Below are 55,825 nucleotides of genomic sequence, written 5' to 3'. Positions count from 1 at the left end.
GAAGTGATCGAGACCTGGGCGGTCCACGACGGCGAGGTGATCTGCGGCTCCGGGCTGTTCGACGTCCCCGACCAGCGCGACGACGTCGAGGGACGGATCGTTCGTCGGACCGACGAGGGAACCTACGAAACGGCCGGCCGGGTCGACGCGAACGTCAGCCGGATCGAGGTGGTGTGAGATGGGTGGCGACGACGCCGTCACGCGCGATCCCCCATCGACGCTTGGACGGTCGCTGTACGCCGGTATCCTGGCGTACATGGCACTCGACGGATTCAAGAACAATGACAAGCGGGTCGCGGTCGCGGAAGCGAAGGGGGTCCCGATGCCGGAGCTCCTCGTTCCGTTCGTCACCGGAATGCTGTTCGTCGCTAACCTCGGTATCGTGCTCTGGCGGTTCCCCCGGGCCGCCGCGGGGGCCGTGATCGTCTTCTTCCTCGGGACGACCCCCGCGATCCACGATTTCTGGACGATGGAGGGGGAACAGCGTCACGCCAACAAGATCAATTTCCTGAAGAACGTCGCCCTGCTCGGCGGCGCGGTCATGTTGCTCGACCGGGCAACCGGCAGGGAGTCGGATCGAGACGCCCGCGGCGCGCCCGAAGACGAGTGACATCCTCCTCGCCGTAAACGGCGAGGCTTCCCACGCATGGGGAATACCAGTTAGTCGTCGCTGGCAGAGGGTTTCGGCTCTTCGTAGGCCGTGAGCGTCATCTGCGCTGGTACGCTCTTCTCACGGTGAGTCGTGGCGGTGTCACAACCGCTCCCATCCCGATGTGAGTCATCGCGTTCCGCCTTGTCAAGCGGGACGCTCTCTCCCCACGGGTCAATCCGTCGTGCGATATTCGCGGAAGCGTTGATGTCGGCCTGAAACGTCGAAACGTGGCAGTCGTCGTTCGGACATCGGAACTCGGCCTGCGAGTCCCGCCGACCGATACGGTGGCACGAGTGACACGTCTGCGACGTGTACGCCGGATTCACGTACTCGACCGGGATACCCGCTTCCGTCGCCTTGTCCTCGATGCGCCCCTGCAGTCGGGCGAACGCCCACGAGTGAAGCCGACGGTTCATGTACTTCCCGTAGTTGAGCCGTTCACGGATGTACGTCAAGTCCTCCATCACCAACACCGGGTTCTCGTACCGTTTGGCGTACTCGACGGCTTGCCAAGACGCTTTCTCCACGATGTCGGTGAGCGCGTTCTGGTAGTGGCTGAATCGGTCGTCAATCCGCCACTCGGATGCGTCACGCTCTTGGAGTCGTTTCAGGGTCGTGTGCATCTCTTTGCGGAGATGCTTCGCTCTGCTTCCGCTACACACGAACGGGTCAGTCGGAGAACCTTCCTTGAGGGCACAGCCCGTGATGAGGGCGGTTTCTCCGATGTCTAAGCCGATGTGCGTGGCGTCACCGTCTGTCGCTGGTTCTTCGACTGGGTACTCGGCGGTGACGTGCAGTACCCAGTTCTTCCGGTGTTGCTGAAGTCGTATCTCGCCCGCCTTCGCGTCCTCCGATACGAGGTCGTGCCAGAGGTCTTCCTGTTCGGGGTTGATGCGGAGCGGTATCCAGAAGTTCGTTCCCCGACCGGGGCGGGGAACCCACCACGTGAATTCGTAGTCGCGCTCGTCGGAGTGGTCGAACTTCGCGGCTTGGTTCGTGAGCCGTATCGGGTGGCCGTCGTCCAACTCCTTCGCGTTGTACGTCTTGCGGAGTTTCGGGACGTAGTTGCAGAGCGCGGCTTTGGCCTGATACGGCAGGTCGTAGGGCGTCACGATGTCGCTCACCGCCGACATGGTACTCGCCCCGGCGTCGAACGCCTCTTGCAGACCGTCACGGTACGTGTCGAGCAGGTCGTTGAGTTTCGACTGCTTGTGCGCGGTGGGGGGCGCGAACGTCGCCTGCAACGTCTTCGTGACGGTCGTGGACATCGCTACTGCCCCTCGACGTACTTCATGAGTACGTCGATGCTCACTTGGCCGGTGGTGGCGAGGAAGTATCCCGGTTGCCAGAACGCTTTGTTGAGTGCCTGCCGAACCTCGGGGTTCTCGTCACGGATTTTGCGGGACGTGACGCCCTTGAGCGAGTTGATGAACTTGGTGAGGTCAGTCGTTGGCTTCGCCGTGAAGAGGATGTGAACGTGGTCGCTTCCGCCGTTGACGTTCTGGATGTTCACGCCGAAATCCTCTGAGATGTCGCTGGCAATCTCACCGACCCGTTCTGCGATTTCGTCGGTGAGTAGGTCTGCGCGGTACTTCGTGACGGTCACGAAGTGATATTGGAGTGCGTAGACCGTGTGCGACCCGGTTTCGAGGTTGTACTTCATTTGGCCGTACTGATTTCTGCACACCCAATTCTAATAAATGTTTGCAGTCGTGGGGTATTCGGCCTGCAACCGACGGTGGTTCGTATAGGAGTTGTCGGCTTCACGCCCGCCGTAAACAGCGGGATTCTCGCCTTGAAAAAAGATAGGCCCGCTCTTCCTCACACGTCTCTGCTCTTCTCTTACCATCGAATGGTGAGACCAGCATCCGCCTGCTGACTAAGCGACAGACCGCGATCATGGGCGGCGGTTTCCCGCGGTAAGGGCGTTCCCCGTGCACGTACCTCGCAACCGACGCCGCGGCCGGGTGCGACTCCGTCGACGAACGGCGTCCGCTGGATGGCCTCGTCAACGATCACGTGCACGAGCTGCTCAATGAGTGCCGCCACCGTCAGCTGGGATCGATGGGTAAATGAACACGATCCTGTCCGTTGGATGTGGATCGTTACGAAACGGAACGGGCGCGACGGGCGCGAGTTCATACTGAGAACGGATCGTCCTTTCGGGCCTGTACTGCCCGAAATCGAGGACTTCAGATCGGGGTCGTAACTGCGACTCGCGCCACCAAGAGCGATGAGTCTCGAACCAATCGACCCGGAAACAGCCGTAGAACTGTACCTCGCCGATCGCGAAGCCGAGGTGGCCAAAGCAACGCTGTACTCGCACAGCTCCCGTCTCGGTCACTTCGTTCGCTGGTGTGGTGAAGAAGACATAGACAACCTGAATGAGCTGAGCGGACGGAGCCTTCACGCGTATCGTCTGTGACGTCGTCGCGAGGGTGACCTCGCGCCCGCGACGGAGAAGACCCAGATGGACACGATTCGCGTCTTCGTGAAATGGTTAGAGAGCATCGACGCCGTCGTCGACGATCTCCATACGAAGGTGCGGTCGCCCGTGTTGCGAGACGGGCAGAACGTCCGCGACGTGATGCTCGAGTCCGATCGTGCTGAGGAGGTTCTCGAGTACCTCTCGAAGTACGAGTACGCGTCACGTCCTCACGTCGTGATCACGCTGATGCGAACTGGCGCGGTCCACTCGCTCGACGTCGACGACTACGATCCGGAAGGGCGGTACATCGCCGTCATCAACCGCTCAGAGACGGGAACGACGATCAAGAACGGTACCGATGGAGAACGGTTGATCGCGTTATCGAACGAGGTGTGTCGGTTGCTCGATGACTGGATCTCGAATCGACGGCCCGATGTTGATGACGAGTTCGAGAGACGACCACTTGTGTCGACATCGAACGGGCGAGCACATCGATCAACGCTTCGAGGTGATTGCTATAGGTACACAAGGCCCTGTATTTCCACTGGAGAGTGTCCCCACGACCGTGATCCAGACGATTGTGACGCGATGGTGTATACTGCCGCGTTTGACTGCCCCTCAAGCGTCAGTCCACACGCCCTTCGACGTGGTGGAATCACTCACCACCTGAACAATGATGTTCCGAAAGACGTCGTCAGCGATCGTGCGAACGTGACACCGGGAGTTCTCGACGAGCACTACGACCGACGGAGTCAGCATGAGAAAATGGAGCAGCGCCGAGGGTATCTCGACAACATCTGAGACGCGCTCGCCGATCACTGTTCGTCACTGCCCATTATAATATACTCAAATATGATATTCTAGAATATGATTATTCAGAATATTTTTATTCTACAGTCACTAACTCGTCGCCATGGTAGACTTCGTGAACCGGTCGGAGGAACTGGATCGACTCTACGATCTCTTCGACTCGGGGAGCGCAGACCTTGCGGTCGTGTACGGGCGGCGACGGCTGGGGAAAACGAGACTCGTAAAGAAGGCGCTTGAGAGACAGGAGAACGCAGTCTTCTATCAGGCACGACAGAAGACGCGAGAGCTCCAACTGGAACAGTTCATCGAGGCCGCAGCCGAGACGTTTCCCGGCATCGAAGACATTCGTCCCGACTGGGAGCGGCTATTCAGGTATCTGGCCGATCAGAATGCAATCGTCGTCCTCGACGAGTTTCCGTACCTGATCGAACAGGACGAGAGTCTTCCGTCAGTGTTACAGGCGTTGTTCGATCACGACTTCGACGAATCGGAGACGACGTTCGTTCTGGTCGGATCGTCGATCAGCATGATGGAGGAAGCAACGCTACTCGGAGACAGCCCGTTGTACGGCCGGACGTCCCTCACACTTGATATCCGTGAACTCTCGTTCGACGCCGCGATGGAGTTTCTCCCGGACGATGCGACAGCGGACGAGGCCGTGCGTGCGTGGAGCGTGTTCGGTGGCGTTCCCTACTACCTCGAGGAACTCGACGCGGATCGATCGTTCGGCGAGAACATCCAGCAGACGGTGCTGACCCGTCACGGGTCACTCCGCAACGAGCCGGAGCACGTTCTTCGTATGGAGCTGACAGAGCCGACGCGCTACTTCTCGATCCTCGAAGCGATCGCCGGCGGGGCGACCGGACGGAACGAGATCGCCGGTGTGACAGGTATCGACTACAACCAGCTATCGACGTATTTGGATCGACTCTCTCGGCTTCGGCTTATCGAACGGCACGTGCCGGTGACCGAGAAGCCGGAGCGATCCAAGCGAAGTCAGTATCGGCTGCGTGACCCCTTGTTCCGGTTCTGGTTCCGGTTCCTGTACGGGAGTTCAGATCGCTACGACCAGTTCGGCGACAAGGCCTACGAGCGACTCGTCGAACCGGAGTTGGCCGACTTCGTCGCTCCCGCCTTCGAACAGCTGTGTTGTGAGGCCCTGTGGACGCTGTACGATGAGACACCGATCGTCGATGTCGGACAGTGGTGGTATCAGGACCACGAGATCGACGTCGTCGGGCTCACTGACAAGGATACGCTCGTCGTCGGCGAGTGTAAGTATCAGGAATCGCCACTCGACTACAGCGCACTAGGCTCACTGGAGGCGCACGTCGAGGAACTCCGGTGGCAGCCGTCGGGCGGTGGCACGCGAACCGTCGAATACGTGCTGTTCTCCCGGAGCGGGTTTACGGATAGCGTCCGCGAAGCCGCTGCCGGACGTGACGATTTACGTCTCTATACGATCGACGACATCGTCGCCGTGCTCGGAGAGTAGTTACTCTCCAAACGCTATCTCAACAAGACTGATCAAGTATCGAGAGAGATTGCTACTCCAACGAGACAGTTTTTTGCTAATACCGAGGAGATCTATATTGAATGGTGGAGCCGATCTTAAAATGGGCGGGTGGGAAGCGCCAGCTTCTCTCAGAGATCACGGCGCAGTTTCCGATCTCATATGAGGCGTATCACGAACCGTTCGTAGGGGGTGGCGCTGTCTTTTTTCATCAGGATCCTGACGATGGGACGATAAACGATCTGAACACGCGGTTAACAACGTTTTATGAGATCGTTCGAGACCGACCGGACGCCCTCATTGCCGAGAACAAAACACACGAGCATACGGAGGAATACTACTACGACGCTCGCTCGGAGTTCAATACGCACCTTACCCAGTCGACTCTAACACAGGACGAGAGGGTTCGAGAGGCGAGCTTACTATTATACTTGAATCGGACGTGTTTCAACGGATTGTACCGGGAGAACAGTGATGGCGAATTCAACGTCTCTTTCGGACGGTATTCAAATCCAGATTGGGTACAAGAGCAGCGGATTCGGAAGGCATCACGTGTTCTCCAAGACACAGTAGTTTTTAATACGGATTTTAGCTACGTCGTCGATGAGGCTTCTAGTAGCGATCTTGTGTATTTTGATCCGCCGTACGAACCGGTGTCGAAAACCGCGGATTTCAACTCATATCAGGCGGCTGGATTCGATCGAGAGGACCAACGGCGGCTTCGTGATGTCGTCATAGAGCTCACAGAGATGGATGTTTCCGTGATTCTCTCTAATTCGCCGCCGGTTGTAGAATTATACGAGGGCTACGACGCGTTCTCGGTCAGGTACGTAGACGCCACTCGTGCGATAAATAGTGAGGCCAGCAGTCGTGGGGAAGTCTCGGAAGTACTCATTACAAACGTTCCACCAGATGAGCAACGACGAAAGACCCTCTCCGACTTTACAGAATGAGTCGTCGAAAATCCCTCAGCGTGGCGTCGAGGCTAGAACGTATTGTTGCTGGGCTCCTCGACCGCTCGTAGTGATTTCTGGAAGGCGAACGAGCCACTGTCCGACGGTTCGGGCACGTCGACGAGTGGTTGAGTCCGAGAGATCTGTTTCGGCAGCGAGGATCTCCGTAATATCACTTCGGGAGAGAGTACCGTCTACTTCCAGCTGAGCGTATACGCGGGAGATGATCTCGACATCACGGATCTGTTGTGTGAGTAGATCATCTGCGGATTCTCGATTGCCACGATCGAGGTACGTGAGGTATTCCTCACCGAGGCGAGTGAGTCCCCAACGGCGGATCGTGTGGTTGTCGACTTCGACCTCCTGTTCTTTGTGGAGAAACTGGAGAAGCCACGCGGCAATACCGTAATAATCCGCTTGCCTCGGATCAAACGAGTCCGTATCTGTCTGTCTTCGGACGTAGTCTGCGATATTGGATTTAGTGTCGGAACCCACTCCAACCGCCTGGATGACAGTGCGTATCACCTCAAAGTTGTCCGCCTGTGGTACTTCTAGTGACGGAATCGTGTCGGTGCGCTCCGGCTTCTCGAACGCGCTCCAGAACGTGGGATCGAGTTCGTATGACTCGTCGTCTGTAACGACGCCGATACTGCTCTCGATCATGATGTCCGTGAGCCGGTCACCGTCGATCAACCGAATGAAATCTTGGTTTGCGCTTGTCTCGGCGCCAGACGTGAACGAGGATGTCGTGATCACCGTTCCGATGTGATACTGTTGCTCTGAGAGTGCGCCTTTAAATCCGCGGAGGGTGCGGGCTCCGACGGTGTTCCCAGTAGCATATTGTTTCGCTTGAATGCCAAGCCGTGCGTGGAACAGTTCTCGATCGATGACCGCGTGAATATCGATTCCACCATCGCCACGGAACGGCGTTAGCTCAAGTTCACGAGTTGGCTCCGCACGCTCGATCACCATCTTACAGAGCTGTTCAAACTGCTCGTGGTCAATCTGTAACCCCTTATCAAGCAGTTCTTCTTTTACCGTCGATACTCTCATTCAGGATCGAAGTTCTCACGGCTGAATAAAAATCCTCTCGCCAAAGCGACCAGTATGTTACAGCGGCTGGATCAATCTTTGGTTGAGAAATCTAGCTCCGAATACTCGTACGTGTAACACTTGATCCCGTTCTCCTCACAGTGCTTCGCAAGCTCTCCCGGCGATACGTCCTCCTCCTCGACATCACCCAAGAATGCGACTGTCACGTTGTCATCGCCACGCTCCCCAGAGTCTTCCACCACGACGGCTGTGTTTGGATCGTTATGGCTGGTCTTGATTACCTGGTCTCCCGATACATACGGGTTCTCCGCGAATGCGAGATTCTCGTGTTTGTACGTCCAGAGCTTGACGTCCTGGTCGTCACAGTACGACGCGAGGATCGCGGGGTGGTAGTCGCGCCACGCACCCGGTCCTTCGTCGAGCGAACTCGGGAACGCGACCCGCACAGCTTCCCCGTCCATTTCGTGTCCAAACGCCCCAGTGTTCTGCTCCGGGGGCAGAACCTCGACGACGATCCCCACCGACGGCTCCGAATCCCCGGCCTTCACCACTCGATCTCCCGGTGAGAACGGATTCTCTGGCTTCTGATTCATGTGAGCGGTATTGGGCCCGAGATCGAGCAGCTCGTTCATCGGTCGAGCCGCGAGGTGGTCGAGCTTCTCCGGGGAGTCACCGGAGAAGGCCGCCTCCGTTTCGACCTTCGACTTCAGGGTCTCGAGGCGCTCCCACCCGAGTAGCATCAAACTGTCTTCGTTGTCCCGGTGCCAGACCATTACCACTATGTCGTCGTCGGGATCGCGCTCAACCAGGGACTGAGGAAGAAAAGCAGAGACATCTCGTGAGGATTTCACGTCGACCGTGTAGCCGAACACCTCGAAATCGTGTCCGGAGAAGCTCTCGGGGTTACACCGTCGGATCGCCTCCTCGTTTTCCCACTCCCACATCTCGACGGGGAGGTACTCGCGACAGAACTGTTCGAACGCGAGCTCGCCGAGGTTACCGATCCGCTTGACATCTAGGTCGTCGGCTCCCTGAATGACCGCTTGGTGGTGGGCTCGCTCGTGATCGATTTCGTCCGGGGTGAACCGATACATCAGTTGAGTATTAGACACCGGACAGATATATTTTCAGTATGAAATATCAAATCAAAGAAAGAGAGGGCGAGGGAGCGTCATGATTCCGGCCCCGACGAGAGCGGCTGGTTAATCGTGAAACCTCGAGCTAGACTGGCCTAGCACGACGAAACCACCAACCACCCAAAGGACTTTATCCCGACTCCGTCAGGTGTATTTCACGAACCGCACGAAGGCGACGACCCCCGTCACGCTGCCTGACGAACTCAAACCCGTCACTGGGGGTTCGTTTTATATACACCCGGCCGCCGTCCTGTCAATTTGCCCCGTCAGAAAACGGAACGGGCGCGACGGGATTTGAACCCGCGGCATCTTGGTCCGGAACCAAGTGCTCTGTCCGCTGAGCTACGCGCCCTCACGAACGCGTATTCCGGGCGAGCGTTTAACGCTTCTGACTCCCGGTGTTCCGGGTCAAGCAACGACACCCGAGCACCCCAACCGGACATCGATATCAGTTCTGGTATTTTGTGGGCGCTGGTTTATATACACGCACTCGTAGACGGGAACGAGTCGAACGATGACCCTGCGACCCCGCGACCAGACACGCCCGACGAACGACGCCCCTCCCACCGACAGCGACCGCTTCCTCGCGACGGTCGCCGTCGATGGCGAGGTGACGTTCGCCGGACCGTCGGTGCCGGGAGTGCTCGGGGTCGATAGGGGGACGTTCACGGGAAGCGACTTCCTGGAGTACGTCCACCCGAACGGCCGGACAGCCGTCTCGGACGCGCTCTCGGCGGTCGCGACCGACCGCCGAGTCACCCACCGGCTGCGACACGCGAGCGGCGGCTACGTCTGGGTCGAGTCGGTCGTCGACGAGGCGCTCGCGCCGGCGTTCGAGGGGCGCGTCGTCACGAGCCGACGGGTCGATGTCGACGGGGCGTTCCCGGACCGGTTCCGGGAGTTCCTCGAGTACGGTACCGACATCGTCACCGTCGTCGACGCGGACGGGCGCGTCCGGTACGAGAGCCCCTCGGTCGAGGACGTGCTCGGCTACGAGCAGGGGTCGCTCGTCGGACAGTCGCCGCTCGGATACGTCCACCCGGAGGACCGCGAACGCGTAACGGAGGGGTTCTATCGGGCACTCTCGGATCCCGACACGGCGGCGGCATCGTTCGAGTACCGCTACCGAACCGCCGACGGCGACTGGGTCTGGCTGGAGTCCAGAACCCGGTCGCTCCCGGACGACGCCGTCGGCGAACTGGTGATCAACTCGCGGGACGTGAGTGAGCGGAAGCGCCGCGAACGGCGGCTCGCGGACCGGAACGAGAGACTCGACCGGTTCGCGAGCATCGTCTCGCACGACCTCCGGAATCCCCTGTCCGTGATCCGTGCGTCCATCGAGATGGCCAAACACAAGGACGACCTCGACCCCCTCGACCGCGGCGAGCGGGCGGTCGACCGGATCGACCAGCTCACGACCGAGCTCCTGACGCTGGCTCGCCAGGGGGACGGCCTCGTCGAGCCGACGGAGTTCTCGCTCGAAGCCGTGGTCCACGACGCATGGGAGGTTGCGGGGACGGCCGACGCCGACCTGCTCGTCGGCGACGATGCAACGATCCGCGGGGATCGGAGCCGGATCCAACAGGTGTTCGAGAACCTGTTTCGGAACAGTGTGGAACACGGTTCCACGAGCAACCGGACACAGTCCGGAGACAGCGTCGAGCACGGCTCGACTAGCAGTCGGGCAGAGCCCGACGACAGTGTGGAACACGGTTTCACAAGCGAAACGTCGCGAACCGCGGGCTCGATGGCGGATTCAGCCGCGCCGACGATCGCCGTGACCGCGACGGACGGCGGGTTCATCGTCGCCGACGACGGTCCCGGCATCGACCCGGAGAACCGGTCGGACGTGTTCGAGTCCGGGTTCACGACCAGCGACCACGGAACCGGATACGGCCTCGACATTGTCCGCGAGATCGTCGAGTCTCACGGCTGGCGGGTCCGCCTCGCGGACCCCATGCCCGAGGCGGCGGACGACGGTCCCCGCATCGACCCTCCAGCGGACCGACCGGTACACGGACGCGCCCTGGCTGTCGGGGGTGCCTGCGACGACTTCCGGCCGAGCGGCGCGTGCTTCGTCGTTCACGCTCCGACGCCCTCGGAGATCGACCGATCGGAGCCGTGGATCGCTCGGTGAATCCCGACATGTCGGCAGCCGGTGGTCGGACAACCGCGCCATCGTGTGCGCGGGCGACCACGGGCCCGGGACCGTTCCCTGTGGCGCGTCGGCCCGCCGCGTTTATTCCGTTCGGCACCGAAACCGGGCCGTGACTCCCGTCGAGGCCACGATCCGGCGTGCCGAACGGGGCGACTTGCTCGATGTGGTTCGGATCGAGCGGGCGTGTTTCGACGACCCGTGGCCGTACGACGCCTTCGAGCGGCTGGTGGACGAGCCGGCGTTCCTCATCGCCGAGCGCGACGGGCGCGTCGTCGGGTTCGTCGTCGCCGACGTCACTCCCAACGCGGGTCGCGACATCGGACACGTGAAGGACCTCGCGGTCGCCCCCGACTACCGCGGCCGGGGGATCGGCCGCGCGCTCCTCCGGTCGGGACTGGCACGGCTCCACGCAGGCGGCGCGGCGGTCGTTCGATTGGAGGTCCGCGAGGGCAACGAGGCAGCCAGATCGCTGTACGCCGACGAAGGGTTCGAGCCCGTTCGGCGGGCGACTCGCTACTACCGGGACGGCGAGGACGCGCTCGTGCTCGTCGTCGACCTAGCGGAGTGGGTGTCCGGCGAGTCGACCGGGTGACACCGATCGACTGGCAGACATCGATCGACTGGCAGACATCGATCGGCCGATTGATACCGACCGGTGGGGCTCGCCGCCCGCCGCCTGTCGCCCGTCGCCTGCCGCTCGCCACCGGTCGCCCATCGCCTGTCGCCCGCTGCCGCGAACCGGTCCCGCCTTCCGCTTTTGACAAGGCTTAGTGCTCGGGGGGAAAACGGGTTGATATGAGTTCGGTTCCCGAGCGGTCCGATATCGACGAGGCGTACAAGTGGGACCTCGAGAGCGTCTTCGAGGACGACGAGGCATGGACGGAGGCGTACGAGGCACTCGCCGACCGTCTCGACGAACTGCGGGCGTACGAGGGCCGCGTCACGGAAGGGCCGGAGACGCTGCTCGAGCTGCTCGAACTTCGCGAGGACGTGTTCCGCGATCTCGCCCGCGTCGTCACGTACACCCGACTTCGGAGCGCCGAGGACACCCGCGATCAGGAGTACCAGGCCATGGCGGCGAAGGCGTCCTCGCTACAGTCCGAGGCGTCGAGCGCGACCTCCTACTTCGAACCCGAGCTCCAGTCGCTGACCGAGGCGGAGGTCCAGGAGTTCATCGAGGCGGAGCCCGAGCTGGCGACGTACGAGCACTACTTCGACGACGTATTGCGGATGAAACCCCACACGCGGTCGACGGAGGTCGAGGAGGTGCTCGCCGAGCTGTCGGAGGTCACCGACGCGCCGAGCGAGATCTACTCGATGCTGACGAACGCCGACATGACCTACGGCGTCGTCGAGGACCCGGACGGGGAGCCGGTGGAGATCACGCAGGCGAACTTCACGAAACTACAGACGAACCCCGACCGCGACTTCCGCCGCCGCGTCCACGAGACGTTCTACGACGAGTGGGCGGACGTCCGAAACACCGTCGGCACGTCGCTCGAGAAGGCGGTGCGCGAACACGTGACGAGCGCGGAGATCCGAAACTACGACAGCGCCCGAGCGGCCGCCCTCGACGGCACCAACGTCCCGGTCGAGGTGTACGACACGCTCGTCGACACCGTGGACGACAACCTCGACGTCCTGCACCGGCACGCGGAACTGAAGGCGGACGCGCTCGGCGTCGACCAGCTCCAGAGTCACGACCTGTACATGTCGCTAACGGGCGATCAGGGCCCCGACGTGGAGTATGACCAGGCGGCCGAGTGGGTGATCGAGGCGGTCGCGCCGCTCGGCGAGGCGTACCAGGAGCGGATGGCCGAGGGGCTCGACTCGCGGTGGGTCGACGTGTACGAGAACCGCGGCAAGCGGTCGGGCGCGTTCTCCTCGGGCACGTACGACACCCAGCCGTTCATCATGATGAACTACCAAGACGATGTCGCCTCGATGTACACATTGGCCCACGAGCTCGGTCACTCGATGCACTCCGAGCTCGCGGGTGACGCCCAGCCGTGGCACGACGCAAGCTACGAGATCTTCGTCGCCGAGATCGCCTCGACCGTCAACGAGACCCTCCTCACCCACTACCTGCTGGAGAACGTCGAGGACGACGAGCTCCGGACTCACGTGCTCGACGAGTACCTCGAACGGTTCCGGTCCACGCTGTTCCGGCAAACGATGTTCGCCGCCTTCGAACAGCGGATCCACGAGCGCGTCGAGGCCGGCGAGGCGCTCACTCCCGACGCCTTCGACGAGCTCTACGCGGACCTGAAAGGGTCGTACTACGAGCCCGCCGAGCTCACCGGCGGCATCGAGCGCGAGTGGCAGCGGATCCCCCACTTCTACTACGACTTCTACGTCTACCAGTACGCGACCGGCATCTCCGCCGCCGCCGCGATCGTCGAGCGCGTGCTCGAGGAGGGCGAACCCGCCGCGGCCGACTACCGCGAGATGCTGAAGGCGGGCGGCTCCGACTACCCGCTCGCGGTCGTCGAGCGCGCCGGGATCGACATGTCCTCGCCCGACCCGATCGAATCCGCGGTCGGGATCTACGACGGGTACCTCGACGAGGTCGCCGCGCTGCTCGATCTCGACTGACCGCGGTCAGTCGTCGAAGCCACTTATCAGGGTGACCACCCACTGTGCGGGGTCGCGCTCAGCTCTGACCTCCACCCGAGTCACCCATTTCACCCACTGGAAACCGCGCCGACCGGGCGCGACGAGCCGCACGGGCGCACCGTGGCCGTGTGCCAGTCGCTCCCCGCCGACGTGGGTGGCGAGCAAGGCGTCTTTCGCCTCCGCGAGCGGGAGACTCCAGCGGTAGCCGGTGACGGAGACGAACCGGACGTACGCCGGTTCCGCGTCCCCGTGTCCTTCGACCCCCTCGGCAGCCTCCAGCAGCTCGTCGACCCGGATCCCACGCCACTCCTGGACCGTGTACCAGCCGCTCGTGCAGTCGAGCAGCGCCTCCCGTTCGTCGTCGGCGTCGAGCGCCCCCACGGAGAGCTCCCGTGGCTCCGCGACGAGTCCCGTCACGGTCAGGTGGTAGTCGGTTCGGTCGATCGGGTCGGGGTCGTCGGCGACCCAAGAGGTGACCGGGAACGACCGGTTCCCGTCGCCCTCGCGGGGCTGGGAGCCGGTGAAGCGACGGGCCGCACCCGGCGTCGAGAGCAGTCGGTTGACCCCCTGCTGGAGCCGGTAGGTCACCGCGCCGGCGACGAGGAGGACCGTGTACTGCGCTGCGGTCCGCCGCCCCTCGAAGTCGACCCGGCGTGGGGGCCGGAATCGGGTGGTCGCGTGAAGGGCGACGAGTGGGACGAGTGCGAGCCCGAACCCGACGTGGACCGACAGCAGCGTCCAGTAGGAGATCCGGACATCGAGCCCGAACACCCAGAGGATCCCTGTCGAAAGCGCCCCGAGGGCGGCGACGAGCGTGAGCACCGAGATGGCGGTCGAGCGCTGCCACAGCTCCCGCCGCAACAGCCGGTGTCGCACCCGGAGGAGTTTGAATCCGATCAGGCCGACGATGGCGAGCCCCAGTGCCCGGTGGAGCCAGAACAGCGGCCAGCCGTCGGGAGTTCCGACAGTGAAGGAGACGAGCCCGGTGCCGACCTCCGCGAGGACAGCGACGAGGAGCGACCAGTCGACGAGCCGCGGCGGCGGCTCCAACCGCCGCCACGCGCCGGCGACCGCTTCGCGGAGCCGCATGGCGATCCCTCGAGGGACCGCGATATAAGCCTTGGCCGGCGACTCAGGCGACCGCCGATCCGACCGGCGATCGGCGTCCAGTCACCCGATCCGGTCCCCCGTCAGCGTGGATGTGATAGGTTTAAGTGTCTCACCAACGCATCATCGAATGCAACGCACGCACCGGTAGTGTAGTGGTATCACGCAACCTTGCCATGGTTGCAACCCGAGTTCAAATCTCGGCCGGTGCACTCCTTTCAGTCGTTTCCCGGCCTGTCTCCCGCTCGCTGGACTCGCGGGAGTCTCGGCCGGTGCAGTTCTCGAACGAAGTGAGAGAAATCAGCGCGAGATTTGAACGCTATCAGTCGCGCGCAGTGAGCGGCCACGCCGCGAGCGAGCACGTCTGATTCCGAGTTCAAATCTCGGCCGGTGCACTCCTTTCAGTCGTTTCCCGGCCTGTCTCCCGCTCGCTGGACTCGCGGGAGTCTCGGCCGGTGCAGTTCTCGAACGAAGTGAGAGAAATCAGCGCGAGTTTGAACTCGGAACGACGCAGCGGCGAGCGAAGCGAGCCGACCGTCGTTCCATAGTTCAAATCTCGGCCGGTGCACTCCTTTCAGTCGTTTCCCGGCCTGTCTCCCGCTCGCTGGACTCGCGGGAGTCTCGGCCGGTGCAGTTCTCGAACGAAGTGAGAGAAATCAGCGCGAGTTTGAACTCGGAACGACGCAGCGGCGAGCGAAGCGAGCCGACCGTCGTTCCATAGTTCAAATCTCGGCCGGTGCACTCCTTTCAGTCGTTTCCCGGCCTGTCTCCCGCTCGCTGCGCTCGCGGGAGTCTCGCGGCTCTCGAACCGAGCGGGCCAAACCACTAGCGAGAACCCTGATTTACCACGCGCCGTCGTAGTCGACCTGCGGCCGATCGACGTCGGGGCCGATCGCTCGCAGCGTCGCGGTCGCGTTCTCGACCGGCGCGGGAGCGGGGCGGTCGAGCGCGTCCCCCGTCGCCTCGGCGAACCGGACGGTCCAGTCGTCGTCGACGACGACGGTCGCGCGCCGGGGGATCTCCGAGTGTCCCTCCCACGACTCCGCTAGCAAGTCGTAGGAGTCGGCAACCCCGCCGTGGAAGTCAGAGACGACCGGGAACGGGAGCTCGAACTGGTCGGCGTACGCGAACCCGGAGAACAACGAGTCGCCGGTGAGCGCCACGACGGCCACGTCGGGATGGTCGTGCCAGCCGGCGTCGCGTATCGCCGCGAACTCGGCGGTGCACGTCGGAACGAAGTTCGCAGGCGCGAAACACAACACGACAGCCCGGTGGCTCCCGACCAACCGGTACAGCTCCAGTTCGACGCCCGTCCCGTCCGAGACGGCCGGTGCGATGAAGTCGGGGGCCTTGACGCCGACATCTATCATACGCTCCGTCGGAACGTCCCGAACAAAAACCCCCGCGACATCGCGAGCCGAACGGCCGGAATCAGCGGTCGAGCCGCGATGGAAGACCTATATACGATGCCGACGAACGGTACGTATGATCGCGTCGGCGTTCGAGGTCGTGCTTGCCCTCGTCGCCACCTACGGTGTCGTCGTGCTCCTCTGTGTGTTCGTCCTCGAGGGTGCACTGATCGGGAAGCTGATCCCGACCAGAACCCTGTTCGTCGCGACGGTGCTCGCGGTCGGGACGGACCTGGTCGCGTTCCTCCCGGTCGTGGTCGCCGCCGTGGTCGGCGCGACCCTCGGGCAGGTGTTGCTGTTCGTCTCCGTCCGCCGATTCGGCGTCGATCCGACCGAGTCGCGCGTCGTCCCCGTTACGACGGACCGCGTCGACGATGCCGGCGACTGGCTCGACCGCTGGGGCCTCCCGGCGGTCGCCGTGTCGAACGCGCTCCCCGGCGCTCGCGGCTGGCTCGCGGTCCCGACAGCGGGTTCGTCCGTGCCGGCCTCCCGGTTCGCCGCCGCGTCGCTGGCGGGATCGACCGCGTACGCGGCCGCGCTCGTCGTCGTCGCGTTCGGTCTCGAGGGCGCTGCCGACGTCCTGATCGGGCTCTGAGAGCTCCCATCGATCGGTTCACCGTCGGTTCACCGAGGCTATCGGGGTCGGGAGGGTGCCCCCTGATCGGTTGACGTTTTTGTTGGAGCGCGACGATCGCCGGGTATGGTCCTCGACGTGATACTGGCGCTCGTGGTCACGTTCCTGATCGTCGTCGTGGGGTCGTACGTCGGGACGAAGATGGCGCTCAACACTTTCTTCGGGCGGGAGTTCGACCCGACCGATATCGACCGATCCCCATCCCTGAACAGTGAGTCCGACGACCGGGAATGACGCACAGGACCGGGAAACTCGCACGACCGGGAAACTCGTACGACCGGGAAACTCGTACGACCGGCGGTGAACACCGGACTCACGCACTCGCTCGGCCCCCGCTTCGCCCCTGTCCTGACGCGCGTTCTCGTTACAGGACCGTGCCGTGTTTCTTCTCCGGGAGCTCCTTCGAGACGTCCTCGTAGAACGCGAACCGGGCCGCCAGCTCCGCGCGGAGGTCGGACGGAGGAACGATCTCGTCGATGACGACCTCGCTCGCCATCCGGTGGATGTCGATGTCCTCGCGGTACTCCTCGCGGAGGCGCGCCTCCGTCTCGGCGCGCTCCTCGGGATCGTCTATCTCCGCGAGCTTGCGGGCGTACACCGCGTTGATCGCGGCTTCGGGACCCATGATCGCGATCTCACCGGAGGGGAGCCCGATCACGCTCTCCGGGTCGTACGCGGGGCCGCCCATCGCGTAGATCCCCGCGCCGTACGCCTTCCGGACGACGACCGTCTGTTTGGGGACGGTGGCCGAGGAGGTGGCGTAGATCATCTTCTTGCCTTTCTCTAGGATCGCGTCCTTCTCGACCTGTGAACCGGCCATGAATCCCGGCGTGTCACAGAGGTAGAGGAGGGGGATCTCGTAAGCGTCACACGTCCAGATGAACTCGGCCGCCTTCTCGGCGGCGTCGGGGAAGATCGCGCCCGACCGCTCGGTCGGCTGGTTGGCGACGACGCCGACGGGACGACCGTCGATCCGACAGAACGCGGTGACGATCTCCGTGCCGTAGCCATCCTTGACCTCGAAGACGCTCTCGGCGTCCGCGATCCGGTCGAGGAGGTCGTGGACGTCGTACGGCCGGTTCGGCGACTCGGGGATCAGCTCGTCGATGCCCTCGGGGGAGAACGTCGGCGGTTTCGGCTCCGACCGAGGGGGTTTCTCCCCGGCTTGATCCGGCAGATAGCCGATGAGGTCGGCGACGAGCTCGCGGGCGTGCTCCTCGTCGCGCGCAACGAGATCGGCGGAGCCGGAGTGTTCGGCGTGGACCGCCGGGCCGCCGAGCTCGTCGAGGTCGATCTCCTCGCCGGTGACCATCTTCACCATCCGCGGGGAGGCGATCGCCATCGACGACATCCCCTCGACCATCACGGTGAAGTCGGCGAACACCGGGGTGTACGCCGCGCCGGCGATACAGGGCCCGTACAACACACAGATCTGCGGGACGGCGCCCGACAGCATCGAGTGGTTGTAGTAGTACTTCCCGATCCCCTCGCGGTTGGCGAAGAACCCGGTCTGCTGGTCGATCCGGCCGCCCGAGGAGTCCATCAGGTAGAGCACGGGCTTGCCGGTTTTCAGCGCCCGTTCCTGCATTCGGAGGAACTTCTCGACGCCCTTCGCCGCCATTGACCCCGCCTTCACCGTGAAGTCGTTCGCCATGAAGTGGACGTCACGCCCCTCGAAGGCGGCAGCTCCCGTCAATAGGCCGTCACCGGGGACGCGGTCCCCTTCGTCGTACGCCTCGCCGTCGGGCGCGGTCGGGTGCCAGTCGTCGAACGCCGCGAACTTCCCGTCCTCGAAGTGGAGGCCGACCGGGCCGCCGTCGGAAGCGCTCGCGTCACCCGCACCCCGCGTCCCGTCCTCGCCGCCGAACCAGAGGTCGAGCCGGTCACGGACGAACAGCTTCCCCTGTTCGGGCAGCCGGTCCCTGTACTTCTCGGGGCCGCCGTCGAGGATGTCGTCGATCTCCGCCCGGAGGTCGCGCTCGCGGTCCGTCGGCCCGAGATCGTCGTCGAGTGGGTAGTCGATCTCCGGGGGGTCGGCGCTGGCGGCCGGCTCGTCCGCGTCGCCGACGTGCACCTCGACGCCGACGCCGAGGTGTTCCGCCAGCGATCGCGCGATCGCCTCCGCCTCCTCGGCGGTCGCCGCCGTCCCGACGTGTACCTTCATACTGGCAACACTTGCGGAGGGTCCTAAACCGTTTTCCATGTGGGTTCGTGGCGGGTCGATCGGGTCGATGTCGACGAGCGGTCCGAGGGTGGGTCCCGGAGAACGGGGGATGAGTATGAGTCGACACCCCCACCTGATCCGCTCGGAGGCGCGGAGCGGTCGTCGACGCTTAATAATCCTTAAGCCGGGGAGACGGCTATCCGAACCCAATGAGAGTCGTCGTTTCCATCGGCGGGAGCGTGCTCGCGCCGGAGCTCGATCCCGACCGCGTCGCCGCCTACGCCGACGCGCTCGAACGGTTGGCGGACGGGGAGTACGAGGTCGGGGTCGTCGTCGGCGGGGGTGGCGTCGCCCGCGAGTACATCACGACGGCCCGCGAGCTGGGCGCGAACGAGGTCGACCTCGACGAGCTCGGGATCGGAACGACCCGGCTCAACGCCCGTCTCCTGATAGCCGCGCTGGGCGACACGGCCGCCCCGTCGCCGACGACGGAGTACGACGAAGCGATCACCGCGCTCCGACGCGGCGAAACCCCGGTGATGGGCGGGATGACACCCGGACAGACCACGGACGCGGTCGCCGCCGTCCTCGCGGAGGTCGTCGACGCCGACCTGCTCGTGTTCGCCACCAGCGCGGACGGCGTGTACGACGTCGATCCGAACCGCTACGACGACGCGACCCGGTTCGAGACGCTGACCCCGGCCGAGCTCGTCGATGTGGTGGTGCCGATGAGCCGCGACGCGGGGTCGTCCGCGCCCGTCGACCTCCTCGCGGCGAAGCTGATCGGTCGGGGCGGTGTCCGATCGATCGTCCTCGACGGTACCGATCCCGACGCCGTCGTCGACGCGATCCGCGACGGGGAGCACACGGGGACGGAGGTCGTTCCGGAGGGCGTCGACGCGCCACCCCAGTGGGAGCGAGCGGGGACACGGGAGGGAACGCCGGAATGACGCACGACGCCGACTCCCCACACATCCTCTCGGAACAGGCGTCAGATCGGGGCGACACCGGGGATGGTTCGGATACGGGAGAAACCGAAGGAACGGCGGGGGCGGCGGACGCCGACGGCTTCCGCGCGTTCTGGGCCGATGTCGTCGCCGACGAGGTCGAGGCGCGCGACCCGGACGAGCCGATCGTGATCAAGGGCGGCGTCTCCCCGTCGGGAGTCGCCCACCTCGGCAACTTCAACGAGATCATTCGCGGCTACTTCGTCGCGGAGGTGCTCCGCGAGCGCGGCTACGAGGTCCGACAGGTGTTCACCTCCGACGACAAGGACCCGCTCCGGAAGATCCCCCGCAAGCTGGCGAACGCCGACGGCGAGATCGTCGGCCTGGGCGAGGTCGACGCGGGCGCGCTCGGGCGTAACCTCGGGAAGCCGTACACGGCGATCCCGGACCCGTTCGGGGAGCGGGAGTCGTACGCCGCCCACTTCGCGGCGCTGTTACAGGCGGACGCGGACCGGCTCGACGTCCCGATCGAGATGGTCTCCAACACGGAGCTGTACGCGACCGGGGCGTTCGACGACGCGGTTCGGACGGTCCTCTCCGACCTGGAAGGCGTCCGCGACGTGCTCTCGACGTATCAGGACAAGGTAGACGACGAGTACGTCCCGTTCAACCCTGTCTGTGCGGAGTGCGGGAAGATCACGGAGACGGTGACGGGGATCGACCTCGACGCCGAGACGGTCGAGTACCGCTGTACCGATATGGACGTCGGCGACAACACGATCGAGGGGTGCGGCCACGAGGGGACGGCCACGTTCCGGGAGGGGAAGCTCCCGTGGCGGTTGGAGTGGCCCGCCCAGTGGGACGTACTCGACGTCGACTTCGAGCCGTTCGGCAAGGACCACGCGGAGGGGTCGTGGCCCTCCGGCGTCGACCTCGCGCGGAACGTGTTCGGCATCGAGCCGCCGGTACCGATGGTGTACGAGTGGTTCACGCTCGGTGGGGAGGCGCTCTCCTCGTCGGCCGGGAACGTCGTCACCGTCCCGGAGCTTCTGGAAGTGCTCGAACCGGAGGTCGTCCGCTACTTCTTCGCGCTCCACCCGAAGAAGGCGCGTGACCTCGATATCGAACGGATCGACCAGCTCGTCGACCGGTTCGACCGCTTCGAGCGGGCGTACTTCGGCGAGGTCGACGACCCGGAGCTGACCCGGTTCGCCGAGCGAGCGTACCCGTTCGTCGTCGCCGGACACCGGTCGGATGCAAGCGGGACGGCGTCCCGCCCGGTCGACGAGGTGCGAGAGGGGATCGTCCGGCTCCCGTACACGTTCGCCGCCGTGCTCGGCATGGTCGATGACCCGGCGTTCCGGGAGCAGCTCGCCCGCGACGAGGGACACATCACCGACGACACCCCCGAGTGGGCGGTCGAGGCGGCGCTCAAGCGGGTCGAGAAGGCCCGGGCGTGGGCGGAGCGGACCGACAACGAGTACAATTACCGGGTCCAGACCGACCTGCCGGACGTCGCGTTCGACGACGACATGACGGCGGCGCTCGACGACCTCGCGGAGTTCGTCGCCGAGGGCCACGACGGGGAGGCGATCCAGGGCGAGATGTACGAGACGGCCCGCGAGCACGGGATCGAGGTCGCCGACTTCTTCGCTGCGGGCTACCGGCTGTTCTTCGACGAGACGCAGGGGCCACGGCTCGGCGAGTTCCTCGGCGAACTCGAACGGGAGTACGTCGTTGCGAGGCTCCGACGGGAGGCGTAGATGGCGGAGGACCGATCGCTCGACGAGTTCGCCGACGACGCGGCGGAGGACGCCGAGTCGAACGACCGGCCGGCGAACGACGGGACGCAGGCGGCCGATGGTGAAGGGGTCGACGACGGGGAGCAGGGTGAGGCCAGTGAGGGGGTAAATAACGGGAAGCCGGTCGACGAGGGGTCGGAGCCGCCGCTCGATCCGGGTGAGACCGATCCGGCCACATCGACGAGCGCGTGGACGACTGGCGGAGCGGCGTGTGACCGATGCGGGGAGCGGGTTACGCGTCGCTGGGCGGACGACGACGATCTCGTCTGTCCGGACTGCAAGACGTGGTGACGCCCGACTCGACCGCCGCCCTTCCGTCACGAACGACGCCGGCAGCCGGCGCTCGACACCTTACTGCATCCGGTTTCCCCACCCTTATTGCCTGGCAGTGAAGACTTAATACACATCACTGAACCATGTTAGTTGTACTACTCAGTCACTGGGGATAAGTATAATAACTATGAAATCAGTTTCGGGACGTCCGTCCGACCGATCGCCGCTGCGCCTCACCGCCCTGTATCTCGCTCTCGGTGTCGTGGCCGTCCCGGTAATGGACCGCGGTTTCGGTGCAGTCGGGTGGACGGACGGCGTCTGGACCCCGCCGCTGCTCGCGGGTGGATGGCTGCTCGTCGGGCTCTCGTCCGCCTTCCTCTACGGTGCGACCGTTCATCACGCGCGGCAGACGGCCGCCGTCCGCGACGAGCTGGAAACGTCGAACCAACAGCTGCAGGTGTTGAGTCGCGTGTTCCGTCACAACGTCCGGAACGATCTCAACATCGTCCAAGGGTACGCGGACCTCCTCGAACGTCGGCTCGATGACGAGCGGAGCCGGGAGTGTATCGAGACCATTCGGAAGACGACGGAAAACATCGTGGAGATAAGCGAGAAGCTCCGCGTCATCGAGGACGCGTCGAACGACCTGACCGAGGAGCGCGTGGACCTCGCCGCGGTCGTCACCGAGGCGATCGAGACACTCGACACCGAGGGTGTCGAAGTCGCGCTCGAGACGCCCGACTCGGCGTGGATCCGTGCCGACGAGTCGGTGAGCTATCCGGTGCGTGAAGTGTTCGAAAACGCGGTCGCGCACAACGACGACCCGAGTCGACGGATCGTCGCGCGGATCGAAGTGAACGGGTCGACGACCAGCCTCTCCGTCCGCGACAACGGCCCGGGGATCCCCGAGGACGAGCGATCGGTGCTCCGCGCCGAAGAGGAGACGCCCCTCTCACACGCCAGCAGCATCGGGCTGTGGCTCGTCAAGTGGATGTGTGAGCTTCAAGGCGGAACCGTTCGGTTCGACGCCACAGACGCCGGGACGACGGTCCAACTCCGATTCAACTCGGCAGAGGGGTCCTGATCGGAGGACTGAAACACGCTGCGGACTGCCGGTCGAGGATCACTCGAGCTCGGTGATCGTGACCGCGTACACCGCGCCGCAGTTCCCGCACTCGACGTGAACGCCGCGGCTCGTCTGTCCACGAGTGAACTCGGAGATCTCCTCCGAACACGAGCACTCGAACTGGACTTTCATTATCGGAAGTACGGCAGTATCGTATTTAAATCAATGGGTGTCGTTATCGGCCGTGATACGTGTAGGACCGAGCTTGACATCCTCCCCGCGCTGAAGCGCGAGGATTCCCACGGCACCGCACCGCTGGGTTGGGATATTGTGGTTTACGACGTTACCTGTTCTTGAGGCGCGAGTGCACCAGTTTCCTTGTCAAACAGGAACGTCGATGGCTGTGCCAACCAGCCGTTACTCCTATTCACCGACAAACTCGGTGAACTCGGAGATACTTTTTGTCGAATGTTTTCGGCACCGTTCACGTCCGCGTTCGCCGTCGTCCCGCACTCGTCGCACACGTACAACCCACGCTCGACGCGGTTTGCATCACGCGTCCGATCACAGCACGAACACGACTTCGACGTATCGCGTTCGGACACCTCCTCAACGGCGATCCCTTCCATCTCGGCCTTGTAGGTGAGCAACTCCGTGAAGCGGTCGAACGCCCACGAGTGCAAGTCAAGATTGCCGTGTGAGCCCCAGTTTTTCGACTCACCCTTCTCGTCGTCCTCACGGATACCGGAGAGATCACCCACAACAATCGTTCCAACGTCTTCCTCAACACACCGCTGGACAATGTGCTTCGAGAGCGTGTGGAAGTAGTGCGTGCGCCGCCTCGATTTCTTCTGGTTCAGCCGCGTGGCCCGTTCAGAGTTCGAGTCGTCACACCGCGCGAGCCGCTTGCTGAAGTAGTAGTCATCCTGCTTCAGACAGTTCAACGGGTACAACTCGCTGTGACCGTCCTCGTAGGCAAGCGCGGCGAAGTTGTTGATACCGAGATCGATGCCGACGGTCTGCTCACCGGGTGACTCAGAGACCTCAATCTCCACCTTACAGACAAAGTGGAGTTCCCACTCATCGCCTGACCAAACCGCCTTCACTTGTTGGACGTTCTCCACGGCAGAGAGGTCAACGTCGGGCCGAGTTTGGAATTTGCAGAGAATGAAGTCCGACCAATACTCTTTGAGGTTTGAGCCTTGAGAGAGTCGGACGCGGTTGTACTGTGTGTCGAGTTTGAAGCCTTTTTGCTTGAATGTGACTGTCGAACGCGGGTGTTCGTCGCCGTGTTTGCGGTAGCCGGGCGGGTTCGCTCTCGCATCTCCGTTGCGTCGTTTGCCGTACCAGCCGTTGAACGCCTCAGCGAGTTCTTGAAGGACTCGCTGACTTGACTGAGAATGCAGGTCATCGTAGCGTTCGTGGGTTTTGAGGTAGGCGGTGAGTTCGTTGTGGTTGGGGATGTGATCGATTTTATCCCAAATCCGGCTGCATGTCCACCGTCCGACGTTCCAGAGCTTACTGGCTGCGAACCCGAGGGCGTCAAGATCGTCGGACACCCGTGGCTGATTCCGAATGGAAGCAGTATAGGTGCGCGTGACGACCTGTTTTGCCATACGTAAACTATGTAGACAAACTTACTTGAAGGCGTGGATTACGCAGCGTGGAATATCCTGCCGTGCCATCGAACGGTGGATTAGAGAAGAGTTGTCGGATTCATCCCCGCGCTGAAGCGCGAGGCTTTCTCCTTGATTCTCCGTAAGCCGGAAGTGTCGCGTCCGGTTTTCACGATCGAAAACGGGAGTCGTCTCGGTCTGAGAGGGGTCGTCTCGGACCGCGTTTCGACGACTGGTTAGGACAGCCGTTCGATGTTCTCGACGACGGCGTCCGCGAACTCGCTGGTCGCCAGCTTCTCGCCGCCCTCGATCTGTCGGTGGAGGTCGTAGGTGACTTTTCCGGACGAGATGGTCTCTTCGACGGCGTCACGCACCAGGTCGGCGGCGTCGTTCCACCCGAGGTAATCGAGCATCTCGCGGCCCGAGAGGATCATCGCGGTGGGGTTCACCTTGTCCTCGCCGGCGTACTTGGGCGCGGAGCCGTGAACGGGTTCGGCGAGGCAGCGACCGTGGCCGAAGTTCGCGCCCGGCGCGATCCCCAGGCCGCCGATCTGCGCGCCGGCGGCGTCGGACATGTAGTCGCCGTTGAGGTTCATCGTCGCGATGACGGAGTACTCGTCCGTCCGCGTGAGCAGCTGCTGGAGCATGTTGTCGGCGATACGATCGTTGACGACGACCGTGCCGTCGGGCTGTTCGCCGTCGTGCTCGTCCCACAGCTCGTCTTCGGTGATCACGTCGTCGCCGTACTCCTCCTCCGTGACCTCGTACCCCCAGTCGCGGAACGCGCCCTCGGTGAACTTCATGATGTTCCCCTTGTGCACGAGCGTGACCGTGTCGCGGTCGTTGGCGATCGCGTAGTCGATCGCCTCGCGGATCAGCCGCTTGGAACCGAACTCCGAGATGGGTTTGACGCCGATGCCGACGGGGCCGTCGTGGATCACGTCGGCGATCTCCATGTCGTCCTCGAGGAAGTCGCGTACCTGCTCGACCTCGTCGGTGCCGGCTTCCCACTCGACGCCGGCGTACACGTCCTCCGTGTTCTCCCGGAAGGTGATCATGTCCATCGCCTCGGGGTTCTTGACTGGCGACGGGACGCCGGTGAGGTGATACGTCGGCCGGACGTTGGCGTACATGTCGAGCGTCTGGCGGAGCGCGACGTTGAGCGACCGGAAACCCGCACCGACGGGCGTCGTCAGCGGTCCCTTGATCGCAACGCGGTGGTCGCGGATAGCCGAGACGGTGTCCTCGGGCAGGTTCTCGTCGTACTTCTCTCGGGCGCTTCCGCCGGCGTAGACGCGCATCCAAGCGATGGAGCGACCGGTAGCTTCGGCGGCCGCATCGAGCACCTGCTGCGCGGCCGGACCGACGTCAGTGCCGATCCCGTCGCCGTGGATGATCGGGATGATCGGGTTCCCAGGGACGTTCAACTCGCCGGTCTCCTCGTCGGCGAGCGTGATCTGTTCCCCGTCGTCGGGGACCTCGACCTTGTCGTAGCTCATAACGGGCGTGGATTCTCGTACCGCCGTAAAGTGCCTGCCGTTTTCCGGCTACCGGGGCGCGGTTAGGGTTCACGCCCGAGCTACCCGTCGACCACGTCCACGTCGTACTTGCCGTTCCACCGGTATCGGCGACCGGCCCAGACGAACGTCCGCCGACCGAGCGCGTACGCCAAAAGCGGCGGCGAGGCGAGGACCGCGGGCCCGGCGAGCAGGAAGGTCGAACGGCGGACGCCGACCCACCGGTACGTCGCCGCGGAGACGAGTGTGAGGCCGACGAGCGTCGGAAGCGGTGCGACGAGACACGCGGCCGCTAGGGCGACCGCGAGGAGGAGGTTGATCCCGGTCGCCACCGGCGCGTAGTACCGGGTGATCCAGAGGAACCGGACGAACCGCTCCAGCGACTCGCGAACGGATCCGCCGGCCGGAACGACCCGTGTGCGGTCGGCCGCCGTCACCTCGAGATGCTCGCTCAACGTCCCGTCGTCGCTGAGCGAACGGCGGATCTCCGCGAGGAACGCCGCCTCGTCGATGTCGCCCCGCTCGAAGATCACGGCACCGCCCCAGACGATCCCGCCGGCCGCGACCGGCAGGGTCCCGCCGATCAGGTAGGCCGGTTCGAGGAGGACGCCGAGCGGGTCGCGACCGACGAACGCCGGTCGCTCCGTCGTCGGCCCCTGCCGCTCGTAGTCGGCGTGGAGTCGATCGAGCCAGTCGGGCGGGTGATGGAAGTCGTCGTCGGTCCAGACGATTCGTTCGTGGGCGGCCGCGTCCATGCCCGCGGCGATGGCGTTCGCCTTGCCGGAGCACCCAGTCGGCTCGCCCGCGAGGACGATCCGGACGCCGTCGGGAAGACCCCCGCCGCGTTGAGCGCGCTCGGCGACCGGGTCCGTCTCCGTGTCGGCGATCACGAGGAGCTCGTCGTCCGGCCCGAGGAGCTCGGCGACCTCCTCACAGGCGTCGGTCCAGCGGACCGTCGGGAGGAGCACGGAGGTCGGCGGCGGATCCGTCATACCGACCGGTTCGACCGAGCCGGAATTAAACCCGGCGACAGTGACGGCGACGGTCGCCGCCCGCCGCTTTCCCGAGGCTTATGGCCTCGCCGTCGGGAGGAGTTCGCATGCGCGTGATAGTTCACGGCGGCGCGGGCGGCGTTCCGGACGAGCCCGAACCCCGACAGGCGGTACTCGACGAGGCCGCGGCGGCGGGCGCGGCGACGACGGACCCGCTCGACGCGGTCGAGTCAGCGGTGGGAGTGCTCGAAGCGAGCCCTCGGTTCAACGCCGGCGTCGGCGGCGCGGTCCAGTCGGACGGCGTCGTCCGCACCGACGCCGGCGTCATGACTTCCGATCGGGAGATCGGCGCGGCCTGCTCGATGCCGGGCGTCGAGTCCGCGGTGTCGGTCGCCCGCGTCGTGCTCGCGGAGACCCCGCATATCTTCGTCTCCGGCGGCCACGCGGTCGAATTGGCGGCGGAGTTCGGGATCGAGACGGGCGTCGACCTGCTGACGGACGAGAAACGCGAGCGGTACGAGGCGGAGGACCCGCCGGGGGGTGGTCCGCGCGAGCACCTCGACTGGCTCGCGTCCCGCTTCGGCTCCGGCGACGACCGGGCGGGCGGCCGGGAAAAGGACGCCGCCCCCGACCACGACACGGTCGGCGCGGTGGCGAGCGACGGCGAGTCGTTCGCGGCGGCGACATCGACGGGCGGCCGGTCGTTCGCGCTCGCGGGCCGCGTCGGCGACGTCCCGCAGGTCGGCTCGGGGTTCTTCTGCACCGAGGCGGGCGGCGCGAGCGCGACCGGAGCCGGCGAGGATATCGCTCGGGTCACCCTCTCGCGCCGTGCGGTCGACCTCCTCGCGGACGGATACGACGCCGACACCGCGGCCGACCGTGCCATCCGAGAGTTCGACGACCTGACCGGTTCGGGCGCGGGCGTGATCGTCTGTGGCGACGACACGGTCGGCAGCGCGTTCAACACGGACGGGATGCAGACGAGCGCACGGGTGGAGTGAGGGTCGCTGTCGGTCAGTGTCGGGCGGAGTGGTCGGATCCGGATAGGATCCACTCGAACGCGGCGAGGAGCGTCACTCCAGCTCGGCGATGATCGTCTCACCGGCCCGAACGGCGTCCCCCTCGGCGACCAAGAGGTCTTCGCGATCGACCCCGGCGGGCAACACCACGTCGGCGCGCGAGCCGAACGAGACGTGTCCGACCCGCTCGCCACGCTCAACGCGGTCGCCGGCCGCGACCGCGGGGTGGATCCGGCGGGCGAACCAACCGGCGATGACGAGCAGCTCGTACTCGCCGAAGTCGATCGCGACCTGCTCGTTTCGGTCCGACTCCTTGTCGAACGCCGGGCGGTTCGCGCCGGGACGGTGGCGCACCTCGCGGACCTCGCCGGCGATCGGCGCGCGGTTGACGTGGACGTCCGTCGCGCTCATGTACACCCCGACCCGCAGGCGCGTCCCCTCCTCGCGGACGACACTCACCGTCCCGTCGGCGGGCGAGACGACCGCTGAGTCTGGCTCCGGTGGGGTCCGGTCCGGGTCGCGATGGAACCAGAGGACGCCGAGCGACGCCGCGAGCGCGACGACACCAACCGGCGGGACGAACGGGAGCGTGACGGCCGCGACGAGCGCCGGCACGAGCGCCAGCCGCCACGCCTCGTCGACGACGGGAAACGGCAACAGCCGGGCCAGCGGCGGGGCTCGGTCCCGGCTCATCTCAGGCCTCCACCGGCTCGTGGAAGCCGGCGCGGAGCTCGGTTCGACCGGCGGCCCACGCGGCGAGGAGGTGTGTGAGGTGGATCCGGTCGTCGGAGCCGTCGACCAGGTCGAGGTCGGCCTCGCCGGCGAGCTTGTGGAGCCGTGCGAGCTCGTCACCACCGTACGCCGAGCCCGACCGGGCGACGCGGAGCGTCTCGCGGAGCAGGTCGGGGCCGTCGTACCCGCCCTCGTCGAGCAGGTCGTCGAGGGTCTTTCGGGCGTCCTTCAGGTCACCGTCCCGGGCGGCGGCGAGCGCCTCGCGGATCGTGTCGTCGTCGCCGACGTCGCCGAGGGTCTCGTAAGCGGTCGTCATCGTTATCTCTCCGCCCTCCACCGCGGTCGCCTGCGCGGAGAGGATCGCCTCCCGGAGGTCGCCGCCGGCCGCGCTGGCAACGAACTCCAGCCCGTCCGCGTCGTACTCGACGTCCTCGCGGTCGCAGATCGTCTCCAACACGTCCATCGTCTCGTCGGTCGTCGGGGCGCGCAGCCGGATCGGGAAACACCGCGACTGGATGGGCGCGATCAGTTTGGAGGGCTGACGGGTGGCGATCACGAACTGGGTCGTTCGGTGGTGCTTCTCCATCACGCGCCGAAGCGCCTGTTGGAAGTCCTCGCGGATCGCCTCGGCGTTGTCCAGAAGCACCGTCTTGTACTCGCCGGACATCGGCGCGTAGGCGGCCGACTCCGTGAGCACGTGATTTATCATGTCGCGTTTGGCCATCCGGCTCTTCCCCGCGAGGAACCCCTCGAACCGGGGGTCCGTCCGGATCTCCTTTTTCGTTCGGCCGAAGAAGTCCGCGACGTTGATCTCGATCAGGTCGCTCTCGGGCGCGGCGTGAGACTCTCGCGCTAACGCCCGGGTCGCCGCCGTCTTGCCGACGCCCGGCGGTCCCTGTACGACGAGGTTCATCGGCTCGTCGATCGCCCGAAAGAGCCGCTCGCGAGCGTCGTCCTGGCGGATCTCCTCCAGGTCAGGTGCGTGTCTGTCGATCCACAGCGGTCCGTCCATTATCCCCAGTTCGGGGCCGCGCGCTCAAGAATCGGTCGGTCGATAGAACTGCGCCTCACCGAACGTCGTTTCAACTGCATCAAATTAATTTACTATCATTATACTAAATACGCAGGTATATCATCAACGATTAAGTACGCTCAGGATCGATCATACTGTGTACAATGTCTGATACGCCACGTGAAACCCCTGAGAGTCGTGTAACTCGCCGGCGCTACATTGCCGGTGCCGGAGCTGTCGCCACCGTCGCGGTCGCGGGCTGCTCCGACGATCCGGAAGTCGGGGACGACGACGGGACCGGTGACGGTACCGGTGACGGCACCGGCGATGGCGGCGAAGCCGATGAAGGCGACCTGGAGATCGTCCACTGGTGGACTGCCGGCGGCGAGGAGGACGCGTACAACGCGCTCCTCGACGGCTTCCGCGAGCAACACCCCGACGTCGAGATCGTCGATAACCCCGCCCCAGGCGGCGCTGGATCCGCGATCGACACCGTGATCCAGAACCGCGTGCTCGACGGCAACCCGCCGAGCACGTTCCAGATCTGGCCGGGACAGGCGCTGACGCCGTACACGGACGCCGACCTGCTGGAAGATATCGGCGAGTCGGTGTGGGACGACGAGATGCGCGAGGCGTACCTCGACGACATCGTCGACCTGTCGCGGCCCGACGGCGACCTCGTCGCGGTCCCGATCAACATCCACCGGCTGAACAACCTCTTTTACAACGTCGAGGTCCTCGACTCCGCCGATGTCGACGCGACAGACATCGACGACCCGCAGGGGCTCGTCGACGCGTTGGAAGCGGTCGCCGAGAACACGGACGCGGTACCGATGGCCCATCAGACGCAGTCGCCGTGGTCGACACTCCAGTTGTTCGAGGCCGTCTTCCTCGGCCAGCAGGGAACTGACGACTACCTCTCCTTCGTCGACGGGAACGTCGAATCACTCGAAGACGAGGTCCGTGAGGCGCTGGGGCTGCTCGCGGAGTACGCGGACCACTATCCCGAGGACGCCGGCTCTATCTCGTGGGACCAGGGCAACGACGAGCTGATCGAGGGGAACGCGGCGTTCCTCCACCAGGGCGACTGGGCCGCGGGCCAGTACGAGGCCGCCGGCGACTTCGAGTTCGGCGAGGATTGGGATATGGTGCCGTTCCCCGGGACCGACGGCGTCTACCACTCCGTCATCGACTCGTTCGTCTTCCCGACCAACAACCCGTCTCCGGAGGCCACGGAGCAGTTCCTGAACTACGCGGGTACTGTCGACGCCCAGGAGCGGTTCAACCCGACCAAAGGATCGATCCCGCCGCGCACGGACGTCCCGGACGACGCGTTCGGTCCGTTCCTCAGCCGACAGATCGACGACTTCGATAACTCGAACACCCAGCCGCCGACCATCGCCCACGGAACGGCGGTCGCGCCGGCGGTGCAGTCCGAGATGGAGGAGGCGTTCGCCAACTTCAACGACAACCTCGACGTCGACACCGCGTACGCGGCGCTCCGAGACGCGTTCTAACGCGTGATGCTCGATCGGCTACGCGTGCTGTTCGACCGAGTACTCCGGTCGCGTTCACGGGGACGGGACGGGGGTGAAACCGCCGGGGGCGACTCGACCGGGCCCGACGAATCCGAAGGGACCGGCGACGCACCCGCGGTTCGGACCGACGGCGGGACGGCCGCCGAGACCGACAGCGTCCCGCTCGCGACGCGGCTACGGCGCAGCCAGTTCCTCGAGTCGATCCCGTTCTGGGGACCGCCCGGGTTCCTCGTGTTGTTGTTCGTGTACGGCGCGATCGGCTGGAACTTCGTTATCTCGTTGACGGGCTGGGAGGGACTCAGACAGCCCGACTACTCCTCGTTGACGACGGAGGCGTACACGACACTGTTGACTGACGCGTCCTTCATCGCGGCGTTCCGGAACACGATCGTGTTGCTCGTCGTGTTCACCGTCCTCTCGCTCGTGCTCGGGCTCGTGCTCGCGATCCTCGTGGATCGAGAGATCCGCTTCGAGAACACGTTCCGGACGATCTACCTGCTACCGATGAGCCTCTCGTTCGTCGTTACGGCGATCTTCTGGTCGTGGATGTACAATCCACGTGTCGGGCTCATCAACGAGAGCATTCGGGGAGTCGTCGGCGTGATCGACACCGTCGTCTTCTGGACGACGGTCGAACTCGGCTTCCTCACACAGGCATGGCTGGCCGACCCACGGTTCAAACTCGCCGCGATAATCTTCGCGTTGATGTGGCAGTTCTCCGGCTACTGCATGGTCGTCTACCTCGCGGGGTTGCGCGCGATCCCGACCGCCCAGTACGAGGCGGCGCGGATCGACGGAGCCTCGGCGGTGCGGCTCTACCGGCGCGTCATCATCCCGCAGCTCCGTGCGTCGACGATGTCGGCGGCGGTGGTGTTGATGGTGTTCGCGCTCAAGGCGTTCGACTTCCTGTTCGTGCTGTTCGGCGTCAACCCGGGCAGCTCGGCGGACATCCTCGCGGTGATGATGTATCGAGTCGCCTTCGACCGACTCCAGTGGGCGTACGGCTCCGCGGTCGCGATGGTGCTGTTCGTGATGGCGCTGTCGGTGATCGGACCGTACCTCTACCTGCAGTACCGGCGGGGTGAGCTATGAGCGGCGACACCGGGGTCAAGGAGACGCCCGACCGCGACGCGGAGGTATCGCTCTTCGACCGGGTCGACCGGATCGACCGCTCCCGGGTCGCGCTGTACGCCGTGCTGCTCGGCATGGTCGCGTTCTACCTCGCGCCGCTCGAATCCGGGCTAATGACGGCGTTCAAAACCACGGACGGGTTCCGGGCGACGACGCCGTTTGCGCCGCCGCCGGCCGGAGAGTTCACGCTCGACGCGTGGCAAGTCGCGTTCCAGCGGCTCTCCACCGGACTCACCAACAGCGCCATGATGGCGATCCCGGCGACGGTGCTCTCGGCGTTCTTCGGATCGATCGCCGCCTACGGGCTGACGAACCTGAACTGGCGCGGCCAGATCGGCGTGCTGACACTGTTCGTCGCTGGCGTGTTCATTCCGTATCAGGCCGTGCTGGTGCCGCTCACGCAGTTCTGGTCGTTCGTCGATCTCGGCGCGCGGATCCCGCTCGCGTTCGTCGACGACTACCAGGGACTGATCAACCTGAGCATCACCCACACCGCCTACGGGATCCCGATCTGTACCGTACTGTTCCGGGCGTACTACGCGACGCTGGACGACGAGATGCTGGAGGCCGCACGGCTGGACGGCGCGTCCGCGATGACGATCTATCGCCGGATCGTGTTGCCGCTCTCGGTGCCGATCTTCGCCGTGACGCTCATCTACCAGTTCACGCAGGTGTGGAACGACCTCCTGTTCGCGATCGTCCTCGTGAGCGATCCGTCGAACCAGGTGGTGACCGTGGCGTTGAACCAGCTACAGGGGTCGTTCGTTCAGGAGTACAACCTCCAGATGGCGGGGGCGTTCATCGCGGCGCTGCCGACGCTCATCGTCTACGTCCTCTTCGGAGAACAGTTCGCGAAAGGCGTCGCAGGTGACACATAATGGCACGACTTGAACTCGACTCGGTGACGAAGCGGTTCGGCGAGGGGGACGGTTCCGTCCTCGCCGTGGACGACGTGAACGTCGACATCGCTGACGGGGAGTTCCTCGTCCTCGTCGGCCCCTCCGGCTGTGGGAAGTCGACGACCCTCCGAATGATCGCGGGGCTCGAATCGATCACGAGCGGCGAGATCAGACTCGACGGCCAGCGGATCAACGAGCAAGCGCCCGCGGAGCGGGACATCGCGATGGTGTTCCAGTCGTACGCGCTCTACCCGCACATGACCGTCCGGGAGAACATGCGGTTCGGCTTAGAGGAGTCGACCGACATGCCCGCAGACGAGCGGAACGCTCGCGTCGAGGAGACCGCGGCGATGCTCGACATCACGGAGCTGCTCGACCGGAAGCCCGGCGCGCTGTCGGGCGGGCAACAGCAGCGCGTCGCGCTCGGCCGCGCCATCGTCCGCGAACCGAAGGCGTTCCTGATGGACGAACCCCTCAGTAACCTCGACGCGAAACTCCGGTCACAGATGCGGACGGAGCTCCAACAGCTGCAGGCGGATCTGGACACCACTACCGTCTACGTCACCCACGACCAGACGGAGGCGATGACGATGGGCGACCGGATCGCGATCCTCGACGCCGGCGAGCTCCAGCAGGTTGCGACGCCGCTCGAGGCGTATCACCGCCCAGCGAACCGTTTCGTGGCGAGCTTCGTCGGTGAGCCGTCGATGAACTTCGTCGACTGCGGCGTCGACGACGGTACGCTCGTCGCCGAGTTCGACGTGCCGGTCGACGGGACGCGGACCGCTGACCTCGGGCTCGGAACCGAGGGGAACGTGGCGGACGATCGGGAAGTGGAGACGGTGCAGTTCCGCTACCCGCTCGGCGCGGACGTCGCCGGGGCGGTCGCCGGGAGCGCGGAGGCGACGCTCGGGGTCCGCCCCGAGGACCTCGTCGTCCGACCGACCGATGACGGCAGCAGCGAACACGGAGGGACTGCCGTCGGGGACGGGACGGGTACGACCGGTCCCCTCGGTGACACCGCAGTCGATCACGTGTTCGACGCGACCGTCAGCGTCGTGGAGCCGATGGGCGACGAGAACGTCGTCCACGTCGCGCTCGACGACGGACCGGAGCTGATCGCGACCGTCGACGGCCTCCGCCGGATCGAGTCGGGAACACGCGTCCGGGTCGGCCTGCCCGAGAACGCGATCCACGTCTTCGATGGCGACTCGGGCGAGGCGGTCCACAACCGCTCGCTCGACGACGCGGAACTGGACGAGCGCCGCGTGTAGCCGCCGGCACGTTCGGCGCGTTTTTCGGGCGGTTCGTCTCTGTCAGTGACGTTCGTCGATACCGACTAGCCGTATCGCTCGCCGTCGACGAGTCCGCGCCGTCGCCACGCCCGGCCGGTCGCGTTGCCGAGGGTCGCGGCGACGACGACCTCGACGTAGAACGCGACGAAGAAGCCGAGGGCGACGGCGTTGAGCGTCCCGTACGCGCCGACGGCGAGCGCGAACGCGGGCGCGGTGAGCAGGACGGCCACGAGGTAGCCGGCGTCGCGCGTGGCCGGCCCGACGAGCGACGGGTCGACCGCGGCGCGGAGCGACCGTTCGCGGGCGACCGCGACGAGCGCGGCGGGCAGCGGATAGGCGATAGCGAAGGCGAACAGCGTCGTCAGCGTCGTGCCGAGGAGGAAGATCGTCCCGTCGGTCGTCCCCGTTGGGTCGACCCGCTCGAGCGGGCCGCCGAACGTCACGACCAGTAGGACCGTCGGCACCGCGAGGTACCCGACCGTCGTCGCGACCAGACGCAGCCCGTCGCGGAGGAGCGGACCGACCGGCTGCCAGCCCGGTCGGTCGGCATCGCCGATGCGGTCGACGGCCGCGGTCGCGGCGAGCACTCGGGAGAGATAGCCCGCGACGGCGATGAACGGAAGCAGCGGGAGCCACACCGCGAGGAGGTGGCAGCCGCCGCCGACGAGGACGGCGTCGACCCGCGGGGAGCCGGTGAACGGGTACCGGAGCAGCGCCCGTATCACGGGCGGATCACCGTTCGAACACCGCAGAACGGGTATCGGTGGAGGTTCGGCTCACCCACGGTCACTCCCGGATCCGCTCGATCTCGCGTTCGAGGTTCTCGCGGACGCGAGCGGCGACGTCGCCGTTCCGATCAGGGATCTCCGCGTCCTCGGTCTCCAGCAGGCGGTCGAGCCGGCGTTCGAACTCCGCCTCGTCGATGTCGCCGCGGGCGTAGCGCTCGCGGAGGGCGTCGAGGGCGGGGTCACCGGAGCGTTCGCGTCCCGACCGTCCGCCGTCGTCGTCGCCGTCGGGGAGGGGTTTCGCGAGCGTGTGGAGGACGGGGAGGAGGACGAACAGCCCGAGGAACCAGACGAGCGGGAGCGTCCACCAGAGGCCGGTGAGGAACGGGGCGAGCACGCCCGCGCCGACGACGAGCAGCGCGAACACCCGCCGCCAGCGGTGTCGCAGGTTCCAGGCGATACGCCGGAGGAGGCCGGTCATGCCCGACCCGACGCGAGCGAGGCGTGAAAGGGTTTCGTCGTCCCTCCCGGGGAACGAAGGCGGTTTCGGCGGATCGTGGCCTCCCGAACGCGACCCGTCAGGACGGATCGAACCGGAGCTCGTCGCCCGGTTCGACGCCGTGACGATCGCTCCACCCTCGCGGCACTTCGAGGACGTACTGGCCGGTCCCCTCGTAGGTGGTCAGCGGGCGCGACTCGGGCTCGGCCTCGTAGATCCGAGTCACCTCGCCGTCGGGCGCGACGAACAGGATGTCGATCGCGAACGCCATGTTCCGCATCACGTAGGGGTACTCGCCGGGCTCGTCGTGGACGAACAGCATTCCCTCGTCGGCGTCGAGCTCGTCGGTCGCCGAGAGGCCGACGTAGCGTTTGAGCCCGTCGTCGGCGATCCGGGCCTCCACGGTCGCGAGCGACTCCCCCGTGTCGCCGTCGACCGCCGTTACGGTCGTCGTCTCGTAACCGGTGATCAACAGCGCGGGGGCGGTCGTGAAGGTGACGAGCGCGACGCCGCCGACGAGGAGGGCCACGACGGCGAGGGTGAGGAGACGACGGTTCACGGGGGGAGTCGGCGACGCAGAAAGAAATCGTTTTCCGCTCTCGGAGGTAGTTCCGGGTGAGGGCTCGTGGTCTAGCTGGTTATGACGCGGCCTTTACAAGGCTGAGGTCGGCGGTTCGAACCCGCCCGAGCCCATTTCCTGCGGCGAACCGAACGGTGAGCCGCGGGTATGGAGCGGGTTCGAATCAGGGAGCGGGAGCGGGATGAACGTCGCGGGATGGTTATAAGTGAGTGAACGGTGTTTCGTCGGCTATTTATAAACTCTCGCCTGCGGAACGTCGGGGAGAACCGCCGAAGTCCCCAGCCGCCGGCTGCCAGAGGCGTGTAGCGTCCCGGGGCTCACGAGCCGACGGCCCGCTCGCGGTCCGCTCGTACCTTTATAAAGGCACGAGCGGGCGCGCCATCGTCTCACTTATAAGTACACCTCGTCATCGTCGACGCCGATGTAGCTACCGTGTCGTCGTTGACACTCGGAGATCCTCGTGCCGTCACCGATCGAGTGGCGCGCTTCCGCGACCACTGCTTCGGATGGGACCGGATCGACGCGACCGATCGACCGCGGAGTCCCCTTATAAGACGACAGCTGGTCGACCCGGCACCGCCCCACGGGTTAGTTCCCGGTCCACCGGAGGACCGCCAGTGTCCCCTCGAAGAGGACGATCATCGTGAGGGTGACGATGATCGGGGCCATCCCGGTCGGGTCGGGACTGAAGAGGAACGCGATCCCGAGGAACGCCCCCCAGAAGATGAGGCGTTTGTCCTCCAGCCACACCCGGGTGACGAGGTTCATCATGATCGCGAGCATGATGAAAAGCGGGATCTGGAAGACGATCGCCATGAACCCGAGCATGATCACGATCAGGTTGAACGTCTCCGCCAACCCGAACGCGATCGTCGCCGCGTCGGCGGTGTAGGTGGTGAAATACGAGAAGATCGCGGGCAACACGAGGAAGTGCGCGAACGCGACCCCGATCCCGGCGAGGACGAGGCTGGTGGGGACGGCCGCCAGGTAGTAGCGCCGCTCGTTCTCGTAGAGGCCGGGCTTCATGAACCGATACGTCTGGTAGACGAAGGCGGGAAGCCCGACGACGACGCCCGCGATCCCCGCGACCTTCAGTCGCGTGAGCGGGAGCTCGAGGGGGGCGTACAGCCGCGGTCGGTTCTCGCGCGGCGCGGGGATGTGGTAGTCCCAGAAGTAGTTGATGAGCGTCGTCGACTCCGTCACGACGACGAGCGTCGCGAGCCCGCCGAGCAGGAACACGATCGCGAGCCGCCGCATCATCTCCTCGATGTGGGCGGCAAGCGGCATCTCCTCGTCCGTCTCCGGCCCCTCTATCCCGGCGAGTTCCCCATCGTCGACGGTCGCGGTTCCGCCGTCGCCGATACCGTCGTCCTCGTCCGCGTCGTCGTCGGGATCGTCCTCGTCCGTGTCTTCGGCCTCGCTCTCCGTGTCGTCGTCGGGATCGCCTTCAGTACCGTCGTCGGGATCGTCGTCCTCGGCGTCCGCACTCCCCGTGTCGTCTGTGTGGCCGGTGTCGACGCCGCCGTCCCAGTTCGGATCGTGGGGACCGGCCGGTGTCGATTCCGACGCCTCGTCCGCGTCCGCCGACGCCGACTCCGCGCTCGACACCTCGTCCGCGTCCGCCGACGCCGACCGGTCCGGTCGCTCCGTGTCGTCGTCTCCCGCGGATCCGCCCGACTGCGGCGACCCTTCGGGGTCCGACGGCTCGTCGCGTGACCGGTCGGCGTCGTCCATTCACTTTAGGTACGCCACCGGGTGATTATAGGCCTTTTCGGATGGCGGCGACGGATCGTCGGTGAACGATGGGGTGGCCACGCTATTCGGAGCCGGTCATCCGCTCCGGACCGGAGGGATCGCTCGCCCTCGACCCGGGCACGGTCGAAAAGGTTGATAACGACCACGCCCTTCGGTCGCCGTATGGCGAGTGCCCTCGACGAGGACACCCAACAGTCGATCGCGGAAGGCCGCGATTCGGCGAGGGCGTTCCTTCGGACGATCCAGAAGGACCTCCAGAAGGTGTTCGTCGTCTTCCTCCTCGGATTCCTCGTCACGTTCTGGGCGCTCCGCGTGTACGTCTGGGAGTTCCTCTACGGCATCACGGAGGCGAACATGTCCCCCGCCGTCGCCGAGGAGCTCGACGTCATCGCGACTACCCCGTTCGAAGTGATCCTCCTCCAAGCGAAGATCGCGTTGATCGTCGGCGCGATCATCGCGCTCCCCGCGCTGGTGTTCGTCGCCCGCTACGAGCTCCGCGCCCGGGGAATGTGGCCACAGACCCCGATCCCCCGCTGGAAGCTCGCCGCGATCTTCCTCCTCGGGACCGCGCTGTTCTCCGTCGGCGTCGCCTACGGCGTGTACGCGTTCTTCCCGATCATGTTCTCCTTCCTGGCCGGCTTCGGACTCGAAGCCGGGATCCAGCCCACGTACGGTATCGTGATGTGGACGGAGTTCATCGTCTTCCTCTCGCTGTCGTTCGGGCTCGCGGGGCAGATGCCGCTTCTGATCACCGGGCTCTCCTACGCCGAGATCGTCCAATACGAGACGTTCCGCGACAAGTGGCGGTACGCCGTCGTCGCCATCTTCGTGTTCGGCGCGTTCTTCTCGCCGCCGGACCCGTTCACGCAGCTGATGTGGGCGTTCCCGCTCATCGCGCTGTACGGGTTCAGCCTCTATCTCGCGAAGCTCGTCGTCACCGCGAAGCGGAGCTCCGATCGGATCGACGTCGGTGACGCCGTCCGAGCCCACTGGAACGTCGTGCTCGGCGTCGGCGTGCTCGGCGGCGGGATCGTGTACGCCTTCTACGAGTACGGCGGTCGAACCGGAGCCAACGACCTCCTCCGGTGGGCTGGCAGCGACTGGCGGTTCCTCGCGCCGGGCGAGGGGCTCGGCGTCGACCCGGTGACCGCGGCCGCGATCTACGCGGTCGGCTGGGCGCTCGCGTTCGGGGTCCTCGCGACGCTGTGGGCGGTCTACACCGACCTCGACACGACGAGCGCCGGCTACCAGTACGGCGACCCGACCGCCATCGACCTCGAGGAGCTCGACGCGGCCGGCGTGCACGCGGCTCCCGCCGAGCCGTTCGAGGCGATGGACGAGGAGGAATCGCTCGCCCGGGCACAGGCCGCGATCGACGACGACGACCCGGAGAAGGCCCGCGCGATACTCGATCGGTTCGACGAGGTGAACGGCGACGAGGCGGCCGACGGCGACGAGGCGGCCGACGGCGACGTTGCCGAAACCGGCGGTGAAGGTGGGTCGGGCGGCTCCGGCGCCGACGCGGGCGGCGACGCCACCGACGGCGGGCTGCTCGGGACGATCGGCGACCGCTCCTCGCGGGCGTCCTCGACGTTCCTCTCGGAGCTCACCGACGGCGAGGGCGAGGAAGCCGAGGACGACATCGGCGGCTACTACACGGACCTCAAGTTCATCTTCGACTCGTTGCGGTCGCGGTCGTTCCGGCTGCTGGTCGTGTTCGGCGGCGTGATGGCGCTGGCGTTCACGTGGCTGTATCTCGGCGGGCTCGCGACCGTGCGCGCGGACCTCGAATCGCGCGTTCCGGAGGCGGTCGACGGGGGGATCAACATCATCACGCTCCACCCTGTCGAGGCGCTGATCTTCATGGTGAAGTTCTCGCTCCTGCTCGGGATCGTCGCCGTCTTCCCGTTCCTGCTGTACTACGCGTGGCCCGCGCTCCGCGACCGCGGGTTCGTGGCCGGGCACGTCCGGCAGGTGTACGTGTGGACGGCGGCGCTGTCCGCCGGGCTGATCGGCGGCTTCGCGCTGGGATACACGTACATCGCCCCCGCGCTTATCGGGTGGTTGATAACCGACGCCGCGACCGCCGACATGATCATCACGTACCAGGTGAGCGACTTCCTTTGGCTCGTCATCTACACGACGGTCGGCATCGGCTTCCTCGCCGACATTCCCGTGCTGATGGTGCTTTTGAACAAGGCGGGCGTCCCCTACGACGCCTTCCGCGGCCGCTGGCGGGAGGTGACCGTCGGGATCCTCCTGTTCGCGGCGGTGTTCACCCCCGCCGGCGTGATCACCATGTTCCTCGCGACGCTCCCACTCATGCTGGCGTACGGCGTCGGCGTCGGCGTGCTGTTCCTCGTCACGTTCGGCGGCCGCCGGAACCTCTCGCCGCCGGCGGAGATCGTCGGGCGCTGAGCCGGTCGACGGCGGGCGCTGAGCCGGTCGACGGCGGGATCCGATCGCCGAAACCGACGGGTATTCCCGCGCGCGGGCGCAACAGTGGACCAGCATGAGCAAGGACTACATCGAGGTCCGCGGTGCCGAGGAGCACAACCTCAAGGACCTCGACGTCCGGATCCCGCGCGAGGAGTTCACGGTCGTCACCGGCCTCTCAGGGTCGGGGAAGTCGTCGCTCGCGTTCGACACCGTTTACGCCGAAGGGCAGCGCCGCTACATCGAGTCGCTGTCGGCGTACGCCCGCAACTTCCTCGGACAGATGGACAAACCGCAGGTGGAGGCGGTCGAGGGGTTATCGCCCGCCATCTCCATCGACCAGAAGAACGCCGCTAACAACCCGCGATCGACGGTCGGGACCGTCACCGAGCTGCACGACTACCTCCGGCTGCTGTACGCCCGGATCGGCACCCAGCACGACCCCGTCACCGGCGAGGAGGTCGGCGAACAGTCCGCCCAGGACATGGTGGCACAGGTCCTCGAACTCCCCGAGGGAACCCGTGCGAAGGTCGCCGCGCCGGTCGTACGCGACCAGAAAGGGGCGTTCGAGGAGCTGTTCGAGGAGCTCGTCGCCGACGGGTACGCCCGCGTGGAGGTCGACGGCGAGCCGATGGACCTCACCGTCGCGGACCCCGAGCTCGACCAGAACTACGACCACACGATCGACGTGATCGTCGACCGCGTAAAGGTGAGTCCGGACGCCCGCTCGCGGATCACCGACTCGGTCGAGACCGCCCTCGAAGAGGCCGGCGGCGCGCTCAAACTGATCGTTCCCGACCCGCCCGCGGACGTCCCGTTCGCCTCGAACACGCGTTCGACTGGGTCGCTGGCGGCTGACGCCGACGGCGACGATCGTCTCGTCGTCGAGTTCTCCGAAGCGCTCGGTAACCCCAACTCCGACTTCCAGTTCTCGGCGATCGAGACCCGTTCGTTCTCCTTCAACAGCCCGTACGGCGCGTGCCCGGAGTGTGAGGGGATCGGGTCGACGAAGGAGGTCGACGAGGATCTCGTGATCGAGGACCCCTCGAAACCGCTCAAACACGTGTTCGAGGCGTGGTCGTACAACCGCTCGTACTATCGGACGCGGATCGACAACGTCGCGGATCACTTCGGCGTGAGCGTCGATACCCCGTGGAACGAGCTCGACGAAAATATCCGAGATCAGTTCCTCTACGGCACGGACCGGCAGGTCGTGTTCACCCGGCAGACGAAGAACGGGACGCGGCGCAAGGAGAAGCGCTTCGAGGGCGTCATCCCCAACCTGGAGCGCCGCCACGTCGAGACGGACTCACAGTCCACCCGCGAGCACATCGAGGAGTACATGGCGGTGACGACCTGCCCCGAGTGTGACGGGACTCGCCTCAAGGAGCAGTCCAGACACGTGCTCGTCGACGGCACGCCGATCACCGAGGTGAACCGGCTGTCGATCGGCGACGCCCGGCGGCACTTCGAGGGGATGGAAGAGCGGCTCGGCGAGCGCGACACGAAGATCGCCGAGGAGATACTCAAGGAGATCCGCGCACGACTCGGCTTCATGGAGGAGGTCGGCTTGGAGTACCTCACGCTCGACCGGGAAGCGTCGACGCTCTCGGGCGGGGAGAGCCAGCGAATCCGGCTCGCGACGCAGGTCGGCTCGGGGCTCGTGGGCGTCCTCTACGTGCTCGACGAGCCCTCGATCGGGCTCCACCAGCGCGACAACGACCGCCTGCTCGACACGCTCACGGGCCTTCGTGACCTGGGCAACACGCTCGTCGTCGTCGAGCACGACGAGGAGACGATGCGCCGCGCCGACCACGTGATCGACATGGGTCCCGGTCCCGGCAAGCGCGGCGGCGAGGTCGTCGCTCAGGGCGAGTTCGACGACATCGTCGACGCCGACGGCTCCGTCACGGCGGACTACCTCGCGGGCCGCAAGGAGATCCCGGTCCCCGACGAGCGCCGCGAGCCCGACGGCGAGCTCGTCGTCCGGGGCGCTCGCCAGCACAACCTGACGGATCTGAACGTACCGATCCCGCTCGGGACGCTCACGGCCGTCACCGGCGTCTCCGGCTCCGGCAAGTCGACGCTCGTCCACGACATCCTTTATAAAGGACTCGTGCGAGAGATGAACGACAACACCTCGGTCGATCCCGGCGACCACGACGCGATCGAGGGGATGGACGGGATCGAGACGGTGCGACTCATCGACCAGTCGCCGATCGGACGGACGCCGCGCTCGAACCCCGCGACGTACACGGACGTGTTCGACTACGTCCGGGAGCTGTTCGCCGAGACCAAGCTCTCGAAGCGGCGCGGCTACGAGAAGGGGCGCTTCTCGTTCAACGTGAAAGGCGGCCGCTGTGAGGAGTGTGGCGGACAGGGCACGGTCAAAATCGAGATGAACTTCCTTTCGGACGTGTACGTCCCCTGTGAGCAGTGTGGCGGTGCCCGGTACAACGACGAGACGCTCGACGTTACGTATAAGGGCGCGACGATCGCCGACGTGCTCGACATGAGCGTCGACGAAGCGTACGACTTCTTCGAGAGCCACCAGGGGCTCCAGCGCCGCCTCAAGCTCTTGAAAGACGTCGGACTCGGCTACATGGAACTGGGTCAGCCCTCCACGACTCTCTCGGGGGGTGAGGCCCAGCGCGTCAAGCTCGCCGAGGAGCTCGGCAAGAAGGCGACCGGCGACACCCTCTATCTGCTCGACGAGCCGACGACGGGGCTCCACAAGGAGGACGAGCGCAAGCTGATCGACGTGCTCCACCGGCTCGTCGACGGCGGCAACACGGTGGTCGTCATCGAACACGAGCTCGACCTCGTGAAGAACGCCGACCGCATCATCGACCTCGGCCCGGAGGGTGGCGAGGGCGGCGGCGAGCTCGTCGCGAGCGGAACGCCGGAGGAGGTGGCCCGCGACGACGACTCACACACCGGACGGTACCTGCGCGACCTGCTGCCGGCCGTGGAGCTGGAGGGGCCGCGAAACGACCGCCGGAAACCGGCGAAGGCGGCGAGCGACGACTGAGCGGCAGCTCCAGGGCGTCGATGTCGGTGTCGCCGCTGTTTAGTGACCAGCTGACGCGTACCCTGTATGGGAGTCCAACCCGAGTCGATCCAGGAGACGATCGCCATGTCGTCGCGACCGGGCGACGAGCTCACGTCGCTTCCGGAGCGGGAGTGGCGGGACGTCTACTTCTCGCTCGCCGAGGACGTCAGAGCGGCGGTCGCGGCTGACATGAGCCGCACTGAACTGGAGACGTTTCTCGATCGGCTGGACCCCGACGAGATCACGGACGTCCTCGGCTACGTCGACGAGGGGACCCGCGACACGCTACTCGCGACGCTCGATGAGACTCGCCGCGAGAAGGTCGAGTTCCTGCTGTCGTTCGACCCCGAGAGCGCAGCCGGCGTGATGAACCTCGATTACGTCACTGTCGACGCCGACCGGTCGTTTGGGGCAGTGACGGATCGCGTCCGCCGGTTCAAACGGCGGACCGACCGGACACCGACGATCCTCGTCACGGAGGACGAACACCTCCTCGGCGAGCTCCCCGGGACGGCGCTGTCGACCGCGGACCCGGAGACGGACGCGGTCACGGACTACGTCCAAGAGACGCCCTCCGTCAGGTACGACAGCGACGACGAGGACGTGCTCGCGGTGTTCCGAGAGAACAGCGAGCGGACCGTCGCGGTGCTCGACGAGGAGGAGGACATTCTCGGCGTGATCTACGCGAGCGACCTCCTGCGGCTGATCGACGAGGCCGCCGGCGAGACGCTGTACGAGTTTACCGGCGTCTCCGAAGAGGAGAGCGTCCTCGACGGGCCGGCCGAGAAGGTCCGGCGGCGGTACAAGTGGCTCATCCTCAACCTCGGGACGGCGTTCATGGCCGCCGCGGTCGTGGGGCTGTTCGAGTCGACGATCGCCGCGGTCGCGATCCTCGCCGCGTACATGCCGGTCGTCGCCGGGATGGGAGGCAACGCCGGGACGCAGGCGATGGCGGTCACGGTTCGCGGCATCTCCCTCGGACAGGTGTCGCTGTCGACCGGGAAGCGCGTCGTCGCGAACGAGGTCATCGCCGGAGCGGCGAACGGAATTATCACCGGCGCGCTCGTGGCGGTCATCGCGACCGCCTTCTCATTCGGCGAGTTCGGGCTCGCGCTCGGCGCGGTCATCGGCATATCGATGGTCGCGAACCTCGTCATCGCCGGGTTCTTCGGCGCGATCACGCCGCTGGTTCTCGATCGACTCGGATTCGATCCCGCCACGTCGGCGACCATCTTCATCACGACGGCGACCGACGTGCTCGGATTCTTCGTCTTCCTCGGACTGGCGCGGGCGGTCCTGTTGCCGCTGCTGTAGGCGGAAGACCCGTGTTTCCGGAGTGCGGCCGACACACTCCGGCGAGAACCACGGGACATCCGTCTGACAAGACCGAAATTCCGCACGGAACCGCTCCTGCGACCCGTATCTTGATGTGCGGGTGCGTCGTCGCTTCGACCGATGCGAGAGATCACGACCGACGACGTGCCGGAGGCCCTCGGCCCGTACTCCCAGGGGATCGTCTCCGGTGACACGGTCCACGTTTCGGGAAAGACGGGCGTGGATCCCGACACGGGCGAGGCACCCGAATCGGTGGCCGAACAGACGACTCAGACCCTCGCGAACGTCGCCACGATACTGGAGGCGGCCGGGACGTCGACCGACGCGATCGTGACGGCGACCGTCTATCTCACCGACATGGACGATTACGACGCGGTGAACGAGGCGTACCGTTCGTTCCTCTCGGAGCCGTATCCGGCGAGGACCTGCGTCGAGGTGTCTCGACTCCCCGCACCGCTCGACGTCGAGATCACGGTCACGGCGGAGCTCGGCGACGATTGAGTCCGAACGACCGATCGGGTCGAGAGACGTCCGCTCAGAACTTCTCCAGCAACTTCGCATAAAAGTCGCTCTCGCGGTCCTCGGCGAGCTTCTCGACGATGAGCTCCGGCGTCGACCGCGCGAGGTGACCCTTCCGCGGCGAGCGGTTCACCCGCAGCTCGCCGTCGACGAGCCCCTCGGCCTCGATGCCGTCGACGGCGACGTCGAACGTTGCAGCGGCGCGGATCTCCCGAGCGAGGTGGGAGACGAACACCGCCGTGGCGTCCTGTCCGTCGAGCGCCTCTAGGATGCCCGCGATGATCTTCGCGGACGCGCCGGGCTCCGTGATCGACTCCAGCTCGTCGACCAAGACGAGACGGCCCGCCGCCCCCTCGACGAGGTCGCCGAAGTCCCGCAGCGTCGCCTCGAACGCGCCCGCGTCGAGGGTCCCTTGTGATTTCGCGTAGTAGTGGAGCTCCTCGAACCGCTCGATCCGCGCCGACGCGGCCGGGACGGGCATCCCCATCTGCGCGAGCACCACGACGAGCGCGACCAAGTCGAGGGTCGAGGTCTTGCCGCCGGAGTTCACCCCCGAGAGCAGCGTCGGGCCGGAGACGGCGTAGTCGACGGGCTCGACCGCGTCGAACGCGACGTCGAGCAGCGGGGACCGCCCACCTTCGATGTGGAACCCGTCCCCCCCGCCGTCGCCCGGATCGACCACCTCGGGCATCACGCAGTCGAACTCGCGGGCGAACCGGGAGACAGCGAGCTCGACGTCCAGTTCGAGGGCGTCGCGGACGAGCGTCTCGACGGGACCCCGTAGCTCCGCGAGGTCGTTCGCGAGCTCGGCTTTGAGTCGTGCCGCCCGGCGGTCACGTGTGGCGCTCAGCTCGGTTTCGAGCCGGGAGACGGCGGTCGCGTCGTGCTCGACCGGGAACGTCGGATCGCCGCCGAAGACGCGGGCGGCGAGGTCGGCCTCCGCCGGCTTCAGCGCCAGCGCGTCGACGAGGTGCTCGCGGGCGCGCTCCATCGCCTCGTCGTACTCGTCGGCGAGCTCGCGGTCGAGGAGGGAGTCGACGCGCGCCCCTTGCTCGACGAGCGAGAGGAAGTCGGTTCCCTCGATGGTGACATCGCGTTCGCGGATCGCCTCGCGAAGCCGGTCGTCGGCGACCGACTCCGCGGTGGCGACGGCGGCGTCGAGGTCGGCGACCGCGTCGGTCAGCCGCGTCAGCTCCGTGTCGCCGACGATCGTCGCGTCCTCGTCGAGCCGCGAGAGCGCGTCACGGAGGGCCTCGAGGTCGGCGGCGGGGTCACCGTCGGCGTCGCCGTCAGCCGTGATCGGTGTGCCGGCGTCGGCCGCCGCCTCGTGGACCGTTATCGCCGCCTCCAGTCGGTCGCGGTTCGCGGCGAAGAAGGCGAGTAGTCGCTCAGGAACCGTCTCCGCTGGGGATTCAAGCGCGTCCGGCCGGACGTGGACATCGCCTTCGACGTCCATCCCCGCGAACGCCTCGTCGAGGACGATTACGGTCGCATACGACCGAGCGAGCTCGGCGATATCGTGTGTGTCCTCGACGGTCTCGACGGAGAGCTCCGGGACGGCCGCTTCCGCCTCGGCGTAGCGTTCGGCGTCCGCGGTCGCGAGGCATCGCTCGCGGACACGGACGGTCGGTGGGTCGGTGAGCGGTTCGACGCCGGCGAGCGCGTCGAGGACGGCCGGGTCGGGCTCGCGTTCGATCGCGTCGGCCGCGAACGCCTGTACTTCCGCGACCCGCGAGGGGGAGGCGCTCGGGTAGAACGTCTCCAAGCGTTTCTCTCCGTAGTCGGTGACCGCCCGCTCCTGTAACAGGCCGAGCGCGTCGCGGTACACCTCGCGGGCACGGTCGGTCGCGAGGACGCGGCCGGCGTCGTCGTGCCGGTTGCGGATCGCACCGCGGGCGACGCGGACCGCGCGCGCTTCGTTCACGCCCGGTGCGCGCGCGATAGCGGCGACGTCGCCGGACGCGACGGTCGCCTCCGGGTCGTCGAGCGCCCGCAGCGCTTCGGCCGTCTTCTCGCCGACGCCGGGGATCGCCTCCAGCTCCATTCGTGGGTCGATATCGCGGCAACGCGCAAAAGGATACGGGTCGTCCGCCTCCATGCCGACGCGTTTTTTCCCGCCGCCCCCGAACGCGTGGCATGGATCGAGAGGCTACCGCGTCCGGAGCGGACGACTCGGCCGACCCGCTGGCCGTCGGCGAGACGGGGAGCGTGTCGGCTGACGGTCTCGACCCGGACACGGCGGCGAAAGCGCGGGCGGCTCGCGAGTCCCTCCGAGGCCGTGAGCGCGTACTGATCGCGTTCTCCGGCGGGGTCGATTCCTCCGTCGTCGCGGCGCTCGCACACGACGCTCTCGGCGACGACGCGGTCGCCTGTACCGCCCGTAGCGAGACGCTCCCGGCGGCGGAGCTCGACGACGCACGGCGGGTGGCCGCGGAGATCGGGATCCGGCACGACACGGTGACGTTCTCGGAGCTCGACGATCCCGACTTCGTCGCCAACGACGGCGACCGGTGTTACCACTGCCGGACGATGCGGCTCGGTCGGATGTACGACCGCGCCCACGAGCTCGGGATCGAGACGGTGTGTGACGGGACGAACGCCGACGACCCCGGCGAGGGGCATCGGCCCGGGCTTCGCGCGGTCGACGAGCTCGACGTCCGCTCGCCGCTGCTGGACGCCGGGATCGGCAAACCCGAAGTCCGGGCGATCGCGGGGGCGTACGGGCTCTCCGTGGCCGACAAACCGTCGATGGCGTGTCTCTCCTCGCGGATCCCCACCGGCTTGGAGGTCACCGAGGAGCGGCTGACCCGCGTGGAGAAGGCGGAGCGACTGCTCCGGGAGTGGGGGTTCGAGGGGTTTCGCGTTCGCGACCACGACGGACTCGCACGGGTGGAGATCGCGCCGGACGAGCTGGAACGCGCTCTCGACCCGGCGTTCGCGGAGGCAGTTCACGAGCACCTGGCCGATCTCGGTTTCGAGTACGTCACGCTCGACATGGCCGGCTACCGGACGGGGAGCGTGAGTCCAGGTGGCGAGGCGACGGCGGACGACGAGGAACCGACCGACGACGACGGGGTCAACCTGGGTCGGCAGTACCCGCGTTGACCTCACGGGTGGGGACACTCGGTGGCGTGGCTGGTGACGCCGTCCCCGCTCCCGCCCCGTCAGGGTCGGCGTCGCCCGTTATCAGCGGGGAGAACCCGGAGCGAACGCTTATTACCCGCGTTAGGGAATCGAACGATATGAGCGAGGCCAAGACGCTCGCGGTGATCGCCGGCGGGGTCGGCGGGGCCGTGGGGGCGTTCGTCGGCGTCTCGATAGGCGGGGATCCGCTGACGGTGACACTGACCACGATGGTGGTCGCGCTGCTCGTCGGCAGCGGGGTCATCGCGAGCGCGGTCGTCGCGGGCGACGTGGAGTTCCTCGCGGAGCCGGACGGCGAGTAACCGGTACGGGGATCGGCCGGACCGAAACCCTCTCACCCCTCCGTGACTCGTCTGCGAGCGTGAGCGACACCGACGGGAGAGAGAACGGATCCGACACCGACTCCCGAGGGAGTGGACCCGATACCGAGGAGTCGAGCGCGGGCGATGAGGTGACCGTCCCCGTGACGATATACACCCGAGAGAACTGTTCGTTGTGCGTCGTCGCCCACGAGACGGTCGAGCGCGTCGCCGCCGACCTCGACGTGGAGGTCGATATCGAGCTGGTCGACGTCGACACCGACCCCGAGCTCGCCGCGGAGTACGGCGAGCGCGTCCCGTACGTCCTGATCGACGGTCACCCGGCGTTCAAATACGAGGTCGAGGAGCGAGAGCTCCGACTGAAGCTGTTGGCGGCGGGATAAGTCGCCGAGGGGGTGAGCCGGTCGGTAGCGTGAGCCGGTCGGTAGCGTGAGCACTTGCTACCGTGAGCTCGGCCGGAGAAAGCGTCCCGCGGACCGGTCCCCGCTCTCGGGTCTCGGTCCGAAGTCCACGCGTCGCGGACGGAGCCGAGGATACAAATCCGGGCGTCGCCTTGCGGACGTATGGTTACGTTCCTCGCCGGCGGCACGGGGACGCCGAAGCTCCTCGACGGCGCGACCCGAGTCTGGGACTCGGAACAGGTCTCGGTCGTCGCCAACACGGGCGACGACGTGGAGCTCGGCGGCCACCTCGTCTGTCCGGACGTGGACACGGTGCTGTTCGCCGGCGGTGGCGTCCTCGACCGCGAGACGTGGTGGGGGATCGCCGACGACACGACCGCGACGCACGCGGAGCTGGTGCGGCTCGCGGACGCGGCCGGGCTGGAGACGGGTCCCCGGTATCTCGACGACGCGGCACAGACCACGGGCCGCGAGATAGCCCGATGGCGGCGGTTCTCGGGCGTCGCGGAGTTCATGGAGATCGGTGACCGTGACCGCGCCGTCCACGTCACGCGGACGAGCCTGCTCGACGAGGGCCACACGCTCACCGAGGTCACGGGGACCCTCGCGGACGCGTTCGACCTCGACGTCGACCTCCTGCCGATGTCCGACGACCCCGTCGCGACGCTGATCCACACCGAGGCGGGCGAGACGATCCACTTCCAAGAGTATTGGGTCGACCGCCGCGGCGAGCCCGGGGTCGCCGACGTCGAGTTCCGCGGCGCGGCCGACGCGGAGCCGACCGCCGCGGTCGAGCGCGCGCTCACGCAGCCGGTCGTGATCGGTCCCTCGAACCCGGTGACCAGCATCGGGCCGATGCTCGCAGTCCCGGGGTTCGAGGCTGCCCTTTCATCGACGCCGGTCGTCGCCGTGTCGCCGTTCGTCGGCGATCAGGTGTTCTCCGGACCGGCCGCGGATCTGATGGCGGGCGTCGGCTCCGACCCCTCGACCGCCGGCGTCGCCGACGCGTACCCGTTCGCGGACGCGTTCGTCCTCGACCACGACGACCCGACCGAGCTCACGTGTCACGTCGAGCGGACCGACACCCGGATCGACGACGCTGACGACGCCGAGCGGGTCGCTGGCGCGTGCCGTCGCGCGCTGGAGGCGGTCGCGTGACCCCCGGCGACCCGTTCCTCGTGGCGGCCAGCCTCAGCGGCGAGGCCGACGCGGAGTGGGCGCGGACGGCCGCCCCGTACGTCGACTGCGCCGTGATGGGTGGGATCGCGCTCGACCCGGCGAGCCGGGCGGCCGCACGTGACCTCGTCGACCGCGGCCGGTCGGAGTTCCTCCCCGCGGACCCCTATTCGTGGATCGACCGCCAGTGTCGCGCGGTCGCCAGCGATCCCGTCCACCCCGGTGTCAACGTCCGAAGCGCGACCGTGGAGCCGATACGGGAAGCGGCCGCGGTCTGTGCCGCCCACGACGCGGTGTGTGAGATCAACGCCCACTGCCGCCAGCCCGAGCTGTGCGCGGTCGGGTGCGGCGAGGCGCTGCTGACCGACCCCGACCGGCTGGCCGAGTACGTCTCGGCCGCGGTGGAGTCGGGCGCGACGACGAGCGTGAAGCTCCGCGCCGAGGTGCCCGGCGTCGACCTCGTCAAGGTCGCGACCGAGGTTTCGAACGCGGGTGCGGCGTGGATCCACGTCGACGCGATGGACAGCGAAGCCGTCGTCGCCGACCTCTCGGCGGCCGTCGGCAGGGAGGACGCTCCGACGGTCGTCGCCAACAACGGGGTGCGGGGACGGGAGACGGTCGGCGCGTACGCGGCCCACGGCGCGGACGCGGTGAGCGTCGGGCGGCCGAGCGACGACCCGCGAGCCCTCTCCCGGATCGCCGAGGCAATGGCGGTCTGGCGTGAGGGGCTGCTGAACGGAGCGGAGAGTGGAACGGCGGATGTACAGGACGACGCGACGGTCGACGGGGACTGGGGCGAGACGACCACCGACGCCGGCCCGATATCCCGGCGACCGCCGGGGGCGTCACGATGACCGCGCCGCCGCGGCGTTCGGCCGTCGACGACGCCGTCCTCGCGCTGTTACTGGAGGTCGCGGGGACGCCGAAACCCGGGAACGTCGACCGGCGTCGAGACCTCGAGGACCTCCGGTTCGAGTCGTTCCTCGCCGGCGGAGTCGGCGCTCGCGCCGGGCTCGAACGGGCCGCTCGCGATGGGGCCGTCGGCCACGCCTTCGAGCGCGCGGTCGCCGGAATGGCCGACCGTGCCGGCACCAACACCCAGTTCGGCTGTCTGCTCCTGCTCACGCCGCTGCTCCGGGCGACCCGAGAGGGCGACGTGTCCCCCGAGGGCGTCGATCGCGTCGCCCGCCGGACGACCGTCGACGATGCGGTCCGGTTTTACGCGGCGTTCGAACACGTCGACGTCGCGGTCGGCGACCCGCCGCCGGACGCGACCGAGCTCGACGTCCGTCGCGGGAGCGATGCCGAACCGACCCTCCGTGACCGGGGGATCACGCTTCGCGACGTGATGGAGACCTCCGCCGGCGGATCGTCACCCGCGCGGGACGATCCGTCGTCGAAGCCCGGAGCGCGGGATCGGGTGCCCGACCGCAACGCCCAGGAGTGGGTCGAGGGGTTCCCGCGAACGTTCCGCGCCGCGGAGTGGATCGTCACCGACGAGGGGCCGATCGTCGACCGGGCGGCGCGCGCGTTCCTCGGGCTGCTCGCGACCGAGCCCGACACGCTCGTCGCGACCGCACACGGCCCCGAAGCCGCCCGCGAAGCGAGTCGACGGGCCGCCGAGCTGGTCGCGGACGCCGACCCGGACGCCGGACGGCCCCCGTCGACCGAGGCGGTCCACGCGGTCGACCTCGCCGACGTGGAGTCGTTGGCGGCGGCGTTCGTCGACGAGGGGATCAACCCGGGCACCACCGCTGACATCACCTGTGCGGCGCTGTACGTGGCGATCAGGCGTGGCGTGTCGGTCCGGAATTCGGGGGCAGAGGGGACGGGGGTCGATCCGTGAGCGACCCCGGGTGGCCCGTCGCCCTGCGAGGCGTCACGGAGTCGGTGGTGGCGACGCTCGGCCCGAACGACCGGTGGAACGTCGCCGCGCTCGGCCTCCACGCGCCGGAACACGGCGAGGGTGACGCCTCGCACCCGTCATCCGACGCCTCGTCCCAGTCGGGTACGGTCACCGCCCGCACGTTCGGCCGGACCCGGACGTGGCGGAACTTCACCGAGCGCGGAGGCGGCGTGGTGCAGTTCACGTCCGACCCGCGAGAGTTCGTCGACGCCGCGCTCACGGTCCGGGAGGAGCCGGATCCCGTCCTTCCTAACGCGGACGCGTGGGTCGAGGTCCGCGCCGAACGGGTCGCGAGTGAGGATCGGGGAGAGGTCACCGTCCGGACATGGGCGTTGACTCCGGTCGAGTCCGAGATCCGGTCGAAGCGGGTCTCGACCGTCAACCGGGGGTTCGGCGCGGTGATCGACGCCACGGTGGCCGCCTCACGGCTCGACGTTCCCGCCTACGACACGGCCGAGCTGCTCGACCGCCTCCGGTACTTCGCCGACGTGGTCGACCGCTGTGGCGGCCCGGCGGAGCGCGAGGCGTTCGCGCGGATCGACCGGGCGACAGGGTGGCGATCGATGGACTCGGATCGGACGGACGACGAGACGGGCAGCGCTCCGGGGGACGGCCGGGGAACGTAGCGTCAACGGGTCGACGGCCTCGGGTGTCGTCGGCAGGAACGGGGCCCGGAGGCCGCGCTCGCACTCGCAGGCGGGCGCTCAGACGGGAACGAACCCTTTTAGTCCGCGCCGCCGGTATCGCTCCGTATGGCTATCAAACCCAAGTACATCAAGCAGCTCGCGAACGTGCTGCTCGAGCGGTATCCGGAGTCGTTCAACACCGACTTCGAGACGAACAAGGAGAGCGTCTCCGCGCTGACGACCGTCGAATCGAAGGGTGTCCGCAACCGCATCGCCGGCTACATCACCCAAAAGAAGTCACAGGCGGCGGCCGCGGCCTGATCGGTTCTTCGCTCGCGTTCCACGCGTTCGTTCCCGAGCAGCCGCCGTAGCGGTCGAGGCGAGCCCGAGCCGACTCTCCTATCCAACCGTTTATCCCCGATAGCGCGGCCACCCAGTCGGGATGGACGCGTTGGTCCGCCCGGTGCTCGATCCGACGTTCGCCGTCGCCGCCCTCGCGTTCCTGTTCGGCGGCGCGGCGCTCGGGGCGGTGAGCGGGCTCGTTCCTGGGCTCCATGCCAACAACTTCGCGCTGGTGCTCGCGGGCGTCGCGCCGTCGATCCCCGCCGACCCGCTGCTCGTCGGCGTCGCCATGCTCGGCGCGGGCGTCGTCCACTCGTTTCTCGATATCGTCCCGGCGCTCGCGCTCGGCGTACCGGACGCCGCGACCGCGGTCGCCGCCCTCCCCGGCCACCGGCTCGTCGTCGCGGGACGGGGGCGGGAGGCGCTGCGCCTGTCGGCGGTCGGCTCCGGGCTCGCCGTCGCGCTAGCGGTGCCGCTCGCGGTTCCGATCACGTGGCTCATGGTTCGCGGCTACCCGACCGTCAGGACGCACCTTCCGCTTCTGCTTGGCGGTGTGGTCGTGTTCCTCGTCGTCACCGAGTCGTCGCGACGGTCGGCGGTCGGCGGGTTCTGTGCGTTCCTCGCGAGCGCCGCCCTCGGGGCCGCCACGCTCGACGTGACTCCCGCCGCGCCGCTCTCTGCGGGCGGCATGCTCGCACCGCTTTTCACCGGGCTGTTCGGCGCGCCCGTCCTGATCGACGCGCTCGGTGGCAAGGGCGTTCCACCGCAGTCGGACGCGCGGATCACGATGGGGAAACGCGACCTCGGCGTCAGCGCGACCGCGGGGTCGTTCGCGGGCGCGATCGTCGGCTACGTGCCCGGCGTCTCCGCGGCGATCGCGGCCGTCGCGGCGCTTCCCGCCGTCCCCCGACGGGAAGCCGACAGGGGGTTCATCGTCGCGACGAGCGGCGCGAACACGGCCAACACGGTGTTCGCGCTGTTCGCACTCGCCGCGTTGGGGACGCCCCGAACCGGCGTCACCGTCGCCATCGAGGAGGCCGGCGTCCCGCTCGCGCTTCCCGTCCTTCTCGTCGCGGTCGCGACCGCCGCGGTGTGTGGGTTCACGCTCGTCCTCCTCGTCGGCGACGCCTACCTGCGCGTCGTCGGGAACGCCGACTACACCACGCTGTCGGTCGCCGTGTTGACGTTGCTCGTCGGCGTCTCGTTCGCGTTCGCGGGAGTGTTCGGCGTCGGCGTCTTCGCCGTCTCGGCGCTTCTCGGACTCGTTCCACCGCGGCTCGGCGCGCGCCGGGTGCATCTGATGGGCGTGTTGATCGGTCCGCTGATGCTTTCGTAAGGACACGCGGGCACGAGCGGGGTGAGACCGACCCACGACACTGCTCACCCCGGGGCGACGGCAAAGAACAACGGTTAAACGTCGCGCGCCGGTGAGAACAGGTATGAGCGAAACCGAAAGCCGGAGCACACAGCAGTGTGTCTCCTGTGGCATCCAGGTGTCCGGGATGAGCGCCGCGCGGTTCGCCTGCCCGGACTGTGGCGCGACGATCCACCGATGCGCGAAGTGCCGAAAGCAGAGCAACCTCTACGAGTGCCACGACTGTGGCTTCCGGGGGCCATAACATGGGCGACGTCGCAGCCAAGATCAAAGTGATGCCGAACAGTCCCGAAGTCGACCTTGACGACCTCCAGGACAAGCTCGAGGAGTCGCTCCCGCAAGGAGCGAAGATCCGCGGCTTCGAGCGCGACGACGTCGCGTTCGGGCTCGTCGCACTGCTCCCGACCGTCATCGTCCCCGACGGCGCGGGCGGCACCGAGGCCGTCGAGGAGGCGTTCGCCGACGTCGAGGACGTCGAGTCCGTCTCCGTCGAGAACGTCGGTCGACTGTAGTCGGTCCCGCTTTTCAGCCCGTTCTCTCGCGCGCCAAGTGGTGACGCCGGCCCGAGATCCGTGCGGTCCGGCCGCACCGACCCTTATTACTGCCGTACGAGAACGGTCGGTATGGATCTGAAACGGAAGCTGCGAGCGGGCGATCGGCCGGTCGGCGGCTGGTGCTCGCTCCCGTCGCCGAGCGTGGCCGAAGCCCTAGCGACCGCCGCGTTCGACTTCGTGGCGATCGACACCGAACACGCGACGGCGACGACGGAAGCCGTCGAGAACGGGATCCGTGCGGTCGAAGCCGTATCCGGGGCGACGGAGCCCCTCGTCAGGGTGGCGGAGGTGGACGCGACCCGTATCGCACGCGCCCTCGACGCGGGGGCGGCGGGGGTGATGGCACCGCAGGTGAACACGGTCGAATCGGCCCGCGAACTGGCTCGGGCGTGTCGCTATCCGTCACAGGAGGCCGACGACGCTCCCGCAGAAGCGGAGGGATCCAAGGGAGACGGCAGCAGCTCCGTGAACACCGGCACCCGCGGTGTCGGTCTCGGGCGCGCCTCCGCCTACGGGAGACGGATCGACGAGACGGTTCGGACCGCGAACGACGAGGTCGCGGTGATAGCCCAGATCGAGACGGAGAGGGGAGTCGAGAACGCCGAGGC

At 66.5% G+C, this 55,825-nt stretch carries 52 protein-coding genes, 3 tRNA genes and 1 pseudogene (2 of these 56 running past the window's edge); 37 read left to right on the top strand and 19 right to left on the bottom strand.

Translation table 11 applies throughout. The features are described 5' to 3' along the window. Both ACZ5TV_RS08740 and ACZ5TV_RS08735 read left to right on the top strand, forming a co-directional pair. On the top strand, window positions 1-177 hold the end of the coding sequence (locus tag ACZ5TV_RS08740) for a WD40/YVTN/BNR-like repeat-containing protein (protein WP_379779294.1). Its footprint begins 870 nt before the window's first position; only the last 177 of its 1,047 coding nucleotides appear in the window; its start codon lies off the left edge, out of view; it ends in the stop codon at window positions 175-177. A gap of 1 nt (window position 178) precedes the next feature. Then, complete coding sequence (locus tag ACZ5TV_RS08735; protein ID WP_379779296.1) at window positions 179-610, top strand: DoxX family protein; 432 nt, start codon at window positions 179-181, stop codon at window positions 608-610. A gap of 50 nt (window positions 611-660) precedes the next feature. Here the strand turns inward: ACZ5TV_RS08735 and ACZ5TV_RS08730 are convergent, their stop codons facing one another. Both ACZ5TV_RS08730 and tnpA read right to left on the bottom strand, forming a co-directional pair. After that, entirely contained in the window at window positions 661-1,920 is a 1,260-nt protein-coding gene (locus ACZ5TV_RS08730; RefSeq protein WP_464383707.1) for an RNA-guided endonuclease InsQ/TnpB family protein, read from the bottom strand. A gap of 2 nt (window positions 1,921-1,922) precedes the next feature. After that, window positions 1,923-2,315 (bottom strand): IS200/IS605 family transposase, encoded by a 393-nt coding sequence (gene tnpA / locus ACZ5TV_RS08725; protein WP_379784026.1) that lies wholly within the window; start codon window positions 2,313-2,315, stop codon window positions 1,923-1,925. A 570-nt stretch (window positions 2,316-2,885) separates the two neighbouring features. Here tnpA and ACZ5TV_RS08720 point away from each other — a divergent pair. The 3 genes and pseudogenes from ACZ5TV_RS08720 (at window position 2,886) to ACZ5TV_RS08710 (ending at window position 6,356) form a co-directional block, all read left to right on the top strand. Beyond that, window positions 2,886-3,881: pseudogene (locus ACZ5TV_RS08720) on the top strand (tyrosine-type recombinase/integrase). Between the two features lie 112 nt (window positions 3,882-3,993). Then, complete coding sequence (locus ACZ5TV_RS08715; RefSeq protein ID WP_379780303.1) at window positions 3,994-5,385, top strand: ATP-binding protein; 1,392 nt, start codon at window positions 3,994-3,996, stop codon at window positions 5,383-5,385. A gap of 101 nt (window positions 5,386-5,486) precedes the next feature. Next, a complete protein-coding gene (locus ACZ5TV_RS08710; protein ID WP_379780305.1) occupies window positions 5,487-6,356 on the top strand; it encodes a DNA adenine methylase in 870 nt (289 codons plus the stop codon). A 15-nt stretch (window positions 6,357-6,371) separates the two neighbouring features. Here the strand turns inward: ACZ5TV_RS08710 and ACZ5TV_RS08705 are convergent, their stop codons facing one another. The 3 genes from ACZ5TV_RS08705 to ACZ5TV_RS08695 all read right to left on the bottom strand — a co-directional run bounded on the left by ACZ5TV_RS08705 (window position 6,372) and on the right by ACZ5TV_RS08695 (window position 8,897). Continuing rightward, window positions 6,372-7,409: a restriction endonuclease gene (locus ACZ5TV_RS08705; protein WP_379780307.1), complete on the bottom strand. Its 1,038-nt coding sequence runs from the start codon at window positions 7,407-7,409 to the stop codon at window positions 6,372-6,374. Window positions 7,410-7,480: 71 nt separating this feature from the next. Beyond that, on the bottom strand, window positions 7,481-8,503 hold the full coding sequence (locus tag ACZ5TV_RS08700; RefSeq protein ID WP_379780309.1) for a DUF7961 domain-containing protein: 1,023 nt from the start codon (window positions 8,501-8,503) through the stop codon (window positions 7,481-7,483). A gap of 321 nt (window positions 8,504-8,824) precedes the next feature. Further along, window positions 8,825-8,897: transfer RNA gene (locus ACZ5TV_RS08695), tRNA-Arg, on the bottom strand. A gap of 162 nt (window positions 8,898-9,059) precedes the next feature. Here ACZ5TV_RS08695 and ACZ5TV_RS08690 point away from each other — a divergent pair. The 3 genes from ACZ5TV_RS08690 to pepF all read left to right on the top strand — a co-directional run bounded on the left by ACZ5TV_RS08690 (window position 9,060) and on the right by pepF (window position 13,298). Next, the gene (locus tag ACZ5TV_RS08690) at window positions 9,060-10,682 is read left to right on the top strand and encodes a PAS domain-containing protein (RefSeq protein WP_379780311.1); all 1,623 of its coding nucleotides are present in this window, start codon (window positions 9,060-9,062) and stop codon (window positions 10,680-10,682) included. A 130-nt stretch (window positions 10,683-10,812) separates the two neighbouring features. Beyond that, window positions 10,813-11,295, top strand: coding sequence for a ribosomal protein S18-alanine N-acetyltransferase (rimI, locus tag ACZ5TV_RS08685; RefSeq protein WP_379780314.1), 483 nt, complete (start codon window positions 10,813-10,815; stop codon window positions 11,293-11,295). Window positions 11,296-11,498: 203 nt separating this feature from the next. Continuing rightward, complete coding sequence (gene pepF, locus ACZ5TV_RS08680) at window positions 11,499-13,298, top strand: oligoendopeptidase F (RefSeq protein WP_379780316.1); 1,800 nt, start codon at window positions 11,499-11,501, stop codon at window positions 13,296-13,298. Between the two features lie 6 nt (window positions 13,299-13,304). Here the strand turns inward: pepF and ACZ5TV_RS08675 are convergent, their stop codons facing one another. Continuing rightward, window positions 13,305-14,408, bottom strand: coding sequence for a molybdopterin-dependent oxidoreductase (locus ACZ5TV_RS08675; protein ID WP_379780318.1), 1,104 nt, complete (start codon window positions 14,406-14,408; stop codon window positions 13,305-13,307). Between the two features lie 159 nt (window positions 14,409-14,567). Here ACZ5TV_RS08675 and ACZ5TV_RS08670 point away from each other — a divergent pair. Further along, window positions 14,568-14,638, top strand: a tRNA-Gly gene (locus ACZ5TV_RS08670). A gap of 630 nt (window positions 14,639-15,268) precedes the next feature. Here the strand turns inward: ACZ5TV_RS08670 and ACZ5TV_RS08665 are convergent. Beyond that, window positions 15,269-15,796 carry a redoxin domain-containing protein gene (locus ACZ5TV_RS08665; protein ID WP_379783875.1) on the bottom strand — a complete coding sequence of 176 codons (528 nt, stop codon included), beginning with the start codon at window positions 15,794-15,796 and terminating at the stop codon, window positions 15,269-15,271. A gap of 115 nt (window positions 15,797-15,911) precedes the next feature. On the opposite strand from ACZ5TV_RS08665, the gene ACZ5TV_RS08660 reads away from it, so the two are divergent. Both ACZ5TV_RS08660 and ACZ5TV_RS08655 read left to right on the top strand, forming a co-directional pair. Next, window positions 15,912-16,430 carry a VTT domain-containing protein gene (locus tag ACZ5TV_RS08660; RefSeq protein ID WP_464383706.1) on the top strand — a complete coding sequence of 173 codons (519 nt, stop codon included), beginning with the start codon at window positions 15,912-15,914 and terminating at the stop codon, window positions 16,428-16,430. Window positions 16,431-16,535: 105 nt separating this feature from the next. Next, window positions 16,536-16,703 carry a hypothetical protein gene (locus ACZ5TV_RS08655; RefSeq protein ID WP_379780516.1) on the top strand — a complete coding sequence of 56 codons (168 nt, stop codon included), beginning with the start codon at window positions 16,536-16,538 and terminating at the stop codon, window positions 16,701-16,703. 130 nt (window positions 16,704-16,833) lie between these two features. Here the strand turns inward: ACZ5TV_RS08655 and ACZ5TV_RS08650 are convergent, their stop codons facing one another. After that, window positions 16,834-18,633 (bottom strand): acyl-CoA carboxylase subunit beta, encoded by a 1,800-nt coding sequence (locus ACZ5TV_RS08650; protein ID WP_379780518.1) that lies wholly within the window; start codon window positions 18,631-18,633, stop codon window positions 16,834-16,836. A 209-nt stretch (window positions 18,634-18,842) separates the two neighbouring features. Between ACZ5TV_RS08650 and pyrH the strand changes: the two genes are divergently transcribed. The 4 genes from pyrH (at window position 18,843) to ACZ5TV_RS08630 (ending at window position 22,739) form a co-directional block, all read left to right on the top strand. Further along, window positions 18,843-19,583: a UMP kinase gene (gene pyrH / locus ACZ5TV_RS08645; RefSeq protein WP_464383705.1), complete on the top strand. Its 741-nt coding sequence runs from the start codon at window positions 18,843-18,845 to the stop codon at window positions 19,581-19,583. Then, window positions 19,580-21,343, top strand: a complete 1,764-nt coding sequence (gene lysS, locus ACZ5TV_RS08640; protein ID WP_379780522.1) for a lysine--tRNA ligase — start codon at window positions 19,580-19,582, stop codon at window positions 21,341-21,343. Before pyrH ends, lysS begins: the two co-directional genes overlap by 4 nt. Continuing rightward, entirely contained in the window at window positions 21,344-21,673 is a 330-nt protein-coding gene (locus tag ACZ5TV_RS08635) for a DUF7573 domain-containing protein (protein ID WP_379780524.1), read from the top strand. Window positions 21,674-21,842: 169 nt separating this feature from the next. Next, window positions 21,843-22,739 carry a sensor histidine kinase gene (locus tag ACZ5TV_RS08630; RefSeq protein ID WP_379780526.1) on the top strand — a complete coding sequence of 299 codons (897 nt, stop codon included), beginning with the start codon at window positions 21,843-21,845 and terminating at the stop codon, window positions 22,737-22,739. 39 nt (window positions 22,740-22,778) lie between these two features. Here the strand turns inward: ACZ5TV_RS08630 and ACZ5TV_RS08625 are convergent, their stop codons facing one another. From ACZ5TV_RS08625 to ACZ5TV_RS08610, 4 genes are all read right to left on the bottom strand, one after another. Next, window positions 22,779-22,913: a hypothetical protein gene (locus ACZ5TV_RS08625; RefSeq protein ID WP_255417605.1), complete on the bottom strand. Its 135-nt coding sequence runs from the start codon at window positions 22,911-22,913 to the stop codon at window positions 22,779-22,781. A gap of 143 nt (window positions 22,914-23,056) precedes the next feature. Continuing rightward, complete coding sequence (locus tag ACZ5TV_RS08620; protein WP_379780529.1) at window positions 23,057-24,337, bottom strand: RNA-guided endonuclease InsQ/TnpB family protein; 1,281 nt, start codon at window positions 24,335-24,337, stop codon at window positions 23,057-23,059. A 236-nt stretch (window positions 24,338-24,573) separates the two neighbouring features. Further along, window positions 24,574-25,836 carry an isocitrate dehydrogenase (NADP(+)) gene (gene icd / locus ACZ5TV_RS08615; RefSeq protein WP_379780531.1) on the bottom strand — a complete coding sequence of 421 codons (1,263 nt, stop codon included), beginning with the start codon at window positions 25,834-25,836 and terminating at the stop codon, window positions 24,574-24,576. An 80-nt stretch (window positions 25,837-25,916) separates the two neighbouring features. Continuing rightward, window positions 25,917-26,846, bottom strand: a complete 930-nt coding sequence (locus ACZ5TV_RS08610) for a glycosyltransferase family 2 protein (protein WP_379780533.1) — start codon at window positions 26,844-26,846, stop codon at window positions 25,917-25,919. Window positions 26,847-26,953: 107 nt separating this feature from the next. Between ACZ5TV_RS08610 and ACZ5TV_RS08605 the strand changes: the two genes are divergently transcribed. Further along, window positions 26,954-27,847 (top strand): isoaspartyl peptidase/L-asparaginase, encoded by an 894-nt coding sequence (locus tag ACZ5TV_RS08605; protein ID WP_464383704.1) that lies wholly within the window; start codon window positions 26,954-26,956, stop codon window positions 27,845-27,847. A 72-nt stretch (window positions 27,848-27,919) separates the two neighbouring features. On the opposite strand, the gene ACZ5TV_RS08600 is transcribed toward ACZ5TV_RS08605, so the two are convergent. Together ACZ5TV_RS08600 and ACZ5TV_RS08595 are read right to left on the bottom strand one after the other, a co-directional pair. Then, window positions 27,920-28,558, bottom strand: coding sequence for a protein sorting system archaetidylserine decarboxylase (locus ACZ5TV_RS08600; protein ID WP_464383703.1), 639 nt, complete (start codon window positions 28,556-28,558; stop codon window positions 27,920-27,922). 1 nt (window position 28,559) lies between these two features. Beyond that, entirely contained in the window at window positions 28,560-29,609 is a 1,050-nt protein-coding gene (locus tag ACZ5TV_RS08595) for an AAA family ATPase (RefSeq protein WP_464383702.1), read from the bottom strand. A 164-nt stretch (window positions 29,610-29,773) separates the two neighbouring features. Between ACZ5TV_RS08595 and ACZ5TV_RS08590 the strand changes: the two genes are divergently transcribed. From ACZ5TV_RS08590 to ACZ5TV_RS08575, 4 genes are read left to right on the top strand one after another with little or no spacing between them, the layout of a single operon-like run. Then, window positions 29,774-31,126 (top strand): ABC transporter substrate-binding protein, encoded by a 1,353-nt coding sequence (locus ACZ5TV_RS08590; RefSeq protein ID WP_379781759.1) that lies wholly within the window; start codon window positions 29,774-29,776, stop codon window positions 31,124-31,126. A gap of 6 nt (window positions 31,127-31,132) precedes the next feature. Continuing rightward, window positions 31,133-32,239 carry a carbohydrate ABC transporter permease gene (locus tag ACZ5TV_RS08585; RefSeq protein WP_379781757.1) on the top strand — a complete coding sequence of 369 codons (1,107 nt, stop codon included), beginning with the start codon at window positions 31,133-31,135 and terminating at the stop codon, window positions 32,237-32,239. Continuing rightward, window positions 32,236-33,156: a carbohydrate ABC transporter permease gene (locus ACZ5TV_RS08580; RefSeq protein ID WP_379781755.1), complete on the top strand. Its 921-nt coding sequence runs from the start codon at window positions 32,236-32,238 to the stop codon at window positions 33,154-33,156. Before ACZ5TV_RS08585 ends, ACZ5TV_RS08580 begins: the two co-directional genes overlap by 4 nt. After that, window positions 33,156-34,451, top strand: a complete 1,296-nt coding sequence (locus ACZ5TV_RS08575) for an ABC transporter ATP-binding protein (protein WP_379781753.1) — start codon at window positions 33,156-33,158, stop codon at window positions 34,449-34,451. The genes ACZ5TV_RS08580 and ACZ5TV_RS08575 overlap by 1 nt, the downstream gene beginning before the upstream one ends. 65 nt (window positions 34,452-34,516) lie before the next feature. Here ACZ5TV_RS08575 and ACZ5TV_RS08570 read toward each other — a convergent pair whose 3' ends face one another. From ACZ5TV_RS08570 to ACZ5TV_RS08560, 3 genes are all read right to left on the bottom strand, one after another. Then, complete coding sequence (locus ACZ5TV_RS08570; RefSeq protein WP_464383701.1) at window positions 34,517-35,197, bottom strand: DUF4013 domain-containing protein; 681 nt, start codon at window positions 35,195-35,197, stop codon at window positions 34,517-34,519. 61 nt (window positions 35,198-35,258) lie between these two features. Next, complete coding sequence (locus ACZ5TV_RS08565) at window positions 35,259-35,678, bottom strand: SHOCT domain-containing protein (RefSeq protein ID WP_379783123.1); 420 nt, start codon at window positions 35,676-35,678, stop codon at window positions 35,259-35,261. Window positions 35,679-35,775: 97 nt separating this feature from the next. Then, on the bottom strand, window positions 35,776-36,255 hold the full coding sequence (locus ACZ5TV_RS08560; protein WP_379783122.1) for a DUF192 domain-containing protein: 480 nt from the start codon (window positions 36,253-36,255) through the stop codon (window positions 35,776-35,778). 60 nt (window positions 36,256-36,315) lie between these two features. Between ACZ5TV_RS08560 and ACZ5TV_RS08555 the strand changes: the two genes are divergently transcribed. Continuing rightward, a tRNA-Val gene (locus tag ACZ5TV_RS08555) sits at window positions 36,316-36,389 on the top strand. 475 nt (window positions 36,390-36,864) lie between these two features. Here ACZ5TV_RS08555 and tatC read toward each other — a convergent pair. Then, window positions 36,865-38,010, bottom strand: a complete 1,146-nt coding sequence (gene tatC, locus ACZ5TV_RS08550) for a twin-arginine translocase subunit TatC (protein WP_464383700.1) — start codon at window positions 38,008-38,010, stop codon at window positions 36,865-36,867. Between the two features lie 183 nt (window positions 38,011-38,193). On the opposite strand from tatC, the gene ACZ5TV_RS08545 reads away from it, so the two are divergent. From ACZ5TV_RS08545 to ACZ5TV_RS08530, 4 genes are all read left to right on the top strand, one after another. Beyond that, window positions 38,194-40,449 (top strand): twin-arginine translocase subunit TatC, encoded by a 2,256-nt coding sequence (locus ACZ5TV_RS08545; protein WP_464383699.1) that lies wholly within the window; start codon window positions 38,194-38,196, stop codon window positions 40,447-40,449. Window positions 40,450-40,543: 94 nt separating this feature from the next. Further along, window positions 40,544-43,498, top strand: a complete 2,955-nt coding sequence (uvrA, locus tag ACZ5TV_RS08540; RefSeq protein ID WP_379781461.1) for an excinuclease ABC subunit UvrA — start codon at window positions 40,544-40,546, stop codon at window positions 43,496-43,498. 66 nt (window positions 43,499-43,564) lie between these two features. Then, entirely contained in the window at window positions 43,565-44,833 is a 1,269-nt protein-coding gene (locus tag ACZ5TV_RS08535; RefSeq protein WP_379781459.1) for a magnesium transporter, read from the top strand. 141 nt (window positions 44,834-44,974) lie between these two features. Further along, the gene (locus ACZ5TV_RS08530) at window positions 44,975-45,355 is read left to right on the top strand and encodes a RidA family protein (protein WP_379781457.1); all 381 of its coding nucleotides are present in this window, start codon (window positions 44,975-44,977) and stop codon (window positions 45,353-45,355) included. A gap of 34 nt (window positions 45,356-45,389) precedes the next feature. Here the strand turns inward: ACZ5TV_RS08530 and ACZ5TV_RS08525 are convergent, their stop codons facing one another. After that, the gene (locus ACZ5TV_RS08525; RefSeq protein WP_464383698.1) at window positions 45,390-47,417 is read right to left on the bottom strand and encodes a MutS-related protein; all 2,028 of its coding nucleotides are present in this window, start codon (window positions 47,415-47,417) and stop codon (window positions 45,390-45,392) included. 92 nt (window positions 47,418-47,509) lie between these two features. On the opposite strand from ACZ5TV_RS08525, the gene larE reads away from it, so the two are divergent. The 12 genes from larE to ACZ5TV_RS08465 all read left to right on the top strand — a co-directional run. Beyond that, window positions 47,510-48,478 carry an ATP-dependent sacrificial sulfur transferase LarE gene (gene larE, locus ACZ5TV_RS08520; protein ID WP_379783198.1) on the top strand — a complete coding sequence of 323 codons (969 nt, stop codon included), beginning with the start codon at window positions 47,510-47,512 and terminating at the stop codon, window positions 48,476-48,478. Between the two features lie 137 nt (window positions 48,479-48,615). Continuing rightward, a complete protein-coding gene (locus tag ACZ5TV_RS08515) occupies window positions 48,616-48,819 on the top strand; it encodes a hypothetical protein (RefSeq protein ID WP_379783200.1) in 204 nt (67 codons plus the stop codon). A 149-nt stretch (window positions 48,820-48,968) separates the two neighbouring features. Further along, complete coding sequence (locus tag ACZ5TV_RS08510; RefSeq protein WP_379783206.1) at window positions 48,969-49,220, top strand: glutaredoxin family protein; 252 nt, start codon at window positions 48,969-48,971, stop codon at window positions 49,218-49,220. Window positions 49,221-49,400: 180 nt separating this feature from the next. Beyond that, window positions 49,401-50,396, top strand: coding sequence for a 2-phospho-L-lactate transferase (gene cofD, locus ACZ5TV_RS08505; RefSeq protein WP_464383697.1), 996 nt, complete (start codon window positions 49,401-49,403; stop codon window positions 50,394-50,396). Beyond that, a complete protein-coding gene (locus ACZ5TV_RS08500) occupies window positions 50,393-51,268 on the top strand; it encodes a tRNA-dihydrouridine synthase (RefSeq protein ID WP_464383696.1) in 876 nt (291 codons plus the stop codon). The genes cofD and ACZ5TV_RS08500 overlap by 4 nt, the downstream gene beginning before the upstream one ends. Continuing rightward, window positions 51,265-52,260, top strand: a complete 996-nt coding sequence (locus ACZ5TV_RS08495) for a triphosphoribosyl-dephospho-CoA synthase (protein ID WP_464383695.1) — start codon at window positions 51,265-51,267, stop codon at window positions 52,258-52,260. The genes ACZ5TV_RS08500 and ACZ5TV_RS08495 overlap by 4 nt, the downstream gene beginning before the upstream one ends. After that, complete coding sequence (locus ACZ5TV_RS08490; protein WP_379783713.1) at window positions 52,257-52,946, top strand: DUF447 domain-containing protein; 690 nt, start codon at window positions 52,257-52,259, stop codon at window positions 52,944-52,946. The genes ACZ5TV_RS08495 and ACZ5TV_RS08490 overlap by 4 nt, the downstream gene beginning before the upstream one ends. 126 nt (window positions 52,947-53,072) lie before the next feature. Next, window positions 53,073-53,267, top strand: a complete 195-nt coding sequence (locus ACZ5TV_RS08485) for a 30S ribosomal protein S17e (protein WP_379783715.1) — start codon at window positions 53,073-53,075, stop codon at window positions 53,265-53,267. Between the two features lie 121 nt (window positions 53,268-53,388). Continuing rightward, window positions 53,389-54,624 carry a tripartite tricarboxylate transporter permease gene (locus ACZ5TV_RS08480; RefSeq protein WP_464383694.1) on the top strand — a complete coding sequence of 412 codons (1,236 nt, stop codon included), beginning with the start codon at window positions 53,389-53,391 and terminating at the stop codon, window positions 54,622-54,624. Window positions 54,625-54,727: 103 nt separating this feature from the next. Next, complete coding sequence (locus ACZ5TV_RS08475) at window positions 54,728-54,907, top strand: HVO_2753 family zinc finger protein (protein WP_379780250.1); 180 nt, start codon at window positions 54,728-54,730, stop codon at window positions 54,905-54,907. 1 nt (window position 54,908) lies between these two features. Next, window positions 54,909-55,175, top strand: a complete 267-nt coding sequence (locus ACZ5TV_RS08470; protein ID WP_379780248.1) for an elongation factor 1-beta — start codon at window positions 54,909-54,911, stop codon at window positions 55,173-55,175. Window positions 55,176-55,286: 111 nt separating this feature from the next. Then, window positions 55,287-55,825, top strand: the 5' portion of a protein-coding gene (locus ACZ5TV_RS08465; RefSeq protein WP_379780246.1) for an HpcH/HpaI aldolase family protein. 289 nt of this gene lie beyond the right edge of the window; the window shows 539 of its 828 coding nt (coding positions 1-539); its start codon is at window positions 55,287-55,289; the stop codon falls past the right edge of the window.

This window comes from Halorubrum tibetense, assembly GCF_055396225.1.
Note: the sequence above shows the minus strand (reverse complement) of the source record. Positions and strands in the feature narration are given on the sequence as shown.

Excerpts from the sequence above, each read along its gene's own strand:
- ACZ5TV_RS08655 (WP_379780516.1), top strand. The coding sequence starts at position 16,536 with ATGGTCCTCGACGTGATACTGGCGCTCGTGGTCACGTTCCTGATCGTC.
- uvrA (WP_379781461.1), top strand. The coding sequence starts at position 40,544 with ATGAGCAAGGACTACATCGAGGTCCGCGGTGCCGAGGAGCACAACCTC.
- ACZ5TV_RS08525 (WP_464383698.1), bottom strand. The coding sequence starts at position 47,417 with ATGGAGCTGGAGGCGATCCCCGGCGTCGGCGAGAAGACGGCCGAAGCG.
- ACZ5TV_RS08545 (WP_464383699.1), top strand. The coding sequence starts at position 38,194 with ATGGCGAGTGCCCTCGACGAGGACACCCAACAGTCGATCGCGGAAGGC.
- ACZ5TV_RS08610 (WP_379780533.1), bottom strand. The coding sequence starts at position 26,846 with ATGACGGATCCGCCGCCGACCTCCGTGCTCCTCCCGACGGTCCGCTGG.
- ACZ5TV_RS08515 (WP_379783200.1), top strand. The coding sequence starts at position 48,616 with ATGAGCGAGGCCAAGACGCTCGCGGTGATCGCCGGCGGGGTCGGCGGG.
- ACZ5TV_RS08485 (WP_379783715.1), top strand. The coding sequence starts at position 53,073 with ATGGCTATCAAACCCAAGTACATCAAGCAGCTCGCGAACGTGCTGCTC.
- ACZ5TV_RS08665 (WP_379783875.1), bottom strand. The coding sequence starts at position 15,796 with ATGATAGATGTCGGCGTCAAGGCCCCCGACTTCATCGCACCGGCCGTC.
- ACZ5TV_RS08690 (WP_379780311.1), top strand. The coding sequence starts at position 9,060 with ATGACCCTGCGACCCCGCGACCAGACACGCCCGACGAACGACGCCCCT.
- lysS (WP_379780522.1), top strand. The coding sequence starts at position 19,580 with ATGACGCACGACGCCGACTCCCCACACATCCTCTCGGAACAGGCGTCA.
- ACZ5TV_RS08715 (WP_379780303.1), top strand. The coding sequence starts at position 3,994 with ATGGTAGACTTCGTGAACCGGTCGGAGGAACTGGATCGACTCTACGAT.
- ACZ5TV_RS08710 (WP_379780305.1), top strand. The coding sequence starts at position 5,487 with ATGGTGGAGCCGATCTTAAAATGGGCGGGTGGGAAGCGCCAGCTTCTC.
- pepF (WP_379780316.1), top strand. The coding sequence starts at position 11,499 with ATGAGTTCGGTTCCCGAGCGGTCCGATATCGACGAGGCGTACAAGTGG.
- ACZ5TV_RS08635 (WP_379780524.1), top strand. The coding sequence starts at position 21,344 with ATGGCGGAGGACCGATCGCTCGACGAGTTCGCCGACGACGCGGCGGAG.
- ACZ5TV_RS08595 (WP_464383702.1), bottom strand. The coding sequence starts at position 29,609 with ATGGACGGACCGCTGTGGATCGACAGACACGCACCTGACCTGGAGGAG.
- ACZ5TV_RS08660 (WP_464383706.1), top strand. The coding sequence starts at position 15,912 with ATGATCGCGTCGGCGTTCGAGGTCGTGCTTGCCCTCGTCGCCACCTAC.
- ACZ5TV_RS08575 (WP_379781753.1), top strand. The coding sequence starts at position 33,156 with ATGGCACGACTTGAACTCGACTCGGTGACGAAGCGGTTCGGCGAGGGG.
- cofD (WP_464383697.1), top strand. The coding sequence starts at position 49,401 with ATGGTTACGTTCCTCGCCGGCGGCACGGGGACGCCGAAGCTCCTCGAC.
- ACZ5TV_RS08580 (WP_379781755.1), top strand. The coding sequence starts at position 32,236 with ATGAGCGGCGACACCGGGGTCAAGGAGACGCCCGACCGCGACGCGGAG.
- ACZ5TV_RS08735 (WP_379779296.1), top strand. The coding sequence starts at position 179 with ATGGGTGGCGACGACGCCGTCACGCGCGATCCCCCATCGACGCTTGGA.
- ACZ5TV_RS08730 (WP_464383707.1), bottom strand. The coding sequence starts at position 1,920 with ATGTCCACGACCGTCACGAAGACGTTGCAGGCGACGTTCGCGCCCCCC.
- ACZ5TV_RS08700 (WP_379780309.1), bottom strand. The coding sequence starts at position 8,503 with ATGTATCGGTTCACCCCGGACGAAATCGATCACGAGCGAGCCCACCAC.
- ACZ5TV_RS08650 (WP_379780518.1), bottom strand. The coding sequence starts at position 18,633 with ATGAAGGTACACGTCGGGACGGCGGCGACCGCCGAGGAGGCGGAGGCG.
- tatC (WP_464383700.1), bottom strand. The coding sequence starts at position 38,010 with ATGGACGACGCCGACCGGTCACGCGACGAGCCGTCGGACCCCGAAGGG.
- icd (WP_379780531.1), bottom strand. The coding sequence starts at position 25,836 with ATGAGCTACGACAAGGTCGAGGTCCCCGACGACGGGGAACAGATCACG.
- ACZ5TV_RS08530 (WP_379781457.1), top strand. The coding sequence starts at position 44,975 with ATGCGAGAGATCACGACCGACGACGTGCCGGAGGCCCTCGGCCCGTAC.
- ACZ5TV_RS08625 (WP_255417605.1), bottom strand. The coding sequence starts at position 22,913 with ATGAAAGTCCAGTTCGAGTGCTCGTGTTCGGAGGAGATCTCCGAGTTC.
- ACZ5TV_RS08590 (WP_379781759.1), top strand. The coding sequence starts at position 29,774 with ATGTCTGATACGCCACGTGAAACCCCTGAGAGTCGTGTAACTCGCCGG.
- ACZ5TV_RS08470 (WP_379780248.1), top strand. The coding sequence starts at position 54,909 with ATGGGCGACGTCGCAGCCAAGATCAAAGTGATGCCGAACAGTCCCGAA.
- ACZ5TV_RS08480 (WP_464383694.1), top strand. The coding sequence starts at position 53,389 with ATGGACGCGTTGGTCCGCCCGGTGCTCGATCCGACGTTCGCCGTCGCC.
- ACZ5TV_RS08475 (WP_379780250.1), top strand. The coding sequence starts at position 54,728 with ATGAGCGAAACCGAAAGCCGGAGCACACAGCAGTGTGTCTCCTGTGGC.
- tnpA (WP_379784026.1), bottom strand. The coding sequence starts at position 2,315 with ATGAAGTACAACCTCGAAACCGGGTCGCACACGGTCTACGCACTCCAA.
- ACZ5TV_RS08565 (WP_379783123.1), bottom strand. The coding sequence starts at position 35,678 with ATGACCGGCCTCCTCCGGCGTATCGCCTGGAACCTGCGACACCGCTGG.
- ACZ5TV_RS08605 (WP_464383704.1), top strand. The coding sequence starts at position 26,954 with ATGCGCGTGATAGTTCACGGCGGCGCGGGCGGCGTTCCGGACGAGCCC.
- ACZ5TV_RS08495 (WP_464383695.1), top strand. The coding sequence starts at position 51,265 with ATGACCGCGCCGCCGCGGCGTTCGGCCGTCGACGACGCCGTCCTCGCG.
- ACZ5TV_RS08535 (WP_379781459.1), top strand. The coding sequence starts at position 43,565 with ATGGGAGTCCAACCCGAGTCGATCCAGGAGACGATCGCCATGTCGTCG.
- ACZ5TV_RS08675 (WP_379780318.1), bottom strand. The coding sequence starts at position 14,408 with ATGCGGCTCCGCGAAGCGGTCGCCGGCGCGTGGCGGCGGTTGGAGCCG.
- larE (WP_379783198.1), top strand. The coding sequence starts at position 47,510 with ATGGATCGAGAGGCTACCGCGTCCGGAGCGGACGACTCGGCCGACCCG.
- pyrH (WP_464383705.1), top strand. The coding sequence starts at position 18,843 with ATGAGAGTCGTCGTTTCCATCGGCGGGAGCGTGCTCGCGCCGGAGCTC.
- ACZ5TV_RS08630 (WP_379780526.1), top strand. The coding sequence starts at position 21,843 with ATGAAATCAGTTTCGGGACGTCCGTCCGACCGATCGCCGCTGCGCCTC.
- ACZ5TV_RS08705 (WP_379780307.1), bottom strand. The coding sequence starts at position 7,409 with ATGAGAGTATCGACGGTAAAAGAAGAACTGCTTGATAAGGGGTTACAG.
- ACZ5TV_RS08600 (WP_464383703.1), bottom strand. The coding sequence starts at position 28,558 with ATGAGCCGGGACCGAGCCCCGCCGCTGGCCCGGCTGTTGCCGTTTCCC.
- ACZ5TV_RS08585 (WP_379781757.1), top strand. The coding sequence starts at position 31,133 with ATGCTCGATCGGCTACGCGTGCTGTTCGACCGAGTACTCCGGTCGCGT.
- ACZ5TV_RS08620 (WP_379780529.1), bottom strand. The coding sequence starts at position 24,337 with ATGGCAAAACAGGTCGTCACGCGCACCTATACTGCTTCCATTCGGAAT.